The organism is Aquitalea aquatica (assembly GCF_013911085.1).
GTDB classification, from domain to species: domain Bacteria; phylum Pseudomonadota; class Gammaproteobacteria; order Burkholderiales; family Chromobacteriaceae; genus Aquitalea; species Aquitalea aquatica.
In genome coordinates, this window is the sequence record NZ_JACERN010000039.1 from 1 (window position 1) to 57,671 (window position 57,671).

The 57,671-nt window shown below is 59.7% G+C and carries 48 protein-coding genes; 26 read left to right on the plus strand and 22 right to left on the minus strand.

From position 1 onward, the window contains the following. The first annotated feature begins 271 nt into the window (after positions 1-271). The 4 genes from H2Z84_RS14865 (at position 272) to H2Z84_RS14880 (ending at position 7,980) form a co-directional block, all read left to right on the plus strand. A complete protein-coding gene (locus H2Z84_RS14865; RefSeq protein ID WP_220272861.1) occupies positions 272-1,894 on the plus strand; it encodes a mechanosensitive ion channel family protein in 1,623 nt (540 codons plus the stop codon). A 250-nt stretch (positions 1,895-2,144) separates the two neighbouring features. Beyond that, positions 2,145-3,335, plus strand: a complete 1,191-nt coding sequence (locus tag H2Z84_RS14870) for an EAL domain-containing response regulator (protein ID WP_181836682.1) — start codon at positions 2,145-2,147, stop codon at positions 3,333-3,335. A gap of 41 nt (positions 3,336-3,376) precedes the next feature. Then, positions 3,377-4,114: a response regulator gene (locus H2Z84_RS14875; protein WP_181836683.1), complete on the plus strand. Its 738-nt coding sequence runs from the start codon at positions 3,377-3,379 to the stop codon at positions 4,112-4,114. Positions 4,115-4,140: 26 nt separating this feature from the next. After that, a complete protein-coding gene (locus H2Z84_RS14880) occupies positions 4,141-7,980 on the plus strand; it encodes an ATP-binding protein (protein WP_181836684.1) in 3,840 nt (1,279 codons plus the stop codon). A gap of 9 nt (positions 7,981-7,989) precedes the next feature. Here the strand turns inward: H2Z84_RS14880 and H2Z84_RS14885 are convergent, their stop codons facing one another. The 3 genes from H2Z84_RS14885 to hemA form a co-directional block, all read right to left on the minus strand. Then, the gene (locus H2Z84_RS14885) at positions 7,990-8,907 is read right to left on the minus strand and encodes a LysR substrate-binding domain-containing protein (RefSeq protein WP_181836685.1); all 918 of its coding nucleotides are present in this window, start codon (positions 8,905-8,907) and stop codon (positions 7,990-7,992) included. Between the two features lie 498 nt (positions 8,908-9,405). Continuing rightward, positions 9,406-10,482: a peptide chain release factor 1 gene (prfA, locus tag H2Z84_RS14890; protein WP_181836686.1), complete on the minus strand. Its 1,077-nt coding sequence runs from the start codon at positions 10,480-10,482 to the stop codon at positions 9,406-9,408. Then, positions 10,482-11,735 carry a glutamyl-tRNA reductase gene (gene hemA, locus H2Z84_RS14895; RefSeq protein ID WP_181836687.1) on the minus strand — a complete coding sequence of 418 codons (1,254 nt, stop codon included), beginning with the start codon at positions 11,733-11,735 and terminating at the stop codon, positions 10,482-10,484. Before hemA ends, prfA begins: the two co-directional genes overlap by 1 nt. Before the next feature lie 193 nt (positions 11,736-11,928). Here hemA and pdxH point away from each other — a divergent pair, with 193 nt between their 5' ends. After that, positions 11,929-12,570, plus strand: a complete 642-nt coding sequence (pdxH, locus tag H2Z84_RS14900; protein WP_181836688.1) for a pyridoxamine 5'-phosphate oxidase — start codon at positions 11,929-11,931, stop codon at positions 12,568-12,570. A gap of 7 nt (positions 12,571-12,577) precedes the next feature. Here the strand turns inward: pdxH and H2Z84_RS14905 are convergent, their stop codons facing one another. Further along, on the minus strand, positions 12,578-13,486 hold the full coding sequence (locus H2Z84_RS14905) for a LysR family transcriptional regulator (RefSeq protein WP_181836689.1): 909 nt from the start codon (positions 13,484-13,486) through the stop codon (positions 12,578-12,580). Positions 13,487-13,632: 146 nt separating this feature from the next. On the opposite strand from H2Z84_RS14905, the gene speB reads away from it, so the two are divergent. Further along, positions 13,633-14,589 (plus strand): agmatinase, encoded by a 957-nt coding sequence (gene speB / locus H2Z84_RS14910; RefSeq protein ID WP_181836690.1) that lies wholly within the window; start codon positions 13,633-13,635, stop codon positions 14,587-14,589. 84 nt (positions 14,590-14,673) lie between these two features. Continuing rightward, positions 14,674-16,041 (plus strand): sodium:solute symporter family protein, encoded by a 1,368-nt coding sequence (locus tag H2Z84_RS14915; RefSeq protein WP_181836691.1) that lies wholly within the window; start codon positions 14,674-14,676, stop codon positions 16,039-16,041. Between the two features lie 73 nt (positions 16,042-16,114). On the opposite strand, the gene fghA is transcribed toward H2Z84_RS14915, so the two are convergent. Both fghA and H2Z84_RS14925 read right to left on the minus strand, forming a co-directional pair. Then, positions 16,115-16,948: an S-formylglutathione hydrolase gene (fghA, locus tag H2Z84_RS14920; RefSeq protein WP_181836963.1), complete on the minus strand. Its 834-nt coding sequence runs from the start codon at positions 16,946-16,948 to the stop codon at positions 16,115-16,117. A 134-nt stretch (positions 16,949-17,082) separates the two neighbouring features. After that, the gene (locus H2Z84_RS14925; protein ID WP_181836692.1) at positions 17,083-18,216 is read right to left on the minus strand and encodes an S-(hydroxymethyl)glutathione dehydrogenase/class III alcohol dehydrogenase; all 1,134 of its coding nucleotides are present in this window, start codon (positions 18,214-18,216) and stop codon (positions 17,083-17,085) included. Between the two features lie 163 nt (positions 18,217-18,379). On the opposite strand from H2Z84_RS14925, the gene H2Z84_RS14930 reads away from it, so the two are divergent. From H2Z84_RS14930 to H2Z84_RS21485, 9 genes are all read left to right on the plus strand, one after another. Beyond that, on the plus strand, positions 18,380-19,279 hold the full coding sequence (locus H2Z84_RS14930; protein WP_181836693.1) for a LysR substrate-binding domain-containing protein: 900 nt from the start codon (positions 18,380-18,382) through the stop codon (positions 19,277-19,279). A 100-nt stretch (positions 19,280-19,379) separates the two neighbouring features. Continuing rightward, positions 19,380-19,997 carry a 3'-5' exonuclease gene (locus tag H2Z84_RS14935; protein WP_181836694.1) on the plus strand — a complete coding sequence of 206 codons (618 nt, stop codon included), beginning with the start codon at positions 19,380-19,382 and terminating at the stop codon, positions 19,995-19,997. Next, positions 19,994-20,650 (plus strand): Crp/Fnr family transcriptional regulator, encoded by a 657-nt coding sequence (locus H2Z84_RS14940; protein ID WP_181836695.1) that lies wholly within the window; start codon positions 19,994-19,996, stop codon positions 20,648-20,650. Before H2Z84_RS14935 ends, H2Z84_RS14940 begins: the two co-directional genes overlap by 4 nt. 133 nt (positions 20,651-20,783) lie before the next feature. Continuing rightward, the gene (locus H2Z84_RS14945) at positions 20,784-20,972 is read left to right on the plus strand and encodes a YgaP family membrane protein (protein WP_181836696.1); all 189 of its coding nucleotides are present in this window, start codon (positions 20,784-20,786) and stop codon (positions 20,970-20,972) included. 86 nt (positions 20,973-21,058) lie between these two features. After that, complete coding sequence (locus tag H2Z84_RS14950) at positions 21,059-22,843, plus strand: ABC transporter transmembrane domain-containing protein (RefSeq protein ID WP_181836697.1); 1,785 nt, start codon at positions 21,059-21,061, stop codon at positions 22,841-22,843. Further along, positions 22,840-23,664 (plus strand): AraC family transcriptional regulator, encoded by an 825-nt coding sequence (locus H2Z84_RS14955; protein ID WP_181836698.1) that lies wholly within the window; start codon positions 22,840-22,842, stop codon positions 23,662-23,664. The genes H2Z84_RS14950 and H2Z84_RS14955 overlap by 4 nt, the downstream gene beginning before the upstream one ends. Before the next feature lie 30 nt (positions 23,665-23,694). Beyond that, positions 23,695-25,092: an NAD(P)/FAD-dependent oxidoreductase gene (locus H2Z84_RS14960; protein ID WP_220272863.1), complete on the plus strand. Its 1,398-nt coding sequence runs from the start codon at positions 23,695-23,697 to the stop codon at positions 25,090-25,092. Positions 25,093-25,157: 65 nt separating this feature from the next. Beyond that, the gene (locus H2Z84_RS14965; protein ID WP_181836699.1) at positions 25,158-25,502 is read left to right on the plus strand and encodes a cupin domain-containing protein; all 345 of its coding nucleotides are present in this window, start codon (positions 25,158-25,160) and stop codon (positions 25,500-25,502) included. Positions 25,503-25,744: 242 nt separating this feature from the next. Then, positions 25,745-26,956, plus strand: coding sequence for a GGDEF domain-containing protein (locus H2Z84_RS21485; protein ID WP_220272864.1), 1,212 nt, complete (start codon positions 25,745-25,747; stop codon positions 26,954-26,956). A 13-nt stretch (positions 26,957-26,969) separates the two neighbouring features. On the opposite strand, the gene H2Z84_RS14975 is transcribed toward H2Z84_RS21485, so the two are convergent. The 4 genes from H2Z84_RS14975 to H2Z84_RS14990 are packed head-to-tail and all read right to left on the minus strand — an operon-like array spanning position 26,970 to position 31,229. Further along, a complete protein-coding gene (locus H2Z84_RS14975; protein WP_181836701.1) occupies positions 26,970-28,199 on the minus strand; it encodes a Zn-dependent hydrolase in 1,230 nt (409 codons plus the stop codon). Between the two features lie 31 nt (positions 28,200-28,230). Beyond that, positions 28,231-29,160: a 2-hydroxyacid dehydrogenase gene (locus H2Z84_RS14980; RefSeq protein ID WP_181836702.1), complete on the minus strand. Its 930-nt coding sequence runs from the start codon at positions 29,158-29,160 to the stop codon at positions 28,231-28,233. Next, positions 29,157-29,915: a class II aldolase/adducin family protein gene (locus H2Z84_RS14985; RefSeq protein WP_181836703.1), complete on the minus strand. Its 759-nt coding sequence runs from the start codon at positions 29,913-29,915 to the stop codon at positions 29,157-29,159. Before H2Z84_RS14985 ends, H2Z84_RS14980 begins: the two co-directional genes overlap by 4 nt. 15 nt (positions 29,916-29,930) lie before the next feature. Beyond that, a complete protein-coding gene (locus H2Z84_RS14990; RefSeq protein WP_181836704.1) occupies positions 29,931-31,229 on the minus strand; it encodes an MFS transporter in 1,299 nt (432 codons plus the stop codon). A 169-nt stretch (positions 31,230-31,398) separates the two neighbouring features. Between H2Z84_RS14990 and H2Z84_RS14995 the strand changes: the two genes are divergently transcribed. Next, positions 31,399-32,379 carry a LysR family transcriptional regulator gene (locus H2Z84_RS14995; RefSeq protein ID WP_220272865.1) on the plus strand — a complete coding sequence of 327 codons (981 nt, stop codon included), beginning with the start codon at positions 31,399-31,401 and terminating at the stop codon, positions 32,377-32,379. A 305-nt stretch (positions 32,380-32,684) separates the two neighbouring features. Continuing rightward, a complete protein-coding gene (locus H2Z84_RS15000; protein WP_181836705.1) occupies positions 32,685-32,852 on the plus strand; it encodes a hypothetical protein in 168 nt (55 codons plus the stop codon). Between the two features lie 48 nt (positions 32,853-32,900). On the opposite strand, the gene H2Z84_RS15005 is transcribed toward H2Z84_RS15000, so the two are convergent. Next, entirely contained in the window at positions 32,901-34,517 is a 1,617-nt protein-coding gene (locus H2Z84_RS15005) for a methyl-accepting chemotaxis protein (protein ID WP_181836706.1), read from the minus strand. Between the two features lie 411 nt (positions 34,518-34,928). Beyond that, a complete protein-coding gene (locus H2Z84_RS15010; RefSeq protein WP_181836707.1) occupies positions 34,929-35,930 on the minus strand; it encodes a cytochrome-c peroxidase in 1,002 nt (333 codons plus the stop codon). A gap of 1,577 nt (positions 35,931-37,507) precedes the next feature. Between H2Z84_RS15010 and H2Z84_RS15015 the strand changes: the two genes are divergently transcribed. Next, the gene (locus tag H2Z84_RS15015; RefSeq protein WP_181836708.1) at positions 37,508-38,617 is read left to right on the plus strand and encodes an autotransporter outer membrane beta-barrel domain-containing protein; all 1,110 of its coding nucleotides are present in this window, start codon (positions 37,508-37,510) and stop codon (positions 38,615-38,617) included. Positions 38,618-38,662: 45 nt separating this feature from the next. Here the strand turns inward: H2Z84_RS15015 and H2Z84_RS15020 are convergent, their stop codons facing one another. The 10 genes from H2Z84_RS15020 to dnaA all read right to left on the minus strand — a co-directional run bounded on the left by H2Z84_RS15020 (position 38,663) and on the right by dnaA (position 51,069). Next, positions 38,663-39,331: an alpha/beta hydrolase gene (locus H2Z84_RS15020; protein WP_181836709.1), complete on the minus strand. Its 669-nt coding sequence runs from the start codon at positions 39,329-39,331 to the stop codon at positions 38,663-38,665. 335 nt (positions 39,332-39,666) lie between these two features. Then, positions 39,667-40,062 (minus strand): hypothetical protein, encoded by a 396-nt coding sequence (locus H2Z84_RS15025; RefSeq protein ID WP_181836710.1) that lies wholly within the window; start codon positions 40,060-40,062, stop codon positions 39,667-39,669. Between the two features lie 466 nt (positions 40,063-40,528). Further along, positions 40,529-41,002 (minus strand): very short patch repair endonuclease, encoded by a 474-nt coding sequence (locus H2Z84_RS21545; RefSeq protein ID WP_181836711.1) that lies wholly within the window; start codon positions 41,000-41,002, stop codon positions 40,529-40,531. A 9-nt stretch (positions 41,003-41,011) separates the two neighbouring features. Then, positions 41,012-42,676: a DUF2357 domain-containing protein gene (locus tag H2Z84_RS15035; protein ID WP_181836712.1), complete on the minus strand. Its 1,665-nt coding sequence runs from the start codon at positions 42,674-42,676 to the stop codon at positions 41,012-41,014. A 9-nt stretch (positions 42,677-42,685) separates the two neighbouring features. Further along, positions 42,686-44,332 carry an McrB family protein gene (locus H2Z84_RS15040; protein ID WP_181836713.1) on the minus strand — a complete coding sequence of 549 codons (1,647 nt, stop codon included), beginning with the start codon at positions 44,330-44,332 and terminating at the stop codon, positions 42,686-42,688. Further along, positions 44,301-45,806, minus strand: a complete 1,506-nt coding sequence (locus H2Z84_RS15045; protein ID WP_181836714.1) for a DNA cytosine methyltransferase — start codon at positions 45,804-45,806, stop codon at positions 44,301-44,303. Before H2Z84_RS15045 ends, H2Z84_RS15040 begins: the two co-directional genes overlap by 32 nt. Beyond that, positions 45,803-45,955, minus strand: a complete 153-nt coding sequence (locus H2Z84_RS21550; RefSeq protein WP_369597790.1) for a ribbon-helix-helix protein, CopG family — start codon at positions 45,953-45,955, stop codon at positions 45,803-45,805. The genes H2Z84_RS15045 and H2Z84_RS21550 overlap by 4 nt, the downstream gene beginning before the upstream one ends. 30 nt (positions 45,956-45,985) lie before the next feature. After that, positions 45,986-48,376 (minus strand): DNA topoisomerase (ATP-hydrolyzing) subunit B, encoded by a 2,391-nt coding sequence (gene gyrB, locus H2Z84_RS15055; protein WP_181836716.1) that lies wholly within the window; start codon positions 48,374-48,376, stop codon positions 45,986-45,988. Between the two features lie 135 nt (positions 48,377-48,511). Continuing rightward, positions 48,512-49,618 (minus strand): DNA polymerase III subunit beta, encoded by a 1,107-nt coding sequence (gene dnaN / locus H2Z84_RS15060; RefSeq protein ID WP_103523662.1) that lies wholly within the window; start codon positions 49,616-49,618, stop codon positions 48,512-48,514. A gap of 53 nt (positions 49,619-49,671) precedes the next feature. After that, positions 49,672-51,069 carry a chromosomal replication initiator protein DnaA gene (gene dnaA, locus H2Z84_RS15065; protein ID WP_181836717.1) on the minus strand — a complete coding sequence of 466 codons (1,398 nt, stop codon included), beginning with the start codon at positions 51,067-51,069 and terminating at the stop codon, positions 49,672-49,674. Between the two features lie 354 nt (positions 51,070-51,423). Here dnaA and rpmH point away from each other — a divergent pair, with 354 nt between their 5' ends. The 7 genes from rpmH to H2Z84_RS15100 all read left to right on the plus strand — a co-directional run bounded on the left by rpmH (position 51,424) and on the right by H2Z84_RS15100 (position 57,527). Beyond that, a complete protein-coding gene (rpmH, locus tag H2Z84_RS15070; RefSeq protein ID WP_103523664.1) occupies positions 51,424-51,558 on the plus strand; it encodes a 50S ribosomal protein L34 in 135 nt (44 codons plus the stop codon). Between the two features lie 7 nt (positions 51,559-51,565). Next, positions 51,566-51,928, plus strand: a complete 363-nt coding sequence (rnpA, locus tag H2Z84_RS15075; RefSeq protein ID WP_124645323.1) for a ribonuclease P protein component — start codon at positions 51,566-51,568, stop codon at positions 51,926-51,928. Beyond that, positions 51,904-52,113 carry a membrane protein insertion efficiency factor YidD gene (gene yidD / locus H2Z84_RS15080; RefSeq protein WP_045848138.1) on the plus strand — a complete coding sequence of 70 codons (210 nt, stop codon included), beginning with the start codon at positions 51,904-51,906 and terminating at the stop codon, positions 52,111-52,113. The genes rnpA and yidD overlap by 25 nt, the downstream gene beginning before the upstream one ends. Before the next feature lie 19 nt (positions 52,114-52,132). Next, positions 52,133-53,782 carry a membrane protein insertase YidC gene (gene yidC, locus H2Z84_RS15085; protein ID WP_181836966.1) on the plus strand — a complete coding sequence of 550 codons (1,650 nt, stop codon included), beginning with the start codon at positions 52,133-52,135 and terminating at the stop codon, positions 53,780-53,782. A gap of 151 nt (positions 53,783-53,933) precedes the next feature. After that, positions 53,934-55,286: a tRNA uridine-5-carboxymethylaminomethyl(34) synthesis GTPase MnmE gene (gene mnmE / locus H2Z84_RS15090; protein ID WP_181836718.1), complete on the plus strand. Its 1,353-nt coding sequence runs from the start codon at positions 53,934-53,936 to the stop codon at positions 55,284-55,286. Positions 55,287-55,431: 145 nt separating this feature from the next. Continuing rightward, positions 55,432-56,547: a sterol desaturase family protein gene (locus H2Z84_RS15095; protein ID WP_181836719.1), complete on the plus strand. Its 1,116-nt coding sequence runs from the start codon at positions 55,432-55,434 to the stop codon at positions 56,545-56,547. A 194-nt stretch (positions 56,548-56,741) separates the two neighbouring features. Continuing rightward, positions 56,742-57,527, plus strand: coding sequence for a substrate-binding periplasmic protein (locus H2Z84_RS15100; RefSeq protein ID WP_181836720.1), 786 nt, complete (start codon positions 56,742-56,744; stop codon positions 57,525-57,527). Positions 57,528-57,671 lie beyond the last annotated feature (144 nt).

Below are 57,671 nucleotides of genomic sequence, written 5' to 3' on the forward strand. Positions count from 1 at the left end.
AACGCCTTAGCGCCGATGATAGTGTGGCATTCGCCATGTGAAAGTAGGACACCGCCAGACTCCCCATTAGAAGCCCAGCTCATCCGAGCTGGGCTTTTTGCGTTGGAGTGCTGCATTGCGGCCGTTCGCGCCGCTGCTGATGCCCGCACAGCCGCCACCTGGGCGGCTTTGTTATGTCGACTGCCTGGTTTGGCGGGGTACTACGGTGACCTACCTGCCCGTGAGGGCAGCAAACGGCTATGATGTTGCTGTCATTGACAGGAGGTGCATCATGGCCCGAATTCTGTTCTGTATCCTTTCCTTGTTGCTGCCTTGGCTGGTGCAGGCGGCGGAGCCACGGCTGGCACCAGATAGCTGGGAACAGCAACGCACGCTGGTGCTGGGAGGGCAGCCGGTTTATCTGTTCATGGCCAAAGAGGGGGAGTTGACTGCCCAGCAACGCGTGGCCAGGGTGCAGGCCCGCCTGCAGGTACTGGAGACGGCAGACGCCAGCCATCCGGTTGAAGCGACGCCATACGGGCAGGGAGCTAGTGCGGGCTACCGGCTGTCGGTCAATGGGAAGTCGCTGTTCAATATTGTTGCCGGTGATCTGGATCCGGCGGATGGCCTGAGCTTGCAGCAGTCTGCCAGTAATGTGCAGCAGCGGCTGAATGCCTTACGACTGGCCTATCTTGAAGAACACTCTTCGGGAGCGCTCGCCACGGCACTGGCGCTGAGCCTGGCTGGCAGCGTGCTGTTTGCAGCGCTGCTTTATCTGATCATGGTTTTGCGTCAGCGAGCCTTGCTGCGTGTATCGCATCGACATGCGCTATTTCCCGGTTGGCTCAGCAAGCGGCAGACACTGGGACGGCTGCTGCAGCGCGCCGAAGGCAGCATCATCAACCTGACCACCGGTCTGTGCGTCATTTTCCTGAGTTATCTGTGGCTAACCTGGCTGCTGGGGCGCTTCCCCTATACCTTGCCCTGGAGTCGTCGCCTGGGCAGTTTCCTGTGGCAGCTGGTCGCAACGTTGGGCTCTGATGCGCTCAGTGCGGTCCCTGGGCTGCTGACGGTGGGCTTGATCTTCCTGTTTACCCGTTTGTTGACCCGTGGTCTGCAACTGATCTTCGACATGGCTGAGCGTGGCCAGTTGCGTTTTCCCGGCCTGCATCCGGAGACAGCCGGTGCTACGCGCCGCTTACTGGGGGTGGTGCTCTGGCTGTTTGCGCTGACCGTTGCCTATCCCTATCTGCCCGGAGCCGACTCTGATGCGTTCAAGGGAATGAGCGTATTTTTTGGCTTGCTGGTTACCTTGGGTTCGGCCGGCATCATGAACCATGCGATGAGTGGCCTGGTACTGGTGTATTCGCGCGCCTTGCGACCGGGCGACTTTGTGCGCATTGGTGATGTAGAGGGGGTGGTAACCGAACTCAGTGCCCTGTCCACCAAGATACTGACTCGCCAGGAGCACGAAGTGACCCTGCCCAATGCGGTCGTGGTGGGTGGCAAGGTGGAGAATTACAGCCGTACCAGCCCGGGGCGGGGCCTGATGCTGACGACCACGGTCACCATTGGTTACGACACGCCGTGGCGCCAGGTCAAAGCCATGCTGGAGCTGGCAGCACACCGCACCTCACTGGCCGACCACTCAGAAGCCGTGGTGGTGCGGCAGTTGAATCTGCAGGATTTCTATGTCGAGTATGAACTGCAATTGCGGGCGCTAGCCGATGCTTTGCCGCAGGCAGTGCGCAGTGAGCTGCACGGGCATATTCAGGATACCTTCAACGAATTCGGTGTGCAGATCATGTCGCCACATTTCATGGATCAACCGGAGCAGCCTGTCATGGTGCCTGCCGCACAGTGGTATGCTGCGCCAGCCCGCCCGGCTAGGGCAGAGGGCGATCAGACCGCTTAACTGTTTGTCATGAATTGTGTGAAATCTGCTGTATGGAACCTCATTGGCATCGGTATGGGCTTGGCCGGAGCTATCTGGGCTTTTACGAGCGGTAATTTATATTAATTGTTTAATTTATCGCTGATTTTATCAATGAATAACGGCGCAATGCTTGCCTGATGATGTGGCTTACTGCTATACCAAAAGCGTAAATTATCGCATTGCTGCCGGCCTTCCCCTTCCCGGTGGCCATCTGCCGAGGGATACCGCAATGTCGTCGCTGCCAATGAGGCTGTTGATCCTGGAAGACCAGGTGATTCTGCGCAAGTTGATTTCCCGCCAGACCGGCTTTTTCAGCCGCCATGCCACCCAGATCGATGAATTCAGCGACCCGGCCGAAGCGCTGCGCAGCGCAGCGGAAATCAGCTATGACCTGATCATTACCGATATCGGCATGCCGGGTATGAATGGCATCGATTTCATCAAGAATCTCAGTGCCATCGGTTGTCGGTCCTCGCTGTTGATCATTTCCGGTTATGACGACCGTACCTTGCACACCATTGCCGGCATGGCCCGCCAGCAGGGTATCAGCAGCGTACATTTCCTGTGCAAGCCCTACAGCATCGACCAGTTTCTGGATAGGCTCAACGCGGTCTTTGCCGATCTGGAGCAACGGGCGCTTACCTGCCCGCTTGATCTGCAGCAGCTGTGGCAGGACTGTACCAGCCAGCCCCTGCAGCTGGAATTTAAGCCCGTACTAAGCCGCAATCTGCAGCAGCTGCGTGGCATGCAGTTGACCGCCATGCGGCTGCCCAGCGGGCTGTTGTCGCTGGATGCCGCGCTCTATCGCCAGCTGGCGGTCAATCCGCAATTGCCAGTGCTGATTCTGGAAGTAGTCATGGAGCAGCTGGCCCAATTGCTCGCCAGCCTGCCGCTGGAGCAGCGCCAGCATTGTTTGTTCAGCCTTTATCTGGATGGGGATTGCCTGGCTAACGACAATCTGTTCGACCGTTACAACAGCATATTGCGCCAATATGGCGTCCAGCCTGGGCAGATCGGCTTTCTGCTGGCCGATGGCATGCATGGGCAGCGTTCAGCACTGTGCTTTGAGAATATTGCCAAATTGAAGTACTTCGGTTTTTCGCTGCTGGCAGATCAACTGGGTGAAGGTGGGCTGACGGTGGGGAATCTGCTGCGCTTGCCGCTGGATGGCGTGTGTATCTCAGCCAGCACCTTGCGTCAGCTGCGCTTGCAGGCTGTGGATATGCCGGCACTGCTGCAATGTTGCGGCCTGGCTTTGCCGCAGTTGACCATTACCGGGATTGATATGGAAACTGACCTTGAGCTGTTGGACGGGCTGGAAGACTGCAGTGTCAGTGGCGAACAGATAGCCCTGCAGATGAGCCGCAGCGAACTATCATCTTATTTACAGCAACAGACTGCCGGCAAGCTCATGCACTAGACCGGCAGCGTATCGATGTCCCGCCATGCAAAGGGGTGAATATGTCTAACGAGCTGGAAAAACTCAAGATACTGGTGGTGGACGACCAGTCACTGGTCAGGACGCTGGTCAGTCAGTCCTTGCAGTCCATGGGTATCCGGGCTGAAAACATCTCGCAGGCACCGGATGGTAGCACCGCCATGCGCACGCTGGACATGCGCATGGTTGACCTGGTGCTGTGCGATGTGGAAATGAAACCGATGAACGGCCTGGATCTGCTCAAGGAACTGCGCTGCGGCCATACCATGAATGCGTCCAATCTGCCTTTCATCATTCTGTCCGGGCACGCTGATCGCGGTAATGTCACGGTAGCGGTGCAGCTGCATGCCGATGGTTTTGTGGTGAAGCCCCCCAAGCCGGTGGATGTGGAAAAAGCTATTTCGCAGGCTTTGCGTCGCACCCGACCAGAGGTGGACCCCTTCAGTTACTACGGCGTGGATACCGGCACGGATTACGACAAGAAAGTGTTCCGCCGCCTGTTTGAACCTCGCCCGGAAGACCTGCCTGATGGGCCGAATGAAACGGTTACCGTAAACAGTGCCAAGCCGGGAGCGGTACTGGCTGAGGACCTGTTCAGCAAGAGCGGTCACCTGCTGCTGCCACGTGGTGCCAGCATTTCTGCCAACCAGCTGGCGGTACTGCGCAACTACAGCGACCGCTATGGCGTGCATCAGCTGGTGGTTGAAAAAGTCGTGGAGGCCACCGCCGATGGCGACCCCGCCTCCGAGCCGACCGGCTGAAACAGACTGCCCGCAGGGGAGAGTGCATGGCCACTATCAGCAACAAGGCAAGCCAGACCTTATCCATTGGCAGGGCGGTAATCGCCATCGTGGTGTTGCTGGGGGTCTTCCAGATTGGCTGGGTGGCCAGATTGCTGTCGGTCTCATGGCAGCACTATCAGCAAGCAGTCGCGCTGGCCGAAGTGCACCAGATCCGTACCAAGCTGTATACCGCTGCCGATCTGCTGCGGCGTGAGGCCATACTCAGCCGCAGCCTGCTGTATCGCAGCCATCCACCGTTTCCACAGGAACGCAGTCAACTGCAGCTGCTGCGCACACAGGCCGATCACTGGATGGAGCTGGCACTGGCCGCCGGGCAGCGTGATGTGGTGAGCGAGCAGCGTGCCAAGCTGGCCATGGTGCAGATGCAATTGGACAGTTTCCGCAACTTGCGGTCAGAGGTGGACATGCGCCTTGGCCCGGCCTGGGGCCAGGACGAAACCCTGGGTTATGCCGAAGAATTGTCTTCCCGCCATCTGCAGGATGCCATTGATAACGTTCTGCTCGGCATGAACGGCCAGATGAAATGGACTGCCCCGGCAGGGCTCTACATCAATATGGACATTGCCCAGAGCAGCTGGAGCATAGGCCATACCCTGCGCACCACGGCAACCGCCTTGTTGCTGCGCAGCGAGCTGGATTCACCGCTGAGCGAGACAGAAGAGGGCGACCTGCAGTCGCGGCTGGACCTGAGTAATCTGATGTTGCAGCAGCTGCGGGTGGATGCCGGCCATATTGAAGACTCGCAGCTGGCCGACAGCCTGCGTGGTATCACCGATTCCGCCCTGACCCTGCACATGCTCAACAAGCAGCAATTGCAGCAGCAACAAGAGCACCAGAGCATGCGGAGCATGCAAAGCGCCATGCAGTCGCTGTTGGACAAGGTACAACAGGAAAGCTGGGCGCTGTTCCAGAATGCCAACCGTCTGTGTGCTGAGCAGATTCAACAAGCGCTAGCTGATTATCGCCGCCAGCTGATCCATGACAGCCTGCTGGGGCTGGCGATACTGGGGCTGGCGCTGATACTGCTGTACAGCATGACCAAGCGGGTGCTCAAGCCGCTCAACCACCTGCAAAGCATGCTGGATGCTGCGGGTGACGCCATCATGACCATCAGCCAGCAAGGCCGTGTGCTATCGGCCAATGCCGGTGCGCAACGACTGTTCGGCACCAGCGGGCAAGAACTGGAAGGCCTGCCCATCAGCCAGCTACTGCGGCTGCAACAGTCATTGGCCAACACCCTGCTGGCCGCCAGCGAACTGGGTAGCCAGGTACTGCAAGGCGAGGGGATCAAGCTGAACGGTGAGTTGTTCTTCGCTGGTATTACCCTCAGTACCTTTCGTACTTCGGCGGCGGAAAAAGTATTCATGCTCATCGTGCGGGACGAGCATCAGCGCCGTATTGCCGAGAACTCGCTGGAGCACAATCTGAGCATGCTGTCGGCCATTTCCCATGTGGAAAATCTCATGCTCAGCCGCTGGCCGCGCAAACAGGTGCTGGACCAGCTACTACAAGAATTCATCCGCTTCAGCCAGGCCGAACAAGGTTTCATGCTGGTGCTGGCCGAGTTCCCGGACGACCGTTTCGAAATCCACCTGCAGGCCGGCCAGTGGCCGGCTACCTTGCCACCGCTGGAAGAGCTGTCCCACGAGGCTGAGCCGCTGACCTGGCTGCTGCATAGGCTGGCTGAGATGCCGTCATGGATTACCCTGCCGGTGTCGATGGATGACGATGTGTCGGCGCTGATCTGCCTGCTGCAGCCAGATCTGGCCATGTTGGGCAAGGGCATTCAGCCGCTGGTTGGTGCCTATGCCAATATTCTTGGTTTTTTCGACGAAGAAGACCGGCGTATGCTGTCCGAATCGCAATTGCGCTCGGTATTACAGGAAGAAGAAGCCATTTATTCGGCCTCGCCAGTCGGCCTGCTCCGGCTCAACGAGCAGATGCAGATCGTCCGCGCCAACCGCATGGCCGAAGACATCTTCAGCCAGGGGGGCAATATGTTGCCCGGCATGCATTTGATGGAGTTGCTGGCCTCCGACCAGAGCTGGTTCGACCTGACCAGCCAGCTCAACAGCATGGCGCAATACCAGAGCAAGCTGCGTTGCGAACTGGAATGTCTGGGGGCCGATGGCCGGCCCATCTGGGTGCTGTTCGAGGGCATGCTGCTGTTTCCCGACCGGCCGCGCGAGGGCACCATTCTGGCCTGTCTGGATATTACCGAGCGCAAGCTGGCGGAATTCGAACTGCGCATGGCGCGCGACCAGGCCAATGCGGCCAACCGGGCCAAGAGCTCCTTCCTTGCCACCATGAGCCATGAAATCCGCACCCCGATGAACGGCGTGCTGGGCATGCTGGAATTGCTGACCATGACACCGCTCAATCCCGAGCAGAAAGACAGCGTCAGCACCATTCAGGAATCGGCCCGTACTCTGCTGCGGCTGATTGACGACATCCTGGATTTTTCCAAGATCGAGGCCGACAAGCTGGAGGTCGTGCTGACACCCACGGCAGTCAAACCCTTGCTGGAACAGGTGCGGACCCTATACGCAGAAACAGCCGCCGCCAAGGGCTTGCAACTGAAGCTGGAGGTGGACGAGCGGCTGGCACCGGCACTATTGCTGGACCCCCTGCGCCTGCGCCAGATCCTGCAGAATTTTGTCAGCAATGCTGTCAAGTTCACCGCCAATGGCGGCATCACTCTGCGGGTGGAGGTGCTGGAACAGGAGTTTGCCGCACAGACCCTGCGTTTTGACATCATCGATAGTGGCATCGGCATTTCACAGGAAAATCTGAGCCGGTTGTTCGAGCCGTTTACCCAGGCGGAGTCGGATACCAGCCGGCGTTTTGGCGGCACCGGGCTGGGGCTGGCCATCTGCCGCCGGTTGGCTGGCCTGATGGGTGGACATGTCGAGCTGGAAAGCCAGCCTGGCGAGGGAACCCGTGCTTCGCTGCTGCTGGTGGCCAATATCGTGGACGCGGCCGAGCTGCCGGCGATCGAGGCTGACCGTGCCCAGCAGCCAGCAGCTGCGCCGGATACGCCACATGGCGCGGTTTTGCCCATTCTGTTTGCCGAAGACAATCCCACCAATCGCAAACTCACGCTGCGCCAGCTGGAGAAATTGGGCTATACCGCTGAGTGTGCCGAAGATGGTGCGCAAGCCTACGCCATGTGGCAGGCCGGTCATTACAGCCTGTTGCTGACCGACTGCCACATGCCGGTGACCGACGGCTACGAACTGGCGCGGCTGATTCGTGCCTATGAGGCGGAGCATGCCGAGCGCGGTCGCCTGCCCATCATTGCCTGTACCGCCAATGCCGGGCAGGAAGAGCTGCACAAGACCAGCGCTGCCGGCATGGATGATTTTCTGACCAAGCCGTTGGCCATTAATGTGCTATCGGCCATGCTGGATAAATGGCTGCACCAACCGCAGGAGAATGTGATGTCCGACACCCACGAGCAGACACCCAATAGCGCCGCCCTCTGTCCGATCGACCGCTCCGTGCTGGAGGTCTACAGCGATGGTGAGCTGTCGGTCGAGCTGGAAATCCTGCACGACTTCGAACAGGCCAATCGCGAAGACATCGCCGCGCTGCGCAAGGCGGCAGCCGAGGTCAATGTCGAGCAGCTGGCCTGGGCGGCGCACCGGATCAAGGGGGCCAGTCGCATGGTGGGGGCCAATGCCATGGGTGATGCCGCCGAACGGGTGGAGAAGTCGGCCAAGGCCGGCCAGGGCGAGCAGGCGGTGGCACTGCTCACCGAGCTGGAAGGCGCGCTGGGCGAATTTGAACACTGGCTGCAACAGCAGGACACCGCCAGCGTATAAGCCGGCGGGTTACATGCTGCGGCTGATTGCTTCGCTGCGTTCCAGCGTGGCAATCAGCCAGTCGCGGAAGGCGCGAATCTTAGGCTGCTGTGCCATTTCGTGCGAATACATCAGGTAGTAGGCCCACTCGGTTTCCAGCACGGTATCAAACGGAATCACCAGTTTGCCGCGCTGGATATCGTCATTCACCATCGACACCTGCGCCAGCGTCACCCCCATGCCTGCGGCTGCCGCATGCAGTGCATATTCCAGCGCATCAAAGGTCACACCGCTTTCCGAATTCAGCGAGTTCACCCCCGCCAGCTTCAGCCAGCGATCCCATACGTCCTGATCGCGCCAGGGATGCAGCAGGGTGTGGTATTGCAGATCTTCCGGCGTACGCAGCGGATGTGCACCTTGCAGCAGGGCTGGAGAACAGACCGGCACCAGTTTTTCGCGGCAGATGCATTCGATGCGCATGTCGGTGGACACTTCCGGCCGTGCCATGCCGATGATGGCCAGATCATACTCAGCCCGGTTGAAGGGCTTGTCGTGAATCAGCTGGGTAATCAGGTGCAGGGTGTATTCCGGATAACGGGTCTGGAAGTCCGGCAGATTAGGCAGCACCCAGCGCATGGCCGGAGTAGGGGGGATGCGTACACGCAGGCCACTCTGGCGCAGTCGCAGCATTTCACTGGCTTCATGCAAGAGCTGGAAGGCATCGCGCGCCGGTTTCACCAGCGCCTCACCCTCGGCGGTCAGCGCCAGCCCACGCGCCTGACGAATGAACAAGCTGGTGCCGTAGAACTCTTCCAGCGTCTGCACATGGCGGCTGACTGCGCCCTGGGTCAGATGCAGCGAAGTGGCGGCACGGGTAAAGGACAGGTGTTCCGCCGCAGCGACAAAAACACGCAGTGCGTTAAGAGGAGGCAGTTTCATCGGATTCATGTCGTTTAATCATGGCTGGCATGATTATAACTGCTTTGCCAGTTTCGCAGTGGCTGCTTATCCTTGCGGCTAGCTCATTGATAATCAATGCAAAGCGTTTGCTCGCTTCAGTTGAAGCATTTTGTTGTGCAAACCTGGCTCCTGTGGGGTTTTTGTACGAGGGATGTCCTCAATGCATGGATAATCTGCTGGCCGGCAGGCTGCCGCCAGCAAGACGAAATCACTTGGCGGGTGCCGTTGCGGCAGCGCCAGCAGTTTTCCACCCATCTCCACGTTGGGAACGGCCGGGTCTTACCTCTGGGACCTGGCCGATTTTTTTTATCCATTTGCGGTGGCCTGTCTGGCAAACAGGCAAGAAAAAAGGCCACTTGCGTGGCCTGAAGATTCGGAGAAAAAGCCGCAGGACCGGATGAACCGGCCCCCTTGCGGACAAGGGCTGCTTTTTCGGGGTCAGAGTGTACAACGATGTCCGCTGCGGGGCAAACCGCGCAGCGTCGATCAGTCGCCCAGCGCTGCCAGCAGTTCGGCTTGCTGCTCGGTGATCAGCGCATCGGTCAGCTCGACCAGATCGCCATCCATTACGTAATCCAGCTTGTACAGCGTCAGATTGATGCGATGGTCGGTAATGCGGCCTTGCGGATAGTTATAGGTGCGGATGCGCTCGGAGCGGTCGCCGGAGCCGATCAGGCTCTTGCGCTCGGCCGCTTCCTTCTGTTGCTGTTCGCGGCGCTGGATGTCGTTGATGCGCGCCGCCAGTACCTGCATGGCGCTGGCCTTGTTGGCGTGCTGGGAACGGCCATCCTGACATTCCGCCACGATGCCGGTGGGCAGGTGGGTAATGCGCACGGCGGAGTCGGTCTTGTTGATGTGCTGGCCGCCCGCGCCACTGGCACGATAGGTATCGATACGCAGGTCCGCCGGGTTCAGCACCACATCCACCAGTTCGTCGGCTTCGGCCATCACCGCCACGGTGCAGGCCGAGGTGTGGATGCGGCCCTGGGTTTCGGTGGCGGGCACGCGCTGTACGCGGTGCCCGCCGGATTCGAACTTGAGCTTGGAGTAGGCACCGAAACCGATGATGCGGACGATGGCTTCCTTGTAGCCGCCCAGGTCGGATTCGCTGGCGGAGACGATTTCCACCTGCCAGCGGTTGCGTTCGGCAAAGCGGGTGTACATGCGCAGCAGGTCGGCTGCGAACAGTGCTGCCTCGTCACCGCCGGTGCCGGCGCGGATTTCCAGAAAGATGTTCTTTTCGTCGTTGGGGTCCTTGGGCAGCAGCAGTTTCTGCAGCTCCAGCTCCAGCGCGGCCATTTTTTCCCGGCCTTCATCGATTTCCAGCTGGGCGAATTCCTTCATGTCCGGGTCGGACAGCATCTCGCCAGCGGTGGCGATATCAGTTTCGCATTGCTGGTATTGCTGGAAGGTTTCCACTACCGGGGTGAGTTCGGCGTGTTCACGGGTCAGCTTGCGGAACTGATCCATATCGGCAGTCGCCGATTCGCTGGCCAGAAGGTGGGTCACCTCTTCCAGACGATCGGCCAACTGCGACAGTTTTGTCGCAATCGACGGTTTCATTACGACTCCGGGTGTAAGTGGTACAGGCGGGCGATGGTTTCCACCATGGCCGCATGCTCCGCGCCGCTACCGGAGGACAGGGCCTGGGTAGGGGGATGCATCAGTTTGTTGGTGAGTTGCTGCGACAGGCTTTCCAGCACTTTTTCCGGCGGCGTGCCCTTGGCCAGCTGCTTGAGCGCGGCCTCCAGCGCATGGCGGCGGGTACGGTCGGCTTCGTCGCGCAGGGCGCGGATCAGCGGTACGGTTTCGCGCTTTTTCAGCCAGTCGTTGAATTCGGCCACGCGGGCCTGAATGATAGACTCGGCCTCTTCCGCCGCGCTCTGGCGGGCTTCCTTGCCCACCTCCACGATGCTGGCGATATCGTCCACCGTGTACAGGTAGACATCATCCAGCTTGCCGACTTCGATTTCGATATCGCGCGGCACGGCCAGGTCCAGCATGAAGATGGGGCGATGGCGACGGGCCTTGATGGCACGCTCGACCAAGCCCTTGCCAACAATGGGCAGCTGGCTGGCAGTGGATGTGACCACCACATCGTAGCGATGCAGTACATCGGGCAGCTCGGACAGGGTGATGGCATTGCCGCCAAACTGCTCGGCCAGTTTCTGCCCCCGCTCCAGCGTGCGGTTGGCAATGGTGATACAGGAAGGCTCACGCGCGGCAAAGTGAGTGGCCACCAGTTCGATCATCTCGCCAGCACCGATGAACAGGATATTCAGTTCACCGATAGTGGGGAAAATCTGTTCGGCCAGCTTTACTGCCGCTGCGGACATGGATACCGAGCTGGATCCCACGGCGGTGCTGCTGCGTACTTCCTTGGCCACGGCAAAGGTGCGCTGGAACAGGCCGTTGAGCAAGGAGCCCAGCGTGCCGACGTTTTCTGCCGCGCGCACCGCGTCCTTCAGCTGGCCGAGGATCTGCGTTTCCCCCAGCACCATGGAATCCAGGCCGGAGGCCACGCGGAAGGCATGGCGGGCGGCGCTGCTGGCATCCAGCTGGTACAGATAGGGGCGTAGCTCTTCCACCGGCAGGCCATGGTATTGCGACAGCCACTGCAGTGCCTGCTCGGGATTGTTGCTGTTGCAGTAGATTTCCGTGCGGTTGCAGGTGGAAACGATGGCCGCCTCGCGCGCCGCGTGCGAACCCACCAGGCTTTCCAGCGCATTGGGCAATACCTCGGCCGGGAAGGCTAGCTTCTCGCGTACCGACAGCGGGGCGGTGTGATGATTGAGGCCAAAGGCAACCAGATGCATGAGCGGAAAAGGCCGCGGAGGAAATGCGGTATTCTAGCCTAAGTTGCCGCCAACGTCCCTAACTCTGGGGTTTTTCCGTGGCAGTTGCTTTGATAGGGCGGCGACGGTGTGCAGCGCCATTGCCGCTGGCACCTGACTACCCGCTGTGTGGCTTCTGTCTTACCATGGCGTCTGACCGAATCAGGAGAACCGCATGTCGCTGAATCTTGCCGATATCCGCCAGGATTATTCGAAAAAGGAATTGTCGCCGGAAGATTGCCTGCCGGATGCCGTGGCGCAGTTCGAGTTGTGGCTGAACGAGGCGATGACGGCGCAGGTACATGAGCCGACGGCCATGAATGTGGCTACGGTAGGCGAAGATGGCCGCCCCACGGCACGTATCGTGCTGCTCAAGGGCGTGGAAAACGGCCAGCTGGTGTTCTACACCAATTATCTCAGCCGCAAGGGCCGGCAGCTGGCGGCTAATCCCTATGTTTCCGTCACCTTTTTCTGGCCGGAGCTGGAACGCCAGGTGCGTATCGAGGGGCGGGTGGTGCAGGTGGCGCCCGAGGTGTCGGATGCCTATTTCACCAGCCGTCCTTATACCAGCCGGCTGGGGGCCTGGGCCAGCGAGCAGAGCACCGAGATCAGCTCCAAGAATGTGCTGATTAGCCGCGCCGCCATGTTTGGCGTCAAGCACCCGCTCAGTGTGCCGCGCCCGCCACACTGGGGTGGCTACGCGGTCATCCCCGACCGGGTGGAGTTCTGGCAGGGCCGTCCCAGCCGCCTGCACGACCGCGTGGTCTACCTGTTGCAGGCCGATGCTGGCTGGCAGCGGGTGCGGCTGGCACCCTGAAGTCTGTTCAGGCTAGCGGTAACTGGTGTGCCGCCAGCAAATCCTGCATGAAGGCGCTGACTACCTCGCTCTGGCGCGAGTTTTGTCGCGTCACCATGTGAAAAGTTGGGTGGTAGCACAGCTGCGCCGGATTGAGCGCCCGCAGCAGCCCTTGCTCCACCATGGGGCGGGCGAAGTGCTCCGGCAGAAAACCCAGATGATGGCCGGACAGAATCAGCACGGCGATTGCCTCCATATTGTCGGCCCGGGCGGTGATGCGCCAGTTTTCCACTGGCAAGGGGATGTCTGGCAGCGGATAGCTGCGCCAGGCCCAGTCGTGCCGGGCGACTTCCTCCACGGGCATATTGCCCGTCTGCTGGAATAGCGGGTGTTCCTGGCTGCAATAGGCGATCTGGTGTTCGGTAAACAGCGGCAGGTATTGCAGGCTGGGAGAGCGGTGCCAGAAATAGCCAATACCCAGATGAATTTCTCCATTGATCAGCGCTTCTTCCAGCGTGCCTGGTGCCAGCATGGACAGCACCAGTTCCACCGCTTCTTCGCGCTGGCGAAAGCGCCGTATGGTTTCCGATAGCCGGGCATGTGCGCGCATGGTGGTATGCCCCACCACGCCAATTCTTAATTGTCCCACCAGCTTGCGTTCCAGCTGCCGCGCTTCCACGCAGAAGGCTTCGGCTGCATCCAGCAACTGGCGGCTGGCGTGGAGCAACTGGCTGCCCTTGGCGGTGAGGGCAAAGCCGGCGCGGCCACGTTCGCACAGGCGGTAGCCCAGCCGGGTTTCCAGTGCGGCCAACTGGTTGCTGATGGTGGACTGGCTGACATTGAGGGTGGATTGGGCAGCCGAAATGCCACCGGCATCGACGACGGCGCGAAAAACCCTGATAAGGCGTAAATCAAGGCTGGACAGGGTATTGAGCATGATTTTGTCCCGGTAGTGGCGGTGGGTCAGGCCTGTCATTACACACATTCAGATTTATCAATGTAAACAGTGGAATACGGTGATTTTTCCCAAGTTGCCGCCTGAATAGACTGAGCCCTCGTTCAACCTCAGTTTCAGGAGTCTGCATGTCTATCGCTGAACGCAATCAGCCGCTGGGCGGCAATGCTATGCCGCGCTTTGGCGGCATCGCCACCATGATGCGTCTGCCCAAGGTGGAAACTGCCGCCGGCCTGGATGCCGTGTTTGTCGGCCTGCCGCTGGATATCGGTACTTCAAACCGTAGCGGTACCCGTTTTGGCCCGCGCGAAATCCGCAATGAGTCGGTACTGCTGCGCCCTTACAACATGGGCACGGGTGCCGCGCCCTTCGACACCCTGCAAGTGGCCGACATCGGCGATATCGCCACCAACCCTTACAACCTGCTGGACAGCGTGGCGCGCATCGAAGCGGGCTACCGCGAGCTGCTGCAGTACGACGTGATCCCGCTGGGGCTGGGCGGCGATCACACCGTCACCCTGCCCATCCTGCGCGCTATTGCGGCCAAGTACGGCCCAGTGGGGCTGATCCATGTCGATGCCCACGCCGACATCAACGATGAAATGTTTGGCGAAAAGATCGCCCACGGCACTACTTTCCGCCGTGCGCAGGAAGAAGGCTTGCTGGCAGAGGGCCGCGTGGTGCAGATCGGCCTGCGTGGCAGCGGCTATGCCGCCGAGGATTTTGACTGGGCACGCCGCCAGGGCTTTCGCGTGGTGCCGGCCGAAGAGTGCTGGAACCGTTCGCTGCAGGGGCTGATGCAGGAAGTACGCCAGCAACTGGGCGCAGGCCCGGTCTACCTGAGCTTTGATATCGATGGCATCGACCCGGCGTTCGCGCCCGGCACCGGTACGCCGGAAGTGGCCGGCCTGACCTCGGTGCAGGCGCTGGAAATCGTGCGCGGCTGTCAGGGGCTGGACCTGGTGGGCGGTGATCTGGTGGAGGTGTCGCCACCCTATGACACCACCGGCAATACCGCGCTATTGGGGGCCAATCTCTTGTTCGAAATGCTGTGTGTGCTGCCCGGCGTGACCATCCGCCGCTGATCACGCCATTCAGGCCGCCATAGAGCGGCCCATGACAATCCGTTCATAGCCAATTGCCAACAAAGGCACACTTAGGAGAAAACCATGGGACTCGATATTTTCGTCGTGTTCATTTATATCGCTGGCATGCTGGCGCTGGGCTGGCTGGGCATGCGCCGCGCCACCAGCCGGGAGGAGTTTCTGGTCGCAGGCCGTAACCTGGGCCCCGGCTTTTACATGGGTACCATGGCGGCTACCGTGCTGGGCGGGGCCTCGACGGTGGGCACCGTCAAGCTGGGCTATGTGTACGGCATTTCCGGCTTCTGGCTGTGTGCCGCACTGGGCTGCGGCATTCTGGTGCTTAACCTGTTCATGGCCAAGCCGCTGCTCAAGCTGAAGGTGTTTACCGTCACCCAGGTGCTGGAGCGCCGCTACAACACCGTGGCCCGTCGCACCAGTGCATTGGTGATGCTGATGTACGCGGTGATGATCAGCGTGACCTCGGTGCTGGCCATTGCCACCGTGATGCAGGTCTTGTTCGAGCTGCCATTCTGGATGGCGGTGGTGATTGGCGGTGGCGTGGTGGTGGTGTATTCCGCCGTGGGCGGCATGTGGTCGCTGACGCTGACCGACATCGTGCAGTTCCTGATCAAGACCATCGGCCTGATGTTCATCCTGCTGCCCATCTGCCTGTACCGTGTGGGCGGTTGGGAGCAACTGGCGACCAAGCTGCCGGCATCCTATTTCAGCTTTACCGCCATCGGTGGTGAAACCATCCTGACTTACTTTGTCATCTACTTCTTCGGCATTCTGATCGGTCAGGACATCTGGCAGCGGGTGTTCACCGCACGCAGCGAGGGCGTGGCGCGCTACGCGGGTAGCATTGCCGGGGTGTATTGCATTGTGTATGGCCTGGTCTGTGCCGCCATCGGCATGGCCACCAAGGTCTTGCTGCCTGATCTGGCGGTGCCGGCCAATGCCTTTGCCGCCATGGTGAAGGAAGGCTTGCCGGACGGGGTGCGCGGGCTGGTGATTGCCGCTGCCCTGGCAGCGATGATGTCTACCGCCAGTGCTGCCTTGCTGGCCGCGTCTACCACGCTGACCGAAGACCTCAGCGGCCGCGATGGCTGCAGCCTGTGGACCAACCGCATTGTTACCCTGCTGGTTGGCCTGCTGGTGCTGGTACTGGCCATGCTGGTGAGTGATGTGATCAGCGCTTTGACCCTGGCTTACAACCTGCTGGTGGCGGGTATGCTGGTGCCGCTGCTGGGGGCCATTTTCTGGCCGCGTGCTACTACGCCGGGGGCCATCAGCAGCATGGTGCTGGGCTGTGGCACGGCCATTCTGGCCATGATCAGCTATGGGCTGGACTCCAACGTGCCCATCTATCTGAGCCTGGCGGTAAGCGTGCTGAGCTTTGTGCTGGTCAGCCTGGTTACCCGCAAGGAGCAACGCCAGGCCGCCGGTATCTGACCGATTCATAGCCGATTGCTGGCAGCAAGCGAAACAGCCGGGTTTCCCGGCTGTTTTTGCATCTGCCGCTGGTTTAGCCGGCCAGATGCCCGGCGTGAAAGCGCAGCTGTTCCTCGATAAAGCTGGCAATGAAGTAATAGCTGTGGTCATAACCGGGATGGCGATGCAGCTGTAGCGCATGGCCGCCGACTCGCGCTGCGTTTTCCAGTGTTTCCGGCTTGAGCTGCTCGGCCAGAAAACCATCTGCCAGGCCAATATCCACCCGCATTGGCGGCAGCTGTGTTGCCTGCTCCAGCAAATGGCAGGCATCCCATTCGAGCCATTGCTGGCGGTCTTCGCCCAGATAGGCGGCAAAGGCTTTTTGCCCCCATGGTACGTTCAGCGGATTGGCAATCGGGCTGAAGGCCGATACCGATACATAGTCCTGTGGCCGCTTGAGCGCACAGATCAGCGCACCATGGCCGCCCATGGAATGGCCGGCAATCGCGCGGCGCTGGCTTACCGGAAAGTGCGCCTCGATCAGTGCCGGCAGCTCACGGCTGACATAGTCATACATCCGGTAATGGCGGTTCCACGGAGCCTGGGTGGCGTTGAGGTAAAAGCCCGCGCCCTGACCCAGATCGTAGGCCGCATCGTCTGCCACGCCTTCGCCGCGCGGGCTGGTGTCCGGGGCCACGATGGCGATGCCCAGCTCGGCAGCAATACGCTGCGCGCCGGCTTTCTGCATGAAGTTTTCGTCAGTGCAGGTCAGGCCGGACAGCCAGTACAGCACCGGTACCTTGTCGCCCCGTGCCGCCTGTGGCGGCAGATAGATGGCAAAGCGCATGCGGCAGCCCAGCACGGCAGAGTCGTGCAGATACTGCTTGTGCCAGCCACCAAAACACATGTTGCTACTGATATTTTCCAGATTCATTTCCGTCTCCCAAAACAGCCGGGCCTGCCTGGCGGGCGGGCCGAGCTGGTGCTGCCTGTGGCGGCCAACAATCAAGCCTGGGCACACCGCGGCAAGGCGCGATGACGCAGGCCATCCGTCAGCTACGCTCAGTCCTTGCCGTAGTGGATGACGGAACGGATGCTCTTGCCCTCGTGCATCAGCTCGAAGGCAGTGTTCACCTCTTCCAGCGGCATGGTGTGGGTGATGAAGTCGTCCAGACGGAATTCGCCCTTCAGGTAACGCTCAACATACGTCGGCAGCTCGGAACGGCCACGCACGCCGCCAAAAGCCGAGCCGCGCCATACCCGGCCGGTCACCAGCTGGAAGGGGCGGGTGGAGATTTCCTGACCGGCACCGGCCACGCCGATGATCACCGACTCGCCCCAGCCCTTGTGGCAGCACTCCAGCGCCGAGCGCATCACATTGACATTGCCGATGCACTCGAAAGAGAAGTCCACGCCGCCGTCGGTCATTTCCACGATGACATCCTGGATCGGCTTGTCGAACAGCGTGGGGTTGATGCAGTCGGTCGCACCCAGTTTTTTCGCCAGTTCAAACTTGCTGTCATTGATGTCAATGCCGATGATGCGGCTGGCTCCGGCCATGCGCGCACCGATGATGGCCGACAGGCCGATGCCGCCCAGGCCGAAGATGGCCACGGTATCGCCCGCCTTCACCTTGGCGGTGTTCACCACCGCGCCCATGCCGGTGGTGACGCCACAACCCAGCAGGCAGACTTCTTCCAGCGGCGCGGCCTTGTTCACCTTGGCCAGCGAAATTTCCGGTAGCACTGTGTATTCGGCAAAAGTGGAAGTGCCCATGTAGTGGTAGATGGGCTGGCCATCCTTGGAGAAGCGGGTGGTGCCGTCCGGCATCAGGCCCTTGCCCTGGGTGGCGCGGATTTTCTGACACAGATTGGTCTTGCCGGATTTGCAGAACTTGCACTCGCCACATTCCGGCGTGTACAGCGGAATCACATGGTCGCCCACCGCCACGCTGGTGACGCCTTCGCCCACCGACTCCACGATGCCGCCGCCTTCATGGCCCAGGATGCAGGGGAAGATGCCTTCCGGATCGGCCCCGGACAGGGTGTAGGCATCGGTGTGGCACACGCCGGTGGCAACCAGTTTCACCCGTACCTCGCCCGCCTTGGGCGGGGCCACTTCCACTTCCTCGATGGACAGCGGTTGGCCGGCGGCCCAGGCTACGGCGGCCTTGCACTTGATGATGTCTTGACTCATGGCAATCTCCTGACGGGGTAATCCGCCCGCAACGGCAATATGCTGCCGTGTGCGGGTCGGCTGGGTAGGGCTGCTGGCGGACAGCAGTAAAGCGCCATTGTATTGCGACTGTTTTTGTAGATAATCTGCCTAAACGGTAAATGATTTTTTCTCAGGAGCAACAATGCCGACATGGCAAGGGGTGAGCGAATTCGTCAGCGTGGCCGAACTGGGCAGTTTTACCCGTGCGGCACGGGTGCTGGACTTGTCCGTGGCGCAGGTCAGCCGCGAAGTCACCCGGCTGGAGCAGCGGCTGCATGTGCAGCTGCTATACCGCACCACCCGCCAGCTGACACTGACCGAAAGCGGCCAGCTCTATCTGCAACATTGCCGCCAGTTGCTGGACGGGCTGGACGAGGCCGAACGCGCCTTGTCCTTGCACCAGGCAGTGCCGCAAGGCCGGCTCAAGCTCACTGCCCCGGTGGCTTATGGCGAAAGCCATATTGCGCCGCTGATCACCGCCTTTCTGCAGCAATACCCGGCGCTGGACATCCAGCTCAATCTCACCAACCAGGTGCTGGACCTGGTGGCCGAAGGCTACGACCTGGCCATCCGCCTGGGGCATCTGGCCGAATCCAGCCTGATGGCACGCCGGCTGGCCAGCCGCCGCCAGCATGTGTGCGCTGCGCCGGCCTATCTGCAGCGCCACGGCCTGCCCAACAGCCTGTCCGAGCTGGATGGCCACAACTGTCTGCTGGGCAGTAATGACTTCTGGCATTTGCAGGAGGGCGGTAAGCGCCGCCTGCTGCGGGTGAAAGGCAGCCTGCGCTGCAATAGCGGCCACGCGCTGACCCATGCCGCGCTGCAAGGCGTGGGTATTGTCCAGCTGCCGGATTACTACGTGGCGCGTCATCTGCACAGCGGTGCGCTGGTGGAATTGCTCACCGCCTATCGCGAGCCGGATGAGGGCATCTGGGCACTGTATCCGCATAACCGACAGCTCTCGCCCAAGGTGCGCATGCTGGTGGATTACCTGGCCGAGCGCCTGCCGGCTTTTAATCCCTTGCTGCCTGCTACCGGCTGACAAATATTGCCAGCGCGGTGAAACCCCGGGCTGCTTTGCCGTATCATGCCGGCATTGCCGCCGGCCTGTTGCCGGGCGGCGCTCTGCATGCAAGGCCCACATGATGCTGACCCGGCAAATCCCCCGCGAAGAAATCAAAACCATGCCGTTGTTTCCGGCGCTGACCCCAGACCAGGTATGCATGCTGGACAGCCCGCAGGCGCTGGCTGCCGCCTTGCCGGATTTGCTGGCCGCACCCTTGCTGGGTTTTGATACCGAATCCAAACCCACTTTTCGCAAGGGCGAGGAATCGGACGGCCCGCACCTGATCCAGCTGGCCGACAGCCAGCGCGCCTGGCTGGTGCCGGTGGTCAAGGGCGTGCTGCCGGATGAAATCAAGATGCTGCTGGCCGATCCGGCGCACCCGCTGGTGGGCTTCGACCTGGTGTCCGACCGTGCCCTGCTGAAAAGCCGGCTGGGGGTGGAGTGCGGCGGGCTGATCGACCTGGGCAACTTGCTGCCCTCCGAGGACGCACGCATTACGGTGGGCGCGGTGCAGGCGGTGGCGCGTTTGTTTGGCCAGTACTTCCGCAAATCGAAAAAACTGTCCACCACCAACTGGTCGCGGCTGCCCTTGAGCCCGGCGCAGCAAGCCTATGCTGGCAACGATGCTTGGGTGGCGCTGCGGGTGTATCAGGAATTGCAACAGCGCGGTCTGCTGACGGAGCGGGCGGCATGAGCGACTGGACCCGCAGCTTTGCCATTCTGGATAGGCTGGATGAGCCCAGCCGTAGCCAGCTGCTGGCCCATTGCCACGCCCTGAGCGCACCGGCCGGCACGGTGCTGTTCCGCGAAGGCAGCCCCTGCCAGGCTTATCTGTTTGTGCAGGAAGGGCAGATCCGGGTACAGAAAGTGGGAGAAAATGGCCGCGAAATCACGCTGTACCGGGTAGAAAACGGCCAGACCTGCATTGTCACCACCGCCTGCCTGATGAGTGGCACCGATTACGATGCCGAAGGTGTGGCCGAAACCGCCATCCAGGCGCAGGCACTGCCGATTCCGGCTTTCCGCCAGTTGCTGGCGACTTCCGCGGCCTTTCGCGATTTCGTGTTCCGCGCCTATGGCAGCCGTATTGCCGACCTGTTGTTGTTGATCGAGGAGGTCAGCTTTGGTCGCATCGACCAGCGTTTGGCTGGCTGTCTGCTGCAACGCGCCCGTGGCCAGAACGCCCTGAGCATCACCCATCAGGAACTGGCTGCCGAACTGGGCAGCGCGCGCGAGGTGATCAGCCGCCAGCTCAAGGATTTCGAACGCCGTGGCTGGATTCGCCTTGGCCGAGGCCAGTTGCAATTACTGGATGCCAGCGCCCTGCAGCAACTGGCCGGCAAATAAGCACCGACTGTGGTTTTTACGGCCTGTTTGCCCGGCCTTGCGGCGCTGTGTGATCTAGTCACTGAAAGCGGGTGGCCAGCGGCTTAGTCTCTACTTATCGCCAGTGCACCGGCCCACTCTCGAGGAGAACAGCATGTCCAAAAATGTAGGCGGTATCGACCGCATCCTGCGTATTGTCATTGGTGTCGCCCTGATCATCGCTACCGTCGCTGGCCTGCTGCCGGCCTGGGGCTGGATCGGCATCGTGCCACTGGCCACCGGGCTGATCGGCTGGTGCCCGGCGTATCTGCCCTTCGGTTTGAAAACCTGCAAGCTCAAATAAAGCCCATCGTCGGGTAATGCCCGCCCGGATGGCAGCGGCGGGTGGCATGGTGTAGCCTGACAGCCTTGATTTCATCTGGTCAGTCCATGTCCGCTGCTACCCCTGCCCGTCCCCTGTTGCAACGCATCAGCCCCTTGCTGGGGCTGTTGCCCTTTCTGCGGCCCTACCGCCGCCGCGCCTGGCTGGCCCTGCTGGCGCTCAGCGTAGCTGCCGTTTCCACCCTGGTATTGCCGATGGCTTTCCGCGTGCTGATCGACCAGGGCTTTTCCAGCCGCAATGCCGGTCACATCAACCAGTATTTCCTGATGCTGTTTGGCGTGGCGGTGGTGCTGGCACTGGCCACCGCCGGGCGTTTTTATCTGGTGTCCTGGCTGGGTGAGCGGGTAACGGCGGATGTGCGCAGCGCGGTGTATCGCCACGTCATCAGCATGAGCCCGCAGTATTTCGAAACCACCCAAACCGGCGAAGTGCTGTCGCGCCTCACCACCGATACCACGCTGGTGCAGACGGTGATCGGCACCAGCCTGTCCATGGGCCTGCGCAATGTGCTGCTGATGCTGGGCGGGCTGGTGATGCTGGCCATGACCAGCCCCAGCCTCACTGGCTACATTCTGGTGACGCTGCTGCTGGTGGTGCTGCCCATCGTGCTGTTTGGCCGCCGGGTGCGGGCGCTGTCCAAATCCAGCCAGGACCGCATTGCCGATTCCAGCGCCATGGCCGGCGAGGTGCTCAATGCCATTCCCACGGTGCAGGCCTTCAACCAGCAGGCAGCGGAAGCCAAGCGCTTTGTCGGCTCGGTGGAACTGAGCTTTGGCACCGCGCTGGCGCGCATCCGCGCCCGCTCGCTGCTGACGGTGGCGGTGATCATGCTGATTTTCGGTGCCATCGTCTTCGTGTTGTGGCTGGGCGCGCAGCAGGTATTGGCCGGGCAGATGAGCGGTGGCCTGCTGGCGCAGTTCATCCTGTACGCGGTGGTAACCGCCGGGGCCATCGGCGCAGTGGCCGAGGTATGGGGCGATGTGCAGCGCGCTGCCGGCGCTACCGAGCGGCTGATGGAGCTGCTGCAACTGACCTCGCCGGTGACCGAACCCGCCCGGCCGCATGCCTTGCCTGCTGCTGGCCGCTTGCGTTTGCAACAGGTGAGCTTTGCCTACCCCTCGCGGCCGGAGCAACCCTCGCTCAGCCAGATCGATCTGGAACTGGCACCCGGCGAGCATGTGGCGCTGGTGGGCCCTTCCGGTGCCGGCAAGTCCACGCTGTTCCAGCTCTTGCTGCGCTTTTACGACCCGCAGCAGGGTGCAATCAGCCTGGGTGGCGTGGATATCCGCCAACTGGCGCTGGTCGATTTGCGCCAGCACATCGGCGTGGTGCTGCAGGATTCGGTGATCTTTGGCAGTAGTGCGCTGGAAAACATCCGCTATGGCCGGCCCGGTGCCAGCGATGAAGAAGTCTTCGCCGCTGCCCGTGCCGCCGCCGCCCACGATTTCATCCAGGCCCTGCCGCAAGGCTATGCCACCTATCTGGGCGAGCGCGGCGTGCGGCTGTCCGGTGGCCAGCGCCAGCGCATTGCCATTGCCCGCGCCATCCTGAAAAACCCGCCCATCCTGTTGCTGGACGAAGCCACCAGCGCGCTGGATGCCGAATCCGAACAGCTGGTGCAGCAGGCGCTGGAACGTGCCGCAGCCAACCGCACCACGCTGGTGATCGCCCACCGCCTGGCCACGGTGAAAGAGGCCGACCGCATCGTGGTGCTGGAAGGCGGCCGCATCGTGGCGCAGGGCCGGCATGATGAACTGCTGCACAGCTCGCCCTTGTATGCACGGCTGGCGGCCTTGCAGTTTGGCCCGGAGGCGGGGGCCTTGCAGCCATGAGCCTGACGGCGGAGCAGGCCGAGGCGGCACTGACCCGTGCGGTGGTGGAGCGCTACCACCAGGCCTGGAAACAGCGCAGTCTGGAAGACATTCTGGCGCTTTACCACCCGGACATCAGCTATCACGATTTCCTGCAGAACCGGGTGTTCCGGCTGGCCGAGCTGCGCGACTACGTGCAGGCATCCCTGCCACAGGGCGAGGCCGAGCGGCTGGAGCACTGCGACCGCATCCGTGTCGATGGTGATACCGCCTTCATCCAGTATCAGATGGTGTTGCGCGGCAGCGGCGGGCTGGCTTCCTTTCAAAGCAGCGAAGCCATTAGCGTGCGCGACGGCTTGATCTGGCGCGTGCGTGAATATGCCACTCTGCAGCATGGTGGCAAGGCGGGCAGCAGCGCGGCCGGGCAGCGCAGCCCACTGCAACGGCTGGGCCTGTCAGCGCGCCAGCTGGGGCGCATGGCGGAAGACCTGCACAGCTATTTTCGCCAGCAGCAGCCGTATTTGCAGGCCGACTGCACTCTGGCCGCGGTGGCCAGTGCCACCGGCTACAGTCGCAATCAGTTGTCCTATCTGTTGAACCAGGTACTGGGGCAAAGCTTTTACCGCTACGTCAACCAGGCCCGGCTGCAGCATCTGCTGGCCAGCCTGCCCGTTGCCGATAGCATGGCGCGCATCGACCAGCTGGCCTTTGCGGCTGGCTTCAATTCCTTGTCGGTGTTCTACCGCTGTTTTCGCGACCATACCGGCCTGACTCCCGCAGCCTGGTTGCGGCGTTTTCCGTGCGGGTCCGCACAGACGACCAGCGACCAGCACAAGGACTAAGCTGCAGGCTTCTGCTAGGGAGGCCTGCCTATGGGCGCAACACACAATATCAGCCTGTGGATGGAACAGCTGGGCGACAGCCTGCAGCCGCGTCCGGCGCTGCACGATGATATCGAAGCCGACGTCGTCATTATCGGTGCCGGTTTTACCGGGCTATGGACGGCCTATTACCTGAAACAGCAGGCTCCGGATCTGAATATCGTGGTGCTGGAGGCTGAGATCGCCGGTTTTGGCGCATCCGGCCGCAATGGCGGCTGGCTGATTGGCGAGGTGCTGGGCGAAGACCGGCTGCTGGCCGGACTGGATGCGCTCGCCCGTAGCCATAGCCGCGCACTGCTGCATGATATTCCCGATGAAGTGGGCCGGGTCATCGCCCGCGAAGGCATTGATTGCCATTACCGCAAGGGCGGGGTGCTGTACTGTGCAGCCCGCTATCCCGAGCAGGAAAGCCGGCTGCGTCAGCAACTGGTCGACTGGCGCGCCCATGGCCATGGTGAGGAAGACTATCGCTGGCTGGAGGTGGCAGAGCTGAACCAGCAACTGCGGCTGGCCACGCCGTATGGCGCGGTGTTTTCGCCCCATGTGGCCACCATTCAGCCGGCGCGGCTGGTACGCGGCCTGGCCGCCTGCGTAGAAGGCATGGGCGTCACCATCTACGAAAAAAGCCGGGTCGACCGGCTGCACGCCGGCGAATTGAGGACTGCACAGGGCAGGGTGCGGGCACGCTGGGTGGTGCCGGCGGTAGAAGGCTATGCCAGTACCCTGCCGCCGTTTGGCCGTTATCAGCTGCCGGTGCAAAGCCTGATCATCGCCACCGAGCCCTTGTCCGAGGCGCTGTGGCAGGAAATCGGGCTGGAGCATGGCCAGGCCTTTAGTGAAAACAGCCGTCAGGTCAGTTATGGTCAGCGCAGTCGCGATAACCGGCTGGTGTTTGGTGCCCGTGGCGGCTATCGCTTTGGCGGTCGCTTGCGGCAGAATTTCAGCCTCAGCCTGGACGAAATCAATCTGCGCCGCCAATTGATGGTGGAGCTGTTTCCCATGCTGGCCGGGGCACGCATCACCCATGGCTGGGGCGGTAATCTGGGTGCGGCGCGGCGTTTTCAGCCGCATATGCTGTGCGATGCTGGCCATGGCCTGGCCTGGGCCGGCGGCTATGGCGGCGAGGGGGTGGGGGCCAGCAATCTGGCTGGCCGTACCCTGGCTGACCTGATGTTGGGCAAGGACACGCTGCTGACCCGCCAGCCCTGGGTGAAAACCGTGGCCAGCCTGGGCCGCTGGGAGCCGGAGCCACTGCGCTGGCTGGGCTACAACGCCATCATCAAGAGCTTTGTCTGGGAAGACCAGACGCTGAACAACCCTGCCAGCCCAGCATGGCAGTGCCGGCTGGTGCAGCGGCTGGCCGACCGGATGGAAAGCCTGATGCGCTAGTCAGCGCCGCCCGCCACAACAAGGCCAGACTATTTGCAGGCAGTGCCTGCTACAGGAGAAGCATCATGTCGATTACTCTGCTGCCGCAATGCGGCGAGCTTCCGCTATCTGCACCCAGCCCGGTGGCCATGCCACTGAGCTTGCCGCATGCGGCCACCCGCGTACATGCCGTCGAGCGCCCGGACGGCGTGGAAACCGGCGTCTGGGAATGCAGCCCGGGCCGCTGGCGGCGCCAGATCATGCAGGCGGAGTTTTGTCACTTTATCCAGGGGTGTTGCCGCTTCATTCCCGATGATGGGGAGGCTATCGACATTCGTGCGGGTGATGCACTGTTTTTCCCCGCCAATAGCGCCGGAGTGTGGGAAGTGACGGAAACCGTGCGCAAATCCTATGTGCTGTGGCCAGACTGAAAATAGGTACCGTGGCTGGCGTTAGCCGCAGCTCGTGCGACTAAGCAAATAGGCTGGCGTCGCAGGGGCAAGGTATGTCGGCGTAGCCGGTACAAATGGCTAGGGCCAGGCGGCACCATGCCGAAGCAGGGGTTTGGTGCTTGAGGCTAAGGACGACGGCATGTCGCGGTGGACGGGCTAAAGGGCTTGGCCTACACTGGCGGCTCTCCCCTCATGGCAGCTGCATGCCGAAGCAGAGTCCCGTGTTCAATACTGCATCAGACCAGCCGCTCGCCTTGCCGGGCCGGTGGCGGGTCACTATCCCCAAGGCACTGTGGCCAGCATTTGAAGGCTATATCTGGCAGCACCATCGCGGCTTCCTGCTGCTGACCAATCTCATCGCCGCGCTGGCATTTTTCTCTTATGTGCTGGCCGATGCCCTGCTGATTCCCGACATGGCACAGACTTCGCTGCTGCTGCGCAGTGTCCTGCTGCTGGTGGCCTTGCTGGATATCTGGCTGGTGTTCGGCCGCAGCCGCAACGTTTTGCTGATGGACCTGCTGATGCCGCTGCACGACCTGATTGCCACCGTGGCCTGGTTCGAGCTGCTTAAGCGCAGCCACTCGCCGGATGTCCCCACTTTCCTCTACGCCTCGCTGATCTTCATCGTGTTTGCCAACCTGGGCGTGCGGGTGTCGTTCAAGGGTGCGCTGGTCAGTTCGCTGGCCATCTCGCTGGTGATCATGGGCAATGTGGCGCTGATGAATCCGCAGGACAGCAAGCCGCTGCTGGTGTTTTCGCTGGTCTACCTGCCGGTGCTGTTGTTCTGCCTGTTTATGAGCTGGAATACCACCAGCAGCGTGCGGCTGGCTTTTTATGCCTCGCAGGAAGAGGCAAGACGCAAGAATGAACTGTCCTCACTGAACCGGCGGCTGCAAATGCTGGCCTCCACCGATGCGCTGACCCAGGTGGGCAACCGCCGCGCCTTTGATCTGCAACTGGAGCAGCTCTGGTTGCAGATGGGCCAGCATGGCCGGCCCTTTGCGCTGCTGCTGGTGGATATCGATTTTTTCAAACCCTATAACGACCACTATGGTCATCTGGCGGGCGACCATGTGCTGGCCGAGGTGGCCAGTGCCATGGTGAACAGCCTGCGCAGCGGGCAGGCCAGAGCGTTTCGCTATGGTGGCGAAGAGTTTGCCATCCTGCTGCAAAGCGGCCACCAGGATGAGCTGCGGCGCATCGGCCAGCGCTTGCTACAGCAGGTGGAGGCCTTGCAGGTAGAGCACCGCCACCGCCCGGACGGGCCGCCCTATCTCACCATCAGTGTGGGGGCTGCCTTGTCCAGTCTGCAGGGCTTGCGTCACGCCACCGACTTGTTGGCCAGCTGCGACCGCATGCTGTATCGCGCCAAGCAGCAGGGACGCAATCAGCTGCAGCTGGCGACGGATGACATGGTGGTGGGCAGTGACTGAACCCTGCCTGGCATCAGTCTGCTAGCAGTCCGCCGGCCCGCTGCAGCACCGCCCCCAACAGTACATCGGCCCCCATGCGCACATCGTCGGGCAAGGCGTCTTCCGCCTCGTTGTGGCTGATGCCTCCCACGCAGGGGATGAAAATCATGGTGGTGGGACAGTGCCGGGCCAGATGGATGGCGTCGTGGCCGGCACCGCTGACGATGTCCTGATGCGGATAGCCCAGCGTGGTGACTGCCTGGCGTACCGCACCGATGCAGTCGCGGTCGAATGGTGTGGCAGCGCTGAACCAGTGCTGCTGGATGTCGACTGTCAGGCCGCGTGCCGTGGCCAGTTCTTGTAGTACGGCGCGGGCGCCTTGCTCCATGGCCGCGATTTGCGCGTCCTGATGGTGGCGCAGATCGATGGTGAAGTGGACCTGGCCGGGAATGGTATTGCGCGAGGAGCCGGGAATGGCCAGCTGCCCCACCGTTACCAGCCCGTGCGGGCTGAATTCACCGGCCAGCTGTTCCAGCCGGCTGATCATGCTGCTGGCGGCAAACAGCGCATCGCGGCGCAGGTGCATCGGGGTGGTGCCGGCGTGGGCCGGGCTGCCGGCGACCCGCACATCCAGCCAGCAGATGGCCTGGCCGCCGGTCACCACGCCAATCGGCAGGCCCGCCTGCTCCAGGATAGGCCCCTGTTCGATATGGGCTTCGAAATAGGCATCAAAAGCCCGGCCCAGCGGCAGATTACCGGCATGGCCGGCCAGGGCGGTGGCCACGCTGATGCCTTGTGCATCTTCTGCGGCCAGAGCCTCTTCCAGCGGCAAAACGCCGCAAAACGCCGCCGAACCCAGCATGGCCGGGGTGAAGCGTGCGCCTTCTTCATTGGTCCATACCGCAATTTCCAGCGGTTTGTCGGTGGTGATGCCGGCGTCGTTCAGGCTGCGTACCACTTCCAGTCCGGCCAATACGCCATAGATGCCGTCAAAGCGGCCTCCGGCTGGCTGGGTGTCCAGATGGCTGCCCATTACCACCGGTTTGGCTTGCGGGTCGCGCCCGGCGCGACGGGCAAACAGGTTGCCGATGGCATCGGCATCCAGGCTCATGCCAGCCTGGTGGCACCAGTCGGCAAACAGGGCGCGGCCGGCGAAGTCCTCCGCCGACAAGGCCAGCCGGCAATTACCCCCCGCTGCGGTGGGGCCGACTTTGGCCATCTCCATCAGGCTGTTCCACAGGCGTGGGCCATTCACGGTCAGCATGGTCGTTCTCCTCTGTATTTGATTGTCTGGCTTAGTAGCCCAGTGCCGGGTCGGCGACATGCAGCAGGGCTGCGCCTGTTGTCAGTCGCCGCGTGTTTTCTGCTATCTGGCTGGCAATGCAGCGCGCCGAGGCGGCCGAAGCCATGTGCGGCGTCACGGTAACGCCCGGCGTGTGCCACCACGGGTGATCGGGTGGCAGCGGTTCCTGTTCGAACACATCCAGCAAGGCCGCGCGCAATTGGCCACTGCTGAGGGCTGCTGCCAGATCCGCTTCGGCCACATGCTGGCCACGGCCGCCATTCACCAGCACCGCGCCAGGGGCCAGCGCGGCAAACAGCTGGCTATTCAGCAGTCCTGCGGTGGCCGTGGTCAGCGGCAGCAGATTGATCAGCAAATCCAGCCCGGCCAGGCAAGCCGGCAAGCCGCTGTCGCCGTGATGGCAGTCCACCCCGGCCAGCGTTTTGGCGCTGCGCGACCAGCCGCGCACCGCATAGCCGGCCCCGGCCAGATCCTGTGCCACGGCACTGCCCATTGAGCCCAGTCCCAGCACGCCCACCTGGTATTCCCCGGCCGGTACTTGCGGCGGGCGCTGCCAGCGCGCCTGCTGCTGCCTGGCCAGTACCAGGTCGAAGTGGCGCTGATAGTGGATGACCGCCCAGCGCATGAACTCCACCATGCCCTGGCGCTGCTCCGGGTCCACTACCCGGCATACCGGCACGGCCGGCAAGTCGCCTGCTGTGTCCAGGTGTTCGATGCCGGCGGATACCGAATGGATCAACCGCAGCCGGGGCAGCGCCTGCAAGGCACCCGCTGGTGGAAACCAGCAGGCGGCGACTTCCGCTTCTGCGGCACCCGGCTCGTGTGCTTGCAGCACGCGCAGTTCGGGTGCCACCTGGGCGAAGGCCGGTCGTAATTCATCGATCAGCTCAACTTCCGCAGTCAGCAACACCACGGTGGTCATTGGCAATAATCCTGTTGCTGATCGGCAATCAGCGACAGCGCCGCCTGCCAGCCCAGGGTGATGATTTCTTCTTCATCACTACGGGCGAACTGAGCCGAGGTGTGCTGGCGTACTGCCTCGCTGGGATAGTGCAGCTGGGCACCGCCGGCCATGGCCTGCACCTGTGCCTGACAGGCGCGCTCCAGGAAGTAGATTTCGTGAAAGGCCTCGGCCACCGAGCGGCCACCGGCCAGCAGGCCGTGGTTGCGCAGGATCAGCGCCTTGTTGTGCGGGCCCAGGTCGGCCACTACCCGTTCGCGCTCTTCCAGCGACAGGGCAATGCCCTCGTACTCGTGGTAGCTCAGTCGGCCGTAAAACTTCAGCGCATGCTGGGTAATCGGCAGCAGGCCGTGCTCCTGCGCCGATACCGCCATGCCGGCTGCGGTATGGGTGTGCACCACGCAGTGCAGGTCGGGCCGTGCCATGTGCACGGCGGAGTGAATGACAAAACCCGCCTTGTTGACGCGTTGCAGCTCGCCGTCGCCGCCCACCACATTGCCATGCTGGTCGATGCGCACCAGGTCGGAAGCGCGCATATGCTGGAACAGCACACCGTAGCGGTTGATGAGGAAATGATGATCGGAGCCGGGAATGCGCAGCGAAATATGGGTGTCGATCATGTCAGTCATGCGGAAATGGGCGATCAGCCGGTACAGCGCGGCCAGCTCGCAACGGGCCTGCCATTCTTCAGGGGAAAATCGGGCTGCTTGGTTCATGAGGTTCTCCAGGGGTTAACGGACAAAGACCAGCTCGGGAGGTGTGCTTTGCCGCCGCAGGCGGGCCAGCCCATGCACACCGACAAAGGACACCAGGGACAGCAGCGAGAAGAACAGCGCCAGCGGCCACCATTGGCCAGCAAAGCGGCTGGCCAGCCAGGTGCCGATCAGCGGTGTGGTACCGCCGGCCAGGGCGCAGATCAACTGGTAGGCCAGCGAAATGCCGGAATAGCGCAGCTGCACCGGAAAGGCCTCGACCATATAGCCGGCAATCACCGCATACAGGCCGGACAGGGTGACCACCGCCATGGCAATGCCCACGGTCATCAGCAGGATGTTGCCGGTTTCCACCAGCAGGAACATGGGATAGGGCAGCACCACGCACAGCAGGGCAACGATCTTGAGGAAGCGCTCCTCGCCGATCTTCTCGGCCAGCAAGGCCGAACAGGGCTGTGACAGGAACTGCAGGATGGTCACCAGAAACAGCGTGTCCAGAATGGTGGAACGGGCAATACCCTGGTACTGGGTCACATAGGTGATCATGAAGGTGTTGGTGAAGAAGAAGCCGGCCGAGCCAATGGTGACGGCGGCGGCGGCGAACAGGACTTCACGCCAGCAATCGCGCACCACTTCCAGCACCGGGTATTTGACGGTATTTTGCTTGGCTTGCACGGCCTTGAATTCGGGCGACTCGTCCACGCCGATACGGATGGCCAGACCCACGCACATCAGGAGGCCGCTGGCCAGAAAAGGCAGGCGCCAGCCCCAGCTGAGGAAGTCGGCTGGATCCAGCGTGGTGACCAGCCGAAAGGCGATCAGCGACAGGATCAGTCCGGCCGGGCTGCCCAGCTGGGCAAACGAGGCATAGAAGGTCTTGCGTTTGGCTGGTGCGTGCTCGCTGGCCATCAGCACGGCACCCCCCCACTCGCCACCCACCGAAATGCCCTGGATGAAGCGTAGGGTTACCAGGCCAATGGGTGCCCAGATGCCGGCAGTGGCATAGCTGGGCAACAGGCCGATGCCGGCGGTGGCCACCCCCATCAGCATCATGGTGAACAGCAGCATTTTCTTGCGCCCCAGGCGGTCACCCAGGTGGCCGAACACCATGCCTGCCATGGGGCGGGCGATAAAGCCGACGGCAAAGGTGGCAAAGGCAGCCAGTGTGCTCAGCGTGGGGTCGCTGCTGGGAAAAAACACCTGCCCCAGCACCAGGGCCGCTGCGGTGGCGTAGATGTAGAAATCGTAAAACTCGATGGTGGTGCCGATGAAGGCCGCCGCCGCAGCACGGCGCGACTGGCTGGAGGCTTGGGTCATGGGGGGATTCCTCTTTTTTGTAGATGCGTGTTCAAGATCGGGCGACATGCACGTCGGTCTACGCTCTGCTGGCGTGGTGAGGGTTTATCGCATGGGCATTATCATTAGTAAAATTATCAAAATTGAAGTTTGAAATAAGTAAAGCTAATGATGGAAAGGAGGGCTGCACATGGCGAAAACAACAGGAACAACCCAGGCCAACATGACAGCAGGACGGCGTTTCCTGAGCGACAGGCTGGATTGGAATCTGCTGCGGACTTATCTGGTAATCGCCCAGGAAAGCAGCATTAGCCGAGCGGCGGCGCGTTTGCATGTCACGCAGTCGGCAGTGAGCCAGGCCTTGAAACGGCTGGAAGAACAGTTGCAATGCACACTGATATTGCGGCAGGGGACACGCTTCGCACTGACAGAAACCGGCGATGAAATCTTTCGCATCGCCAGCGATATCTACGGCAATGTGTCGCGGCTGAGCGCCGCACTGGAAAACCGCAGCGAGGACATGCTGGGCAAGGTGCGCATACTGTGCGCCACCGGGCTGGAAGTAGCTGGCTACGATGCTTATCTGGCGCGCTTTCACCAGCAGTACCCACGGGTGGAGCTGGACGTGGAGGTCATGCGCAGTGCCGACATCATCAGCGGCCTGCTGCAAAAAACCGCCAGCCTGGGGCTGGGCCTGTGTCGTCTGCCACAGGCACGGCTGGAACGGCGCTGTCTCATCACCCAGCGCTATGCTTTTTACTGCGGCCGCAGCCATCCCTTGTTTGGCCGTAGCGATCTGACGCTGGAATCATTGCAGGGGCAGGATTTTGTCAGCTTCGTCAGCGACCAGATTGGCGACAACCTGTCACCACTGACCATCTTTCGCGACCAGCAAGGCTATACCGGCAAGATCATTGCCGCTTCCTCCAGCCTGGAAGAAGTACGGCGGCTGGTACGCGCTGGTTTTGGCATAGGCAGCCTGCCGGAACACGTGGCAGCCCGCGATGTGGCACAAGGCGAGCTATGGCGGCTGCCGCCCGCTGCCGGCATTGCCGATCTGGATCTCTACCTGTTGTGGAACCGGGAGCAGAAGCTGAGTACGGCGGAAAGCGTGTTTCTGGAGGGGCTGCAGCACTGTTTGCCAGGGGCGGAAAAGGCAGCAGCAGGTTAAGAGCCGCTAACAAAACCACCGCTCCTGCGTGGTGCCATCTTGCCGCACACCTGGTACTGCCGGCGCGCTGTGCGGTGGGGCGCTAGGCTATTGAGTTCGCTGCGCAAGCGGCAGGTGGCGGCAAAGATTTCCGCTCAGCGGCAAGATCGGCGTCAAGAGATGTAAAGCGATGATAAGAAAAGAAAAATAAGCCTGAATGGCGGCTGGTATGGATATTGCACTAGCAAAGCATTCCCTGCCGGGCTTGCTGGCTTGTGCCGGGACCATCCCAACTACCACCACCCGACCGCCAGGAGCCCCGCAACATGGCCATGCCGATTTCACCCGCCAGCAGCTATGGCAGCTATCTGCCCAAGACCAACAGCAGCAATCGTCCGGCACCCGCACCGACCCCACCCGGCACGGCCCCGACGGCAGAGCAGCCGGCCAGTCCGGGTGGCAATGTGGGCTCGCTGATCAACACCAAGGCCTGAGTCAGTCGCCCGGCTGCGCTCTGGCCCAGAGCTCGGCCTGCGGCCTCATCACACCTGATAGCGGGCGAGAATATCCGCCTGTGTCCGCGCCATTTCGTCCAGCTGGGCGGCATTCTGTGCCGTATGCTGGGCGGCTGCGCTGGCCTCTTCCGAAGCCTGCGCCGTTTTTTCCACCATGGCGGCAATATTGTTGCTGGCTTCGCCCTGCTGCTGGATGGCAGCGGCCACGGCATCACTACCCTGTACCGCGCCATCGGCCAGTTCGCCAATACGGCGCATGGCCACTGCTGCCTGATCGGCGCGGGTTACCCCCATTCTCACCAGCTCTTCCGCCTTTTGCATCTGGGCGGTGGCCTGACCAGCATTGCCCAGCATGGCTTCGATGGTGGAGGAAATCTCCTGGGTAGACTTGGTGGTGCGCTCGGCCAGTTTGCGCACCTCGTCGGCCACCACGGCAAAGCCGCGGCCCTGCTCGCCGGCACGGGCCGCCTCGATGGCGGCGTTTAGCGCCAGCAGATTGGTCTGATCGGCAATATCGCGAATCACATTGATCACGGTTGCCACCTCGCCGCTGTGTGCTTCCATCTCGTGAATGCTGCTGGCCGACACGGTGACCACTTGGGAAATCTGGTGAATGTCGTGAATGGTCTGCTCGATGATGCCGGTGCTATCCACCACCAGGGTCTGGGCCGATTTGGCACCAGCACTTTGCTGGGCGGACTGGTCGGCCACATGGTTGATGCTTACCGTCATCTGTTCGATGGTGGCGGCGATATTGGCCGAGGCCTCGCTTTGCGCACCAGAGGCCATCGATACCTCATTGGCGGTTTGTGCCAGTTCCTGCGACGAATGTTTGACCTGATGGGCGCCAAGCGCCAGTTGGCCAAACGCCTGCTGCAGGCCGTCCAGCAGCTGGTTGAAGGAGCGGGCGGTCAGGCCGATTTCATCCTGGCTGCTGCTGTCGGCGCGCAGGCGGAAATCCCGCTGGCTGCTGACCGCCTCGATGGTGTGCTGGATGGATGCCAGCCCGTGGCTGATATTGCGGTACAGCATCAAGGCCAGTACGCCGGTGACCAGCAGGGCCAGGGCCATCAGGCCCAGTGCCACGGCAAATACTGTCTGGTAGGTGCGATCATTCTCTGCCGCCAGCTGCTCGGCCAGCCGGTAGTTGAACTTGGCATGCTGCTCTACCGCCTGCATCAGCTGGTTGGCGGTCTGGGTAAATTCATTATTGGTCAGCGCCACCGCTTGTTCGGTCTGGTTGTCGCGCGACAAAGCCAGAATCCGGCTGCGCCCCTCGCGGTACTGCGCCATCATCGCCCGGTCTGCGGCTAGCAGCTGGCGGTCTTCATCGCTGGCAGTCGTGTTGATCTGATAGGTATTCATCAGCGTGTCAAAGCGCTGGTCGGCATCGGCCAGATTTTTCTCGGCCACCGCTTTTTGTTCGGCCGTCGTTGCCAGCACATGGCGCAAGGTATTGGCACGGATATCCGCCACTGCCCGCAGGGTGCCCTGCATGACTTTCAGATCGGGAAAGGTACTGTTCCGTACATACTCGAAGCGCTGCTGCCCATCATGCAGCGCGCGGGTGGCATAGCCACCAACCAGCAACATGCTGGCCAGCGCAATCGACAAAGTCAGCAATAATTTTTTGGTGATTGTCATGAGTTATCCCGAAATCAAAAAACAGTGATGCCAGACCAGGCATAGTCTACGCAAATGTCGCTTACTAAAACGTTTTAGCTTGAATATTATGGTTGATTTAAATCACTTTTAGAGCAATTTTCACAAATTTACGGCCATGGATAGACATGCTGAAGCGGCAGCAGATCCACTCCGGAGCAGGAACAGCCAGAGCTTGCCATCGCCTTTGCTTGCAGCAGGCAGAGCGCTTGTCATCATCTGGCATCGGCACTACCCGATACTTGCGCCATATCAGGCATTTCTGATTTTATAGCGAAACCAGGGTTTGTGTATGGATAAAGCTGGGGTGCGGATTGAAAAAACAGGTCTGCCGCAATGGCAGACCTGTTGCCCTGTCAACGCACGCATGTGGCTAACGGGATAAACACGGCACTAGTTGAAGGGTGTCGGGTGCGGCGTGTTATTGCTGGAAGCCGGCAGGATAGGCAGCACGATCTGAGGCTGTTTGCCGGTGAGGGTATGCAGGAAGGCAACAATATCGCCTACCTCCTGCTGGTTGAAGTCCCGGCCCAGTTGCAGCTTGCCCATGGTGGACACGGCAGCCTCCAGTGTCGGGGCACCGGCATCATGGAAATAGGGTGCTCGCAGTGCCACATTGCGCAAGGACGGCACCTTGAATGACATGCGGTCGGCATCTTTACCGGTGACCCCGGCCCGGCCCTGGGCCGGATTGCTGGTTTGGTACGGTGCAACCAGGCCCATTTTCTGGAAGGAATTGCCCCCCACCGCCGGGCCGTTATGGCAGGCCACACAACCGGCGGTCTTGAAAGTCTGGTAGCCGCGCAACTCCTGCGCATTCAGCGCCTTCTTATTGCCCTTCAGCCACTGGTCAAAGCGCGAATCCGGCGTGACCAGGGTTTCCTCAAAGGCGGCAATCGCCTTGGTCACCTGCGGCATGGAGACATTCTTGTTGCCGAACACTTTGTCGAATTCATTGACGTAGGCCGGTATCGAACGCAGCACATCCAGTGCCAACACATGGTTGGACGCCATTTCCTTTGGATTGGCAATCGGGCCGCTGGCCTGCTCTTGCAAGGACTTGGCACGACCATCCCAGAACTGCGCCACATTCATGCTGGAATTGAGCACCGAAGGCGAACGGATAGGCCCTTGCTGCCAATGGTCGCCAATCGAGGAGCTGAGATTGTCACTGCCACCAGTGGACAGATTGTGGCAGGAGTTACAGGAAATGAAGCCCGACTTGGATAGGCGCGGTTCAAAAAACAGCTTTTTGCCCAATTCCACCATGGCCGGGTTTTTAATCACGGCTTTGGGAATCGGCTGAATAGGTTCACTCTGAATACTGGGCGCAGCATTGGCAGATATTGCCAGCCATAGCGGAAACATCATGCCGATATATTTAAGGGGTTGCATTGCCATCTCCATTTGCGGTTGAAAATTATTTTTGCGCATAGCAAATTGAAAGTTTTGTGGTGTGTCGGCAAATGTTTGGTACGGCTATTTATTCTCTTGCTGCTATTAAATAATGGCTGAAATGCATTCTCGCAGCGGCCGTGATAATGCCGTGCGTCATCCGGGGTAACACTGCGTGAAATAAGCCCGCCATCACAATGGTTAATGAATTGCTTGGGCTGGGTGTCAAGATGAGGCAGATTCAGGCGGGCTGATTTGTCGCAGATCAAATGGCACAAATCAAAATGCTGGCAGGCGAATTGATATTTTCAATTAATACGATAGCCAAAGCATATCGGCATGCTTTATTGAGCAGTGGAAATATCAGCAGATCATTGCGGGGCAATGCCCGAGGTGCCGATGGTAGTAGGAGAATAAAACAAGCGGTAGTAGTGGCATTCACCAGGGCAGGGATGCCGGATATGGCTGATAAAGGCAGGGTAGATAGCCTGCCAAAGGCTGGCAGGAAAAGGAGATGGCGGAATTATTTAAAGAAGAACATGAAACCCAGCGTGAACAGGATAAGCAGGCACAGCACGCTGATACCGCACATCTGCTCGATAACGGCATCCAGACAACGCATTAGCCAATGCGTGGCTTGACTGCGGATGCACTTCCCCGAGGCAGGGCGCAGCAGCGGTCTGGATATATCTCTTTGCCTGAAGGGAAGCATTTCTTGAATACTCTTAACAATAATTGCCACAAGACAATAATTGTTAAATTGGCGCAAATCAAGATATTGAACTGCAAATATAGTGTTAAGTAATGAAAATAATTATATGGCATTGCGCGGGTGGCACCGGAGGTGCCGCAGCGCATGTCAAGTAGCACGCCTGCCATCGTGTCAGGCAAAACAATCGTTTAATTCGGAAGTATGACCGTTCTGCATGGTCACGGAGAGCGCTGCTGCGCGCCGTGCAGAAAGGTAGCCACGTAGTTCAGGCTTTGGGTATGCGCTTTGGACATGGGGCCGGGAAGCGGGTGTCTGGTCGACGACCCCATGGAGATGGCAAATGAATTTTCTTGAGCAACGCGGCAGCATTGCTCGTAATATTCACATGAGTATTGTTTGATAAATAAATGCAAATATTTGTTAAAAGTGTTTGCGCAAAAATCTATTAAATCGTGGGGATGTGATGAAACATACAATCTGTGCTCTCAGCATCATGCTGTTTGGCTACCATGCTGCCGTCCAGGCCGCGCCTACCTATACACCTCCTAGTGTATCCGTAACGTATAACGGTACCCAGTACGTTATTTCCTCGGCCCGCATGAATTGGGCAAGTAATTCCGCAACACTATCCGCGCAGCCTTGGTGGGGAAGCCAATCAGCCGCGTCGGCATTCGCAAATTTGGTGACAACACATGCTGGTGGATACAGTGGCGCTTCGTCTTCCGGCGATGGTGCACTGTTTGCGCTTGGGCATGTCTCGGGTGTCATGACTTTGGTTTATTACCTAGGCAATGTGCTCAATACTGCTTGTGTCAGTGCTCATTGCAATACAGGTGATACACAGTCATGGTATTACGCTTATGTTGTGAGTAGCGCACCCAATACCAACCTAACCAGTTCTACTCAAAGCCAGCACAATAACCCCGGCATCAACGCCGCCCGTGTACTGGATGCCAACAGCGTACTGCAATCGCGTTTCAGCGGCCTCAGCACGGCTCAGCAGCAATCCGCTGCGGTCAGCCAGACCCTGCCGGTGCTGACTGGTGCCGCCGGCCAGGCTGTTCAGGCCGCATCCACCGCAGTGAATCAGGTGATTGTTGGCCGCTTGAACACCCAGCGTGGCCAATCGTCTGGTGACACTTACTACACCGACAAGAATGTTTGGCTGAAGCCTTTCGGCTCGCGTGCCGACCAGGCCGATACCGATGGCGTCAGCGGATACAAGGCTGATATCTACGGCCTGGCCGGTGGTGTGGATGGAAAGATCAACAGCAAGCTGCGCCTGGGTGCCGCTTTCAGCTATGCCCGTAGTGATGTGGACAGCAATGCCAGTGCTCCGCAAAGCCTGAAAGTGGATAGCTACCAGCTGATCGGCTATGGCTCTTATGATCTGAACGAGCGCACTGCGCTGGATTTCCAGGCGGATATCGGTCAGAACAAGAACGATAGCAGCCGCACGCTTTCCTTTGCCAGCAACGTGGCCCAGGCCAGTTACGACAGCTGGACGGTTCACACCGGCCTCAGCCTGTCGCGTAGCTACGCGCTAAGCGAAAAGAACAGCCTGATTCCGTCGCTGCGTGTGGATTACACCCGTATTCGTGCCGATGGGTATCAGGAAAGCGGTGCCGGTTCGCTTAACCTGAACGTGGGCGCACAAAACACCGAAGCACTGGTGTTTGGCGTGGATGGCAAACTGGTCAGCAAGCTCAACGACAAACTTACCCTCAGCACCAGCCTGGGTGTGGGCTATGACGCCATGAGCAAGCAGACAGCCATTACCTCTGTCTATGCCGGCGCACCGACGGCCGCCTTCACCACCAGTGGTATTAATCCCAGCCCGTGGCTGGGCCGTGGTGCACTGGGCCTGTCCTACAAAACCAAAAACGGTATGGAAATCACCGGACGTTACGATCTGGAATACCGTCAAAGCTACCTGGGGCAGACCGTCTCGCTCAACCTGAACATGCCCTTCTGATTCCGCCGCATGTACAGCAAGGAAAAGGCCCGAATGGGCCTTTTTTCATGGTAATTGCCCTGTAGCCTGCCGCCATAGTGTTGGCCAGATGTTGTCCCAGCAGCAATGATGGTTGAAACCGGAAAGTGTGCGCTGCGTCACCTGTAGTTGCGGTGTCAGCCTCGCTGCCACTGCGGCAGCGAGTGCAGGCGGAATATTTTCGTCTTCTTCTCCGCTAAACAGCCACACCTGCCCGGCCCGCAGCTGCTGCAGCCTCGCCAGCGGATCCAGCGAACCCTGCAGCGGCGACAGATTGTGCAGGCGAATCCACTCCTGCGGGTCCACATTCCCGGCCACACTCAGCAGCAACTGCACATCGTTGCGGCGTTCTGCCAGCAACAATGCCAGCGCGGCCCCGCCGGAATAGCCCACCAAGTTGATATGTGTCGTCCGGTACTGGCGCTTGAGCTGTGACACCGCCTCATCCAGTGCATTAACTACTGCTGGTGAAAAGCGTGCACCCGTCCACAGCGCCGCAGTGCATTGCACTGGCAGTGGCGTGGCATATTGGCACGGCCTGCCCAAATAAATGGCGGTGCCGTCGGGTTGTTGCATGGCTAGCCGCAAGGCTAGCGGGTTGAGCGGAGTGGGGTCATCCGATGGCGTGTCCATATTCAGCCAGGCCAGCCCGTCGCCTTCCAGGTAAATGGTGATGACATCGGCCTGGGCCGGCATGGCACTCCTGGCTGCTGCAAACAGGTCGAAATCACCGCCTTGCACGGTTTGCCAATGCCAGCCCTGTGCGGTAAGCAGGCTTTGCGCCTGTAGTTGTCTTTCGGCGCCAGAAGGGAGGTGGGTGCAGGCGGACAGCAGCCCAACACAGCACAAGAATACAAGAAGTAGCGAACAATACCGCATGGCAGCCGATGGCGAGGAAAGAAACCTGCCCACTATACCGCCAGCGCAGGGGCAGTGGGCATGATCAATACCGGCACCCAACGACAGGCCGCTGTGATGGCCGAGCCACAGATCCATCCCGGCCATGTCGGCGTACAGGCTAATGCGAAGGCCTAAGTAGGATACAGTGCGGCCAGCGTACGGGTAAGCAGATTATGCAGATGCTGCAGGATCAGATACTGGTCGCTCGGCTCCAGCGCGGCCGCATGCTCGGTATTCAGCAACTGCAGCAAACCTTCCAGCGTGCGGCGGCTTTCCAGCAAGCGCGCATCCACCTCAGCCAGCTGCGCCTCCAGCCGATGGCAGACCGCCAGCACATCCTGCCAGGCCTGCGCCACGGCCGGTGCGGGCTGATCACCCAGCGCCGCCTGCATGGCAGACAGGCTGGCATGCAGCGGCCCCAGCGGCAGGCAAGCATGCTGCAAGAACTGGGCAAACTGCGGATCAGACTGATGGGGAGAAAAAGACGGCCGCCCAGGTGGCGGTGTATCGCGAGGCGTGCTGCTCATGGCAAAACCCTCCAAGGTGATGTACATCGCAACCACCTCCGACGCCAATCGGGGGTGGCAGGCACATGGCAGGATTGGCGTTACCGGTCACCTTGAACCCGGCGCTCCCGGAGGAGCTCCCACCAAGGCCCGCCATGGAAAAAGGCAAAGCAATGGTGCGAGGACTGGTACGTGTGCACGTAGCAGTCCGCCAAAGTGGGGTCGGGACGCCAATCCCGGTGCCGCTATTGAACGACACCGGGCGATTATCAGCTGTGACAGGGGGAGAGGCAAGCAAGATGGTGGCCTCGACAGTGGCATAGGCCAGCAGACCGGGAGTTATCCACAGTTGGGCAGAGAAAGGAGTTTTACCCACAGCGTTGCTGCGCCATTGAGCACGTGGATGGTATCAACTCTGCTTAAACTGTCATTTAGGCTTGTTTTTATGCCAATCGCGTGGTTTGCTGACGGAGTTGATTCGCCAATCCTAAGGGAGAGTAGGTGTGGCCCGACGTCGACCCATCAAAACCGCTTCCTGAGCCGTTCCGAGAACAAAACTACGGCATAACTGAATGACTTCTTCTACAGGTCGGCGTGATGGCCCCTTAAAGCAACACTCCCAAACAATCAGCACCCGCCAGCCACTATGGAGCAACGCAACAACTACCTTATCGTCACGCTCCCTATTGCCTCGAATCTTTGTATTCCAGAAATCAGTGCGGGTAGCGGGCAATCTGAATAGTGGGCAGTCGTGACCATGCCAGAAACAACCATGGACTAGAATTACCGCCCGATAGCGCGGAAATACAAGGTCGGGTTTGCCTGGCAACTCAGGAACACAGAGGCGAAAACGCAGCCCTGCTGCATGGAGCCCTCGCCTCAATACCAATTCAGGCTTTGTATCTCTTGCACGTATCCGGCTCATATTGAGCCTGCGTTGGGCTGGCGTAAGGACGTCCATGCATATACCTCATGACCGATTACCGACGGCATCCTCGACGATGATCTTTAGCACGTCTACAAACTGAGCCAACGTCATGCCCGGCCGCAAAGTGACTGCCCCGAACTGGAAACCAGCACGGTAGAGCGGATGGAACAGACGCCCAGGCATCGGTGTATCCCTATAGTCAGCATTCAAAGCTGGTAAATATGGAGTCAGCAGATACGCAGCCGTGACAATACCTTCTGTTTTGCCGGAAGCGACCTCCCGCACCAGTGCATCACGATAAGTATGTATAGAAGTAAGTGCATCATTAAGCCCCGACTCAATCCGGTACTTAGCATCAAGAACAATCATCCGTCCGCTCTCTTCGGCAGTACAAGGTTCAGACGCAGCAACAATATCGGGAGTCATCGTTCGACTATAGGAACCACGTCCGTCTGGTTCACTCCAGAACTCCCTGTACTGTTTCTGGAAACATAATTTCCAGCCTGCTCCAACATCAACAGTGGCACTACCCGCAGCCAGCGTCATACCGCCATTGGCATCTGCAATGAACAGATCCTGGATATCCAGTTGCTCCTGGCCGAATGCCTCTGCAGCAGCCCTGACCAGTCTAAGGAAGCACCACAGTTCATACAGATCAAAGGTTCTGGCAAGCGGTAGATTCAGGAACTCACCAAAAATTGATGCAATACCCAGATTGATATCTTGCCAAAGACGATAGAACCGCCGGTAAGCAGGGTCGTTCCGGAATATAGAGGACAATAAAAGTCGAGGGGAAGCATCACCAGCCTCCACAAAGGGCGTCTCTGAAGCCAGCTGACCCACGCGCCGAGATAGCCTCTTGCATCGGCTGGACCAGACATTCGCTCCCAGACTTATCTCCGGGTCTTCATCCCGCTGACTTCGATCCAGCTGCTCTGCCATAGCGGCCAACCAGGACGACCATGCCCGCAGGCACGCCCCAATCTGCCTATGTTCTGGCAGATCAAGTGAACTGCACCGCTGCCGGATTCGAATCTGTTGAGGCAGAAAACCCTTTAACGACGCTGGAAGACGCCCTGGAGCCTGGGTTTCCTGGGCAATCCGGCCGGAACGGAACGACCGGATGATCTCGGGACCCGTTGCACGAGCTGCTCGGTGATATGGAAGGACAGTTTCCTCCATCCCAAGCAAGCGACGGGGACTTCTCACAATCCCTGCCACCACCGCTTCCAGCTCGCAAATCCTCGAGCGCAAGAACTCAAGCCTAGCTATTGGAGGTGTTCGGCTACTATCTCCACGAGCCACCCCTTTGCGAAATCCGCTCAGCGCGAAGAGAGCAAAGCTGTCTCCGAGAATCTCCCGGAGCATTGCGTCAAAATCGTCCCGGGTAAGCTTTCGTAAATCGGGGTCTGTAACGATTTCAAATCGCAAGGGAGATCGCCCGCACAGTCGAAGTTCAGCCTCAACAGTTCCTGCATGAAAACTAGGGGACCACCTCCAACGTGCTTTATCTGGACTGGCTGACCGCAGAGCTTCCAGGGGGACATCGTCAATCAGAAGGTCTGCAGAGGCCGCATTCTCAGCGTCAAATAGCTCGAACAGATAATTGCCGGTTTCCTGAATCGTACCAGGAGATACCGGCTCAGGGTCCGGCCAGACTCTCCATGCCACCTCCCCCTTATCCTTCCGCATGAACAGGGTTGTCATGGCATGCTCTTAGCGACTGGCCTGAAACGATCCAAACTCATCCAGATCAGAAAGTAATCTATTGAGGAATGCTACCGCTCGCGGCAGGCCACCCAGATCCTTCAGCAAACCATTCAGAAGAGGGCGCTGCTTCTCAGTACCACGAAGCTTCACAAGAATTTTCTGGACCATCAGATCATCGGTGACTTCGTTCGGGTGGGATTTGAGATGCACAGCACTGAAGGCGTGATAGCGCACCACTTCTTCCGCAACACGGTATCCAAAGCCCAGACTATGCGCCGACATAGCTCGATGCGCAGCAAGAAGATGTTTCTCACATGCCTCGCGCCCACTCTGCAGATCGGGTTCTCGGGTGGCAAGCCCATCAAGGAACCCGCCCAGATCAACTGCCGACATATCGATAACCATCGCCCGGTCCAGCACCTTGTCACTTACCGGGCTTGTCGTTTCATCAATGTTAATGGTGCCGATGATATAAAGATTCGGAGGCAGGCGTAGCTCTGACGGAATACTTGTGCCGGTGGAACCCTCAAGCGGAACCCCACTGGAATGCAACAGAAGCTCTCCCTGCGTCTCTACACACGACAGCACATCCGATAAATAATACTCGACTCGTGCCAGATTCATCTCATCGAGTACAACAAAGACAGGAGAATCCTCATGGGCCGTCGCAAGTAGCACGGCTTCCAGGAATGGCGGAACCATGTAACGGTTTGATAGAACATCATAGTATCCCGTTAACCCGGTTGGATCAGTCCATTCCGGACGCACAGGGCAGACGAATAAAAACGGATCTGGTGCAGCACTCGCTGAAATGCCATGTACCGCACGAGCATACTTCAGGGCCAGTTGTGTCTTACCTGTACCGGAGAGCCCAGTCAGGATGACAAAGTGCTTATGAGGAAGGAAGTTGAGTGCTGCATGAAATCGTTGCACCTCCCCTTCCGGGTAATATCCCCCCTGAGCCCGAATAGAGGTTTCAATGTCCTCAACAGGGATTGAGCTCGGCAATCGCCGCATTGCCGGGCTGACTGATGCTGCATCAGTCCAGATCCGGAGCTCATGAACCTTCTCTCTGCCAACAAGGCTGGCAAGATACCCTACAAACTCACGAGCAAGCAGACTGCGGCGAGCCGAGGCCGCAGGCGGCCAAATAGCAAACCGGATGGAGTCGACTTTTGCCATACAATCCGGATCGAGGAGTCCTTCAGGGGCACCACTGCGCAGCGACTCCCTAAAGTCATAATTATGAAAATAAATATGACCTGTTTCTGTGATATAGAACTTCAGGTTATTACTTATTTTTCCCGGCTTACCTGATTGAGCAATTTTCTCTGCTCCCTCGTGGAACAGCTTCTGCAACCCATTATTGATTTTTACTGCTTCTGCAGAAATAACAATGGCGAAGTACACCTCATCCTGAGGTGGAAAATTGAGTACACACAGGAAAATAAATTGCTCAAGAGGTGATGTACGCCCCTCGACCAATCCAGCGGAGTACGCCTCCATGTTGTTCGTACATGCGAACAGCCCACCTTCGATGACGCGTGCACTATTCGAGAATCCAAAGTTCTTTGCGACTCGCGCATCCGCCCGGATATCGGGCAATGCCCGGATCGCCTCCTCAAACTGTTGCTGCCGTTCTGTCGCCGACATGTTCTTCCTGTAATTGCGCTATTCGTGTTTGCAAAGTTGCCATAATTGTCTGGGCCAGGGCTTTTGACAGAAGAGGTGGAACCGCATTACCAATCTGACGGAAAGCTGGGTTCATTGTCCCACTGAACTGGAAACCGTCAGGGAACGACTGCAGTCTCGCAGCCTCCCGAACAGAAATAGTCCTTGCCTGCAGGCTGTCATAATGAATATGACTGTAGCTATCCTTTCCAAGATGCGCCATCAACGTCCTAGCCGGCTGATCTTTCCACATCTTGCGCCATTTGTTTGGAAACTTACTGGCATCGTATGGAGGAATGATTGAATCCCGTAACTGCTGGTACTCGTCTGAGCCCTCTTTCAGAGCAGCCCCTTTTTCCCGTGCCGCCGTGAGACGTTCCTCAAACATCTCAACAGCATGCTGATAGGCCTCCGGGTATTGATCCCCCGGATTCATCCTCGCAAACAACTCATAATCTCTGGGCAAATACCGGATTACATGATCTCTGAGGCCGTCAGGCGATGCTTCAAACCCTGGCCATGAACGCATCAGTTGAGCATACCCAGAAAGTTTGGACTTTTTGCCATAGGGAATGAACTGATCGAATCTCCGTGCCCCACGCTTCAGAGCGCCAGCAGCAACAAGTTCGCGTGCTTTGATGAGAGGTAAGTCACCTATGGCATCTTCAGCGGTAACCGCTCTCTCCTGCACCGGTGTTGCGACCGGGGGGGCGACATAAGAATGAACCTCACCAAATAGTCCCCCCACTGTTTTCAGCGCAACAGCTCTGGTCCCTTCGTAGCCAGAAGGTAATACAAGCCAGTTAGTTGGCTCAGGGAATGTAACTTGGTCTGCAACTTCCCGACGGTATGCGACGAGGAACATCCGCTCGCGCATCTGAGGAACTCCGTAGAACGCGGCGTTAAGGAGCGTGTACCTGCTGACATACCCCTTTGCCTCAAGAATCTCACATGTTTCCTCGGCGACATTGTGTCCGCCATGATTCAAGATATCCGGCACATTCTCCATGAGAACTGCCAGAGGCTGGAACGCATCCACATAGCGGAGATATTCCTTGTACAACCGTGCTCTCGGGTCATGAATAAATGCTTGTGGATGAGCATCAACCTCACGCAGCTTGGATCTACCTACACGTGCAAATGCTTGGCAGGGTGGCCCACCGATGATCACATCGAAGGCCTCTGGAACCGGACCCAGTTCCAGCTTAGAAACCAAGTCTTCGGGATGAGTCTCCGTGATGTCAATTGCACAACTGTGCTTTGGGTCACCATCATGGAAATTCAGACCATGTGAACGTGCTGCATCTGGGTCAAATTCAACAGCAGCCCCAATCTCAAAGCCTGCTGCGTGGAATCCTAACGAAAGACCACCGCAGCCAGCGAACAGATCGAGAACACGCGGCTTCTGCCCGTTCTTCAGTCTTTCGAGTTTGCTAAGTATGATTTGATTTGTCATAGCGTCTCTCCCCCTTTGTATTGAGGTTGCCGGAGAGGTAACTCAAGCTGAGCTTGATGCTCTTCCAGGAATTGAAGCACTGCAGCTCGTATGATCCAAGCAGATGACACATGGTTTGCCTCAGCCATTGATAGGACTTGGGCATATATTTCTTCTGGAAGAAGTACAAACCTACACCATTACACATCAATATTCCGCGCAATCAGGGCGTTGCCTTCGATGAAGGCACGGCGGGGTTCTACGTCGTCGCCCATCAGGGTGGTGAACACGTCGTCGGCACCCATCACGTCCTCGATGCGTACCTTCAGCAGGCGGCGCACGTTCGGGTCCATGGTGGTTTCCCACAGCTGTTCCGGGTTCATTTCGCCCAGGCCTTTGTAGCGCTGGATGTTCATGCCCTTTTTCACTTCAGCCAGCAGCCAGTCCAGTGCCTGGCCAAATTCGCTGATCGGCTTCACGGTTTCGCCACGGCGTACTGCTGCGCCTTCTTGCAGCAGGCCGCTCAGTAGTTCGCCGGTTTTGGCCAGTTCCGCGTAGTCGCCGGTTTCCAGGAAGTCCTGGTCCAGTACCGTCACCAGCACGTTGCCGTGCAGTTTGCGGATGATCTTGATCAGGTGGCCGTCGTTCTTTTCGTCGTGCAGCAGTTCCAGCGTGATGGCTTCTGCCGGTACCAGTGCGCGCAGGCGGGCGATGGTGTCGTTGGAGGCTTGCTCGGTTTCCAGTGACAGGCGGCCGGACTTGAGCATGGCTTCCAGCACCAGCGGGTCGATGACGCGGCTTTCGCGTTCGATCACGGCGCGGGCCAGCAGGAACTGGCGGGCTACTTCGGCCAGGGTGTCGCCGGCCAGCGGGGCGGCGTCGGTGCCGGGGACGAGTTCGGCTTTTTCCAGTGCCAGTTGCAGCAGGTACTGGTTCAGCTCGTAGTCGTCCTTCAGGTAGCGCTCTTGCTTGCCGTGCTTGGCCTTGTACAGCGGCGGCTGGGCGATGTAGATGTGGCCGCGTTCTACCAGTTCGTGCATCTGGCGGTAGAAGAAGGTGAGCAGCAGGGTGCGGATGTGCGCGCCGTCGACGTCGGCGTCAGTCATGATGATGATGCGGTGGTAGCGCAGCTTGTCCGGGTTGTATTCGTCCTTGCCGATACCGCAGCCCATGGCGGTAATCAGGGTGGCGACTTCCTGGCTTTGCAGCATCTTGTCGAAGCGGGCGCGTTCCACGTTGAGGATCTTGCCCTTCAGCGGCAGGATGGCCTGGAATTTGCGGTCGCGGCCTTGTTTGGCGGAGCCGCCGGCGGAGTCACCCTCGACCAGGTACAGTTCGCACAGCTTGGGGTCTTTTTCCTGGCAGTCGGCCAGTTTGCCGGGCAGGCCCAGGCCGTCCATGATGCCTTTGCGGCGGGTGATTTCGCGGGCTTTGCGCGCGGCTTCACGGGCGCGGGCGGCATCGACGATCTTGCCGCAGATGGTTTTGGCGTCGTTGGGGTTTTCCAGCAAATAGCTCTTGAGCGCTTCGCTGATGACTTCGTTGACCACCGGGCCGATTTCGCCGGAGACCAGCTTGTCCTTGGTCTGGCTGGAGAACTTGGGGTCCGGCAGCTTGACGGACAGTACGCAGGTGAGGCCTTCGCGCATGTCGTCGCCGGTGGTGTCCACCTTGGCCTTTTTGGCTACTTCGTGTTCTTCGATGTACTGGTTGAGCGTACGGGTCATCACCTGACGCAGCGCGGTCATGTGGGTGCCGCCGTCACGCTGCGGGATGTTGTTGGTGAAGCACTGGACGCTTTCCTGGTAGGAGTCGTTCCATTGCATGGCCACTTCCACCGTCATGCCGTCTTTTTCGCCAATGCCGTGGAACACCTTGGGGTGCAGCACGTTCTTGTTGCGGTTCATGTATTCGACAAAACCGGCTACGCCGCCGGAGAAGGCGAAGTTTTCTTCTTTGCCGCTGCGCTTGTCCAGCAGGTTGATGCCCACGCCCTGGTTCAGGAAGGACAGTTCGCGGATGCGCTTGGCCAGGATGTCGAAGTGGAATTCCACCAGGCCAAAGGTTTCTTCGCTGGCGCGGAAGGTGACTTCGGTGCCACGGTGGTTGCTGTGGCCGGTGACGGTGAGCGGGGCCACGGCATCGCCACGGCGGAATTCCATTTCGTGCACCTTGCCGTCACGCCAGATCTTCAGCTTCAGCCAGTCGGACAGCGCGTTCACCACGGAGACGCCCACGCCGTGCAGGCCGCCGGAGATCTTGTAGCTGTTGCTGTCGAATTTGCCGCCGGCGTGCAGGATGGTCATGATCACTTCGGCCGCCGAACGTCCTTCTTCCGGGTGGATGTCGGTGGGGATGCCCCGGCCGTTGTCCGATACGGTGATGGAGTTGTCGGGGTTGATGATGACCTTGATGGTGTCGGCATGGCCGGCCAGGGCTTCGTCAATGGCGTTGTCCAGCACTTCAAACACCATGTGGTGCAGACCGGTGCCGTCCGAGGTATCGCCAATGTACATGCCGGGGCGTTTGCGTACTGCATCCAGACCCTTGAGGACTTTAATGCTATCCGCGCCGTATTCCTGTTCGCTCATCCGCTTCTTTCCTGCGGTGGGGGAGGGGGCGGAGGGGGATGTCCCCGTCCGCGCTGTACCGCCCTTTGCCGCTTATACTCAAAATCTCGAAAACTGCTGCCAGTGGCAGCGGCTACTTCCGACTGTGTTGCTCTATCAGATGCGCATCGGCATCACGATGTACTTGAAGTTGCTGTAGTCGGGAATGGTGACCAGCGTGCTGCGGTTGGAATCGCCAAACGCCATCTGCAGGGTGTCGGCCGGCAGGTTGGTCAGCACATCCAGCAGGTAGTTGATGTTGAAGCCGATTTCCAGCTCGCCGCCCTGATAGGCGATTTCCAGTTCTTCTTCCGCTTCTTCCTGCTCGCTATTGGTACACAGGATGGACATCTTGCCCGGTGCCAGTACCAGCCGCACGCCACGGAATTTTTCGTTGGCCAGAATGGCGGCGCGTTGCAGCGCGTGCAGGAAGGTGAGGCGTTCGATCAGGAAGATCTTGTCGTTATCCAGCGGAATCACGCGGTTGTAGTCGGGGAACTTGCCGTCGACTACCTTGCTGATGATCACGGTGGAGCCAAAGCTGAAGCGCACCTGGTTGGCCAGCACTTCGATATTGATTTCGTCGTCGCTGTCCTGCAGCAGCTTGTACAGCTCCAGGATGGTCTTGCGCGGCAGGATGACTTCGGCCTTGGGCAGGGTGGCTTCCACGTCGGCGCTGGCAAAGGCTAGGCGGTGGCCGTCGGTGGCGATCAGTTTTACCTGGTTGCCGTCGGTCTGCATCAACAGGCCGTTGAGGTAGTAACGGATGTCCTGCACGGCCATGGCAAACTGCACCTGCGAGATCAGGCGCTTCAGTTCGCGCTGCGGCAGGGTGAAGCTGGCGTCCGAGGCCGAGCCCACCGACAGCAGCGGGAAGTCTTCCGCCGGCAGAGTTTGCAGATTGAAGCGGCTTTTGCCGGCTTTCAGCGTCAGGCGGCCGTCCAGCTGTTCCAGCGTGACCGTGGCCTTGTCCGGGATGGCGCGCAGGATGTCCTGCAGCTTTTTGGCCGAGGTGGTCAGGCGGAAGTCTTCGCCCGGCAGTTCGTCGGCACTGGCGGTGGTGATCTGGATTTCCAGATCGGTGGCCAGAAAGCCTACCTGGCCGCCCTTCTTTTCAATCAGTACATTGGAAAGAATCGGCAGGGTATGGCGTCGTTCGACAATACCGGTCACCGCCAGCAGGGGCTTGAGAAGGGCATCGCGTTCGGCTTGCAGGATCAGCATGTTTCGGGCTCCCGAATGTGTCCAGAGTCAGTTATCGGTTGAATCAACATCGTTCAATTACGCAGCATGGATAGCAGCGTATCGTAATCGTGTGCCATATCGGCGTCATTACTGCGCATTTCGGCAATGGTCTTGCAGGCATGCAGCACGGTGGTGTGGTCGCGCCCACCAAAGGCGTCGCCGATATTGGGCAGGGAAAGCTGGGTCAGCTCCTTGGCCAGTGCCATCGCCACCTGGCGCGGCCGGGCAATATCGCGGCTGCGCTTTTTGCTGTGCATGTCAGACAGCTTGATCTTGTAGTACTCGGCCACGGTTTTCTGGATGGCATCCACCGTGACCTGGCGGTTGCCGGCGGCCAGGATGTCTTTCAGCGCTTCTTTTACCAGATCCAGCGAGATGTTCTGGTTGGTAAAGCGGGCATAGGCCACCACGCGTTTGAGCGCGCCTTCCAGTTCGCGCACATTGGAGCGTACGTTCTGGGCAATGAAAAACGCCACCGGGTGATCCAGCTTGATACTGTCGGCCTCGGCCTTTTTCATCAAAATAGCCACACGCATTTCCAGCTCCGGCGGCTGGATTTCCACGGTCAGGCCCCAGGAGAAGCGCGAGATCAGTCGCTCTTCCATGCCTTCTATCTGCTTGGGGTAGGTGTCACAGGTCATGATGACCTGTTTGCCACCCTCGATCAGCGCATTGAAGGCGTAGAAGAATTCTTCCTGAGTGCGGTTCTTGCCGGCAAAAAACTGGATGTCGTCGATCAGCAGCAGGTCCAGCGAATGGTAGTAGCGCTTGAACTCGTCAAACGCCTTGTGCTGATAGGCGCGCATGATGTCGGCCACATAGCGTTCGGCGTGGATGTAGCGGATCTTGGCTTGCGGGTTTTTCTGGAATACGTGGTTGCCGATGGCCTGAATCAAGTGGGTCTTACCCAGGCCGACACCGCCATACACAAACAGCGGGTTGTAGGCCTGGTCGCCCGGATTTTCGGCAATCTGCATGGCCGCTGCACGCGCCAGCTGGTTACCCTTACCGGTTACCAGGGTGTCAAAGGTAAACGAGGGGTTGAGCCGGGTGCTTTCGTGGCTGCCGCCAATGGCTTTTACTGCGGCCTGCTTGGCCTGGCTGGGAATATTGCTGGCGGCCGGGGTGGGCGCGGGTTTGCGCGCGCCATTGCCTACGGCTGCCGGCACGGCCAGCGGCTTGCTGCTGGGCGCACCCAGGCGCAGCTCGACCGGGGCTTCGCCAACCAGCTCGACAGCCAGTTCTTCAATGCGGCCGAGGAAACGGTCCTTGATGAACTGCATGATGAAGCGATTGGGTGCAAACAGCGCAATGCCTTCATCGTTGGCTTCGGCCGCCAGCGGCTTGATCCAGGTGTTGAACTGCTGTGAAGACAGTTCGGCCTCGAGGCGAGCGAGGCAGGCAGGCCAGAATTGATCCAGTTCGGTCATTAAGTACACACAAGTAAAAGCAAAAACCCGCCGTGACGATTATCAGGTTCGGCGGGATGGGCCATGGTTTGCCGCCCGGTGGGTTGGCCGGCGCAGTGCGCCTGGCGTGGGGCGTAACCTTGGCATGTGTTCATGCATGGCAGTGGCTTGCACCATCCTCCTGTCGCGCATACCGCCCTGGGCGGGTGGTCTCGTTTAATAATTACGCAGGGGGTGAGGTGCGTTAAGTTTCGACATTCTAACGGTTTTCAGCAAAGTTATCCACAGGTGTACTAAAAATTTGCCATTGACAAGCGGCGGTTTTTCTTGTGAAATCACGCGTTTATTTCCGTTTCGAAACAGGAATTCTTTATCATGAAGCGTACTTACCAGCCTTCCAATACCCGCCGCAAGCGCACTCACGGCTTCCTCGTTCGCATGAAGTCCCGCGGTGGCCGCGCAGTTATCGCCGCCCGTCGCGCCAAGGGTCGCAAGCGCCTGGCCGTATAAGTTAGCAATGACTTATCGCTTTCGCCGTGTGCACCGGCTATTAAAAACGGATGAATTTTCATCCGTTTTTAGTTTGCGGCAAGCGCGCAGCACAGCTTTGTTTCAGGTGTACGCCCGCCCCAATGAACTGGGCCATGCCCGTGTCGGCCTTGTTGTCGGCAAAAAGGTTCACAAGCGGGCAGTACGCCGAAACTACATCAAGCGTACGGTACGCGAGTGGTTTCGCCTGAATCAGGCGGCTTTGCCGGCGCAGGACTACATCGTCCGAGCCAAACAGGCCTTTTCCCGCGCTGACAGAGCAGAAGCTGTCATCGCCTTGTCTACACTCTTTGCTAAACTGGCACGATGTCGCGCCTCCTCATCCTCCTGATCCGTTTTTATCAACTGGCCATCAGCCCATGGCTGGCACCACGGTGCCGCTATGTGCCGACCTGTTCCAGTTACGCGATCGAGGCGGTGAGAAAGCATGGCGCCTGCAAGGGCGGCTTTCTGGCGATGAAACGCATCGGGCGCTGTCACCCCTGGGGTGGCAGTGGTTATGACCCGGTTCCCTGAACTTTCCGGTATCGTAGAGATGGATTCCAAGCGACTCATAATCTTCATCGTCCTGTCCATGGGCATCCTCCTGCTGTGGCAGGAGTACTTTGCGCCCAAGCCTGCTCCGCAGCAGGTGGCACAGACCCAAACGGCTTCGCAGCCGGACGCACCGGCCAGCCGTACCGCCAGCGCCCAGCCTGTTGATGCAGCCAAGCTTACCGCCGGTCAGCGCATTCGCGTCAGCACCGATGTGATCAAGGCAGAAATCGATACCGTAGGCGGCGACCTGCGTCAGCTCGACCTGCTGAAACACGATTCCGCCACGGATGCCAAAAAGCCGTTCGAGCTGCTCACCGACAAGAATGGTCGCGTGTATGTAGCCCAGACCGGCCTGGTGGCAGCCAGCAATCCGGCATTGCCCACCCACAAAACCGTCTATAGCGCCGAGCAGTCCAGCTACACCCTGAGCGGCGACAGCCTGCAGGTGAAACTGACCGCCCCGGTAGCCAATGGCGTGCAAGTGGTGAAAACCTACACCTTCAAGAAGGGCAGCTACGATATCGGCGTTCGCTTCGATATCCACAACGGCGGCAGTACGCCGCTGGCCCCGACCGCCTACTACCGTCTGCTGCGTGACGGCCAGGCACCGGAAGGCGAAGGCCGCTTTGCTCACACCTTTACCGGCCCGGCTGTTTACACTGCCGAAAACAAGTTCCAGAAGGTTTCCTTCGAAGATCTGGCCAAGGGCAAGGGCGACTACGCCAAGAATGCGACCGACGGCTGGGTGGGCATGTTGCAGCATTACTTCATGACCGCCTGGATCCTGAAGCCGGTAGATGCTGCCAGCGTGTGCAAGGATGAAAAATCCTGCCACTTCGAGCTGAAGGATAGCAACGGCCTGTATTCGGCTGCTGCTACCGTCGACCTGAAAACCATCAACCCCGGCCAGACCGCCGCCATCACCGTGCCGCTGTATGCCGGCCCGGAAGACTACAGCGTGCTGACCAAGGTTGCTGATGGCCTGGAATATTCCAAGGACTATGGCTGGGTGCACATCTTTGCTTCGCCGCTGTTCTGGCTGCTGACCAAGCTGCACGGTCTGGTACAGAACTGGGGCTGGGCAATCGTGCTGCTCACCCTCACCGTGAAGGCCATCTTCTATCCGCTGACTGCTGCTTCCTACCGCTCCATGGCCAAGATGAAGGCCCTGGCACCGCGTCTGGAGCGCATGAAGGAACAATACGGCGACGACCGCATGAAGTTCCAGCAGGCGGTGATGGAGATGTACAAGAGCGAGAAGGTGAATCCGCTGGGTGGCTGTCTGCCCATGCTGATCCAGATTCCGGTGTTCATCGGCCTGTACTGGGCGCTGCTGGCTTCGGTTGAGCTGCGTCAGGCACCGTGGATCCTGTGGTACACCGACCTGGCCCGCCCGGACCCGTTCTATGTGCTGCCGGTGATCATGGCCGCTACCATGTTCCTGCAGACCTTCCTGAACCCGCCGCCGACTGACCCGATGCAGGCCAAGATGATGAAAATCATGCCGGTTGCCTTCTCGGCCATGTTCTTCTTCTTCCCGGCTGGTCTGGTGCTGTACTACGCAGTCAACAACATCCTGTCGATTGCCCAGCAGTGGTACATCAACAAGAGCATTGAAAACAGCAAGAAAGTAGCCCTGCAGTCCTGAAACGGACGGTAGTGTTCCAGAAAGCCCGGCCAAATAAAGGCCGGGCTTTTTTCCTGATACAGTAAAAAATCAGCGCAAGCTGACCGAAGCAGCTGCCGCCATCCATGTAGCGGCTGCTTCGGTCAGCCTGTCAGCCGCAAGGAAAGCCCGCATGTCTACCCTCTACGCTCCCGTCACCATCTGCGCCATTGCTACCGCTCCCGGTCGCGGTGGCGTGGGCGTCATCCGCGTGTCAGGGTGCGACTTGCTGCCCTTTGCTGCGGCACTGAGTGGCGGCAAGCAGCCCAAGCCACGCTACGCCACCTATACCGATTTCTACGCCGCCGATGGCCAGGCCATCGACAACGGTCTGCTGCTGTACTTCCCCGGCCCCAACAGCTTCACCGGCGAAGACGTGCTGGAGCTGCAAGGCCATGGCGGGCCGGTGGTGCTCAACATGCTGCTGTCGCGTTGCCTGCAGCTGGGTGCACGGCTGGCCGAGCCGGGCGAGTTCTCCAAACGTGCTTTCCTCAATGACAAGATGGATCTGGCCCAGGCAGAAAGCGTGGCCGACCTGATCGACGCCTCCAGCGAAAGCGCTGCCCGCAGCGCGCTCAAGTCGCTGAAAGGGGCGTTTTCCAATGAAATCCATGTGCTGGTGGATGAGCTGATCACCCTGCGCATGCTGGTGGAAGCCACGCTGGATTTCCCGGAAGAGGAAATCGATTTTCTCAAACAGGCGGACGCGCTGGGCAAGCTGCAAACCCTGCGTCAGCGTCTGCAACAGGTGCAGGCTACGGCGCGGCAGGGGGCCATCCTGCGTGAGGGCATGCACGTGGTGCTGGTGGGCCAGCCCAATGTTGGCAAGTCCAGCCTGATGAATGCACTGGCCGGCGACGATATTGCCATCGTCACCGACATCGCCGGCACCACCCGCGACACCGTGCGCGAGGAAATCGTCATCGACGGCGTGCCGGTGCACATTATCGATACCGCCGGCCTGCGCGATACCGACGATGTGGTGGAAAAGATCGGCATCGAGCGCACCTGGCAGGCGGTGGAGCGCGCCGATGTGGCGCTGGTGCTGGTGGACAGCCGTGACGGTGTCACCACCGAGCTGGAGGCCATTCTGGAGCGTATTCCGCCGCAGCTGCCGCGCCTGTTCATCTACAACAAGGCCGACCTCAGTGGCGATGCCATCGGCCTGTCCGAACAAGATGGCCGCAGCGTGCTGCACCTGTCCGCCCGCACCCATGCCGGGGTCGACTTGCTGAAAGCGCGGCTGCTGGAACTGATTGGCTATAGCGGGGCCAGCGAAGGTGTATTCCTGGCACGCGAACGCCACCTGGACGCCATCCGCCGCGCCTCCGAGCATATGGAGCTGGCGCATACCGATTGGGAAATGGTGGAGATTTTCGCCGAAGAGCTGCGACTTGCGCAGAATGCGCTGTCGGAAATTACCGGCCAGTTCACCCCGGACGACTTGCTGGGGGTGATTTTCAGCCGTTTCTGCATCGGCAAGTAAGCCCCATCAGCGCACCCCTCTGTCGGGCAGCCTGTAGCCTGGCGAGGGGCGCAACAAAACTCCAACAATCTTTCCCCTGACTTTGCTGTACCGTTCGGTACAGGCAGTTCTCCTGCCGTTTTCCATGTCTCGCGGATCAAGTCTGATGGAACAAATCACCGTATACGCCTTCCCGGTTTTCCTGCTGCTGATGCTGGTGGAGCTGGGTTATGGCCTGGCCATTGGCCGCAACACCTATCGCCTGAGTGACGCGCTGGCCAGCCTCAGCCAGGGTTTGCTCAGCCAGTTGGTCGCCAGTGTCAGTGCCTTGTTCCAGATCGGTCTGTATGCGCTGACATGGCGGCATCTGGCGCTGTTTCCCCGCGCTGCACTGTGGAATAGCGTGTGGGGCTGGCTGCTGGCCATCGTGATGTTCGATTTCTGCGATTACTGGCTGCATCGGGTGGGGCATGAAAGCGCAGTGTTCTGGGCGGCGCATGCCGTGCATCACCAAAGCCAGGATTTCAATCTGTCCACTGCCTTGCGTCAGGAAAGCACCGTGGCTTTTCTAGGTTGGCCCTTCTATTTGCCCATGGCGCTGGCCGGTGTTGCTCCGGCCCAGTTTGCATTGGCCGGGCTCATCGTCTTGCTCTACCAGTTCTGGATTCATACCGAACATATCGGCAAGCTGGGCTGGTTCGACCGGGTGTTTTCTTCGCCGTCCAATCATCGGGTGCATCATGCGGTGAATGATCAATACCTGGACAAAAACTACGGCGGCATGTTGATCATCTGGGACCGGCTATTCGGTACTTTTGCGGTGGAGGAAGAGGCCCCGATATACGGTACGCGCACGCCGCTCAATAGCTGGAATCCGCTGTGGGCGGTGGTGTCCGGCTATGTGCCGCTATGGCAGCTGGCCTGTCAGGCCCCACGCTGGCAGGACAAGTTCAAGGTGTGGTTCAAGCCGCCGGGCTGGCTGCCGGCCGGCGTGGTGGACAACAGCCCAGCGTTTGATCTGCAGCGTGCGCGCCAGCGCTTTGATCTGCCGCTAACCCGCAGCAGCATGGCACTGGCACTGCTGCAGTTTGTACTGCTGACCGCAGCGGGGGCAGCGTATCTATGGCAAGCCGATGGCCTGGACACTTTGCACCTGTGGGCATTTGCCTTGTTGCTGGTGGCCGGCCTGATGGGCTTGGGCAGCCTGCTGCAGCGCCGTCTGGCTGTGGCCGGGCTGTTGCTGCTGGATGCACTGCTGCTGCTGGCAGCCTGGCTGCTGTAAGAGCCTGCCAAGTTCTCGTGAGCGAGGCATGGCGAAAGCCGTCTGAAACAACTAAGGATGCGGCGTTTACCGTGATTCAATGAGCGTTCGCCCGGTGTTGTTCACGCCGCATCAGCGTGGCCCTGCACACGCATGCACCGCCCCTGTGCTGGCAGCAACAAAAAACCTGCACCGTGTCAGGGTTTGGCGATAGCATGAGCAAAAATCATTTTGCGGATGCCATATTGCCTTTCCTGCGCGGCTTGTTGCCCATTCTCCTGTCACTGTGTTTATGCCCGGCTTGGGCGGGCCGTCCGCCACTGATACTGGCATTCAATACCTTCAGCCCCTGGAAAACGCTGGATGCACAGGGCCAGCCGTCCGGTCCCTATGTGGAAATCGTCAAGCTGCTGGCAGCACGGCTGGATGCTCCGGTGCATTACCTTCCCTGTCCCCTGCTGCGTTGTCTGCAAGCCATGCGCCAAGGCCAGGCCGATCTGGTGATCGGCGTGCGCAACAGCGATGACCGCGATGCATACATCGATTTTCTCGATCCTCCTTTTGCGGCCGCCACACCGCTGGCGATTTACCTGCGGCGTGCTGATGCTCGCCAGATACGCCGCTTTGCCGACCTCTATCCCTTACGCATTGGTGTGGTGGAAGGTGTGCGGTATCTACCTGTTTTTGATCAGGATAAACAGCTAGAGCGTGACTTCGCACCAAACAGCTTGTCCAATTTCCGCAAGTTACTGGCTGGGCGCATTGATGCATTGGTCATTAATCGGCGTAACGGCATGGAGCTGTTGCGCAGCCAGGGCTGGGAAGCACTGGTTCGAGAGCAGCCACTGCAATTGCCTGCGCAGGAAGAACGTCGGCTTGGGCTGGCACGCCGCTCACCCTGGTATGCCCGGCGTGACCAACTGACGGCTGTGCTGCGTGGCATGCTGCGTGATGGCAGCATTGCCAGACTGCTGGCCGCAACGGCTACTGCGCCAAAATGAGTGAGATGGCGAAGCGCGCTGCCTGAGGCGCTCTGGTCTCACGCGCTTGGACAAACAGCAGCCGGCCTCATTGTGATGTCGCTAATGTGGCTGGATCTGGCTCTTCCGTTGTCGCACTCAGTGGTTGGCCGCCTGATTGTGCCC

Bases quoted from the DNA above. Each gene is read 5' to 3' on its own strand.
- H2Z84_RS14865 (WP_220272861.1), top strand. From the start codon at position 272: ATGGCCCGAATTCTGTTCTGTATCCTTTCCTTGTTGCTGCCTTGGCTG.
- H2Z84_RS14870 (WP_181836682.1), top strand. From the start codon at position 2,145: ATGTCGTCGCTGCCAATGAGGCTGTTGATCCTGGAAGACCAGGTGATT.
- H2Z84_RS14875 (WP_181836683.1), top strand. From the start codon at position 3,377: ATGTCTAACGAGCTGGAAAAACTCAAGATACTGGTGGTGGACGACCAG.
- H2Z84_RS14880 (WP_181836684.1), top strand. From the start codon at position 4,141: ATGGCCACTATCAGCAACAAGGCAAGCCAGACCTTATCCATTGGCAGG.
- H2Z84_RS14885 (WP_181836685.1), bottom strand. From the start codon at position 8,907: ATGAATCCGATGAAACTGCCTCCTCTTAACGCACTGCGTGTTTTTGTC.
- prfA (WP_181836686.1), bottom strand. From the start codon at position 10,482: ATGAAACCGTCGATTGCGACAAAACTGTCGCAGTTGGCCGATCGTCTG.
- hemA (WP_181836687.1), bottom strand. From the start codon at position 11,735: ATGCATCTGGTTGCCTTTGGCCTCAATCATCACACCGCCCCGCTGTCG.
- pdxH (WP_181836688.1), top strand. From the start codon at position 11,929: ATGTCGCTGAATCTTGCCGATATCCGCCAGGATTATTCGAAAAAGGAA.
- H2Z84_RS14905 (WP_181836689.1), bottom strand. From the start codon at position 13,486: ATGCTCAATACCCTGTCCAGCCTTGATTTACGCCTTATCAGGGTTTTT.
- speB (WP_181836690.1), top strand. From the start codon at position 13,633: ATGTCTATCGCTGAACGCAATCAGCCGCTGGGCGGCAATGCTATGCCG.
- H2Z84_RS14915 (WP_181836691.1), top strand. From the start codon at position 14,674: ATGGGACTCGATATTTTCGTCGTGTTCATTTATATCGCTGGCATGCTG.
- H2Z84_RS14925 (WP_181836692.1), bottom strand. From the start codon at position 18,216: ATGAGTCAAGACATCATCAAGTGCAAGGCCGCCGTAGCCTGGGCCGCC.
- H2Z84_RS14930 (WP_181836693.1), top strand. From the start codon at position 18,380: ATGCCGACATGGCAAGGGGTGAGCGAATTCGTCAGCGTGGCCGAACTG.
- H2Z84_RS14935 (WP_181836694.1), top strand. From the start codon at position 19,380: ATGATGCTGACCCGGCAAATCCCCCGCGAAGAAATCAAAACCATGCCG.
- H2Z84_RS14940 (WP_181836695.1), top strand. From the start codon at position 19,994: ATGAGCGACTGGACCCGCAGCTTTGCCATTCTGGATAGGCTGGATGAG.
- H2Z84_RS14945 (WP_181836696.1), top strand. From the start codon at position 20,784: ATGTCCAAAAATGTAGGCGGTATCGACCGCATCCTGCGTATTGTCATT.
- H2Z84_RS14950 (WP_181836697.1), top strand. From the start codon at position 21,059: ATGTCCGCTGCTACCCCTGCCCGTCCCCTGTTGCAACGCATCAGCCCC.
- H2Z84_RS14955 (WP_181836698.1), top strand. From the start codon at position 22,840: ATGAGCCTGACGGCGGAGCAGGCCGAGGCGGCACTGACCCGTGCGGTG.
- H2Z84_RS14960 (WP_220272863.1), top strand. From the start codon at position 23,695: ATGGGCGCAACACACAATATCAGCCTGTGGATGGAACAGCTGGGCGAC.
- H2Z84_RS14965 (WP_181836699.1), top strand. From the start codon at position 25,158: ATGTCGATTACTCTGCTGCCGCAATGCGGCGAGCTTCCGCTATCTGCA.
- H2Z84_RS14975 (WP_181836701.1), bottom strand. From the start codon at position 28,199: ATGCTGACCGTGAATGGCCCACGCCTGTGGAACAGCCTGATGGAGATG.
- H2Z84_RS14980 (WP_181836702.1), bottom strand. From the start codon at position 29,160: ATGACCACCGTGGTGTTGCTGACTGCGGAAGTTGAGCTGATCGATGAA.
- H2Z84_RS14985 (WP_181836703.1), bottom strand. From the start codon at position 29,915: ATGAACCAAGCAGCCCGATTTTCCCCTGAAGAATGGCAGGCCCGTTGC.
- H2Z84_RS14990 (WP_181836704.1), bottom strand. From the start codon at position 31,229: ATGACCCAAGCCTCCAGCCAGTCGCGCCGTGCTGCGGCGGCGGCCTTC.
- H2Z84_RS14995 (WP_220272865.1), top strand. From the start codon at position 31,399: ATGGCGAAAACAACAGGAACAACCCAGGCCAACATGACAGCAGGACGG.
- H2Z84_RS15000 (WP_181836705.1), top strand. From the start codon at position 32,685: ATGGCCATGCCGATTTCACCCGCCAGCAGCTATGGCAGCTATCTGCCC.
- H2Z84_RS15005 (WP_181836706.1), bottom strand. From the start codon at position 34,517: ATGACAATCACCAAAAAATTATTGCTGACTTTGTCGATTGCGCTGGCC.
- H2Z84_RS15010 (WP_181836707.1), bottom strand. From the start codon at position 35,930: ATGCAACCCCTTAAATATATCGGCATGATGTTTCCGCTATGGCTGGCA.
- H2Z84_RS15020 (WP_181836709.1), bottom strand. From the start codon at position 39,331: ATGCCGGCCCAGGCCGATGTCATCACCATTTACCTGGAAGGCGACGGG.
- H2Z84_RS15025 (WP_181836710.1), bottom strand. From the start codon at position 40,062: ATGAGCAGCACGCCTCGCGATACACCGCCACCTGGGCGGCCGTCTTTT.
- H2Z84_RS21545 (WP_181836711.1), bottom strand. From the start codon at position 41,002: ATGGACGTCCTTACGCCAGCCCAACGCAGGCTCAATATGAGCCGGATA.
- H2Z84_RS15035 (WP_181836712.1), bottom strand. From the start codon at position 42,676: ATGACAACCCTGTTCATGCGGAAGGATAAGGGGGAGGTGGCATGGAGA.
- H2Z84_RS15040 (WP_181836713.1), bottom strand. From the start codon at position 44,332: ATGTCGGCGACAGAACGGCAGCAACAGTTTGAGGAGGCGATCCGGGCA.
- H2Z84_RS15045 (WP_181836714.1), bottom strand. From the start codon at position 45,806: ATGACAAATCAAATCATACTTAGCAAACTCGAAAGACTGAAGAACGGG.
- gyrB (WP_181836716.1), bottom strand. From the start codon at position 48,376: ATGAGCGAACAGGAATACGGCGCGGATAGCATTAAAGTCCTCAAGGGT.
- dnaN (WP_103523662.1), bottom strand. From the start codon at position 49,618: ATGCTGATCCTGCAAGCCGAACGCGATGCCCTTCTCAAGCCCCTGCTG.
- dnaA (WP_181836717.1), bottom strand. From the start codon at position 51,069: ATGACCGAACTGGATCAATTCTGGCCTGCCTGCCTCGCTCGCCTCGAG.
- rpmH (WP_103523664.1), top strand. From the start codon at position 51,424: ATGAAGCGTACTTACCAGCCTTCCAATACCCGCCGCAAGCGCACTCAC.
- rnpA (WP_124645323.1), top strand. From the start codon at position 51,566: ATGACTTATCGCTTTCGCCGTGTGCACCGGCTATTAAAAACGGATGAA.
- yidD (WP_045848138.1), top strand. From the start codon at position 51,904: ATGTCGCGCCTCCTCATCCTCCTGATCCGTTTTTATCAACTGGCCATC.
- yidC (WP_181836966.1), top strand. From the start codon at position 52,133: ATGGATTCCAAGCGACTCATAATCTTCATCGTCCTGTCCATGGGCATC.
- mnmE (WP_181836718.1), top strand. From the start codon at position 53,934: ATGTCTACCCTCTACGCTCCCGTCACCATCTGCGCCATTGCTACCGCT.
- H2Z84_RS15095 (WP_181836719.1), top strand. From the start codon at position 55,432: ATGGAACAAATCACCGTATACGCCTTCCCGGTTTTCCTGCTGCTGATG.
- H2Z84_RS15100 (WP_181836720.1), top strand. From the start codon at position 56,742: ATGAGCAAAAATCATTTTGCGGATGCCATATTGCCTTTCCTGCGCGGC.